60 protein-coding genes and 2 tRNA genes (2 of these 62 only partly in view) are annotated in these 57,327 nt (G+C 36.1%); 29 read left to right on the top strand and 33 right to left on the bottom strand.

Going from position 1 to position 57,327, the window contains the following annotated elements:
* The 5 genes from PF028_RS01200 to groES form a co-directional block, all read right to left on the bottom strand.
* Positions 1-1,112: the 5' portion of a replicative DNA helicase gene (locus tag PF028_RS01200; RefSeq protein WP_443101190.1), read on the bottom strand. The gene continues 289 nt to the left of window position 1, outside the view; only the first 1,112 of its 1,401 coding nucleotides appear in the window; the start codon lies at positions 1,110-1,112; the stop codon falls past the left edge of the window.
* A 16-nt stretch (positions 1,113-1,128) separates the two neighbouring features.
* Positions 1,129-2,187 carry a flavodoxin-dependent (E)-4-hydroxy-3-methylbut-2-enyl-diphosphate synthase gene (gene ispG, locus PF028_RS01195; RefSeq protein WP_270860845.1) on the bottom strand — a complete coding sequence of 353 codons (1,059 nt, stop codon included), beginning with the start codon at positions 2,185-2,187 and terminating at the stop codon, positions 1,129-1,131.
* A gap of 104 nt (positions 2,188-2,291) precedes the next feature.
* Positions 2,292-2,597, bottom strand: a complete 306-nt coding sequence (locus PF028_RS01190) for a DUF4298 domain-containing protein (RefSeq protein WP_270860844.1) — start codon at positions 2,595-2,597, stop codon at positions 2,292-2,294.
* Positions 2,598-3,130: 533 nt separating this feature from the next.
* A complete protein-coding gene (gene groL, locus PF028_RS01185) occupies positions 3,131-4,768 on the bottom strand; it encodes a chaperonin GroEL (RefSeq protein ID WP_270860843.1) in 1,638 nt (545 codons plus the stop codon).
* Positions 4,769-4,781: 13 nt separating this feature from the next.
* Positions 4,782-5,045, bottom strand: coding sequence for a co-chaperone GroES (groES, locus tag PF028_RS01180; protein WP_270860842.1), 264 nt, complete (start codon positions 5,043-5,045; stop codon positions 4,782-4,784).
* A gap of 221 nt (positions 5,046-5,266) precedes the next feature.
* On the opposite strand from groES, the gene PF028_RS01175 reads away from it, so the two are divergent.
* Complete coding sequence (locus PF028_RS01175) at positions 5,267-7,558, top strand: hypothetical protein (protein WP_270860841.1); 2,292 nt, start codon at positions 5,267-5,269, stop codon at positions 7,556-7,558.
* 56 nt (positions 7,559-7,614) lie between these two features.
* Here the strand turns inward: PF028_RS01175 and PF028_RS01170 are convergent, their stop codons facing one another.
* Both PF028_RS01170 and PF028_RS01165 read right to left on the bottom strand, forming a co-directional pair.
* Positions 7,615-8,364, bottom strand: coding sequence for a hypothetical protein (locus tag PF028_RS01170; RefSeq protein WP_270860840.1), 750 nt, complete (start codon positions 8,362-8,364; stop codon positions 7,615-7,617).
* Between the two features lie 40 nt (positions 8,365-8,404).
* Positions 8,405-8,752, bottom strand: coding sequence for a peptidoglycan-binding domain-containing protein (locus tag PF028_RS01165; RefSeq protein WP_270860839.1), 348 nt, complete (start codon positions 8,750-8,752; stop codon positions 8,405-8,407).
* 295 nt (positions 8,753-9,047) lie between these two features.
* Here PF028_RS01165 and PF028_RS01160 point away from each other — a divergent pair, with 295 nt between their 5' ends.
* Positions 9,048-9,230 carry a YgaP-like transmembrane domain gene (locus tag PF028_RS01160; protein WP_270860838.1) on the top strand — a complete coding sequence of 61 codons (183 nt, stop codon included), beginning with the start codon at positions 9,048-9,050 and terminating at the stop codon, positions 9,228-9,230.
* A 177-nt stretch (positions 9,231-9,407) separates the two neighbouring features.
* Here the strand turns inward: PF028_RS01160 and PF028_RS01155 are convergent, their stop codons facing one another.
* Complete coding sequence (locus PF028_RS01155) at positions 9,408-11,489, bottom strand: RNA degradosome polyphosphate kinase (RefSeq protein ID WP_270860837.1); 2,082 nt, start codon at positions 11,487-11,489, stop codon at positions 9,408-9,410.
* 75 nt (positions 11,490-11,564) lie between these two features.
* Here PF028_RS01155 and PF028_RS01150 point away from each other — a divergent pair, with 75 nt between their 5' ends.
* Positions 11,565-12,887 carry a ComEC/Rec2 family competence protein gene (locus tag PF028_RS01150; protein ID WP_270860836.1) on the top strand — a complete coding sequence of 441 codons (1,323 nt, stop codon included), beginning with the start codon at positions 11,565-11,567 and terminating at the stop codon, positions 12,885-12,887.
* On the opposite strand, the gene PF028_RS01145 is transcribed toward PF028_RS01150, so the two are convergent.
* A complete protein-coding gene (locus tag PF028_RS01145) occupies positions 12,840-13,673 on the bottom strand; it encodes a YihY/virulence factor BrkB family protein (protein ID WP_270860835.1) in 834 nt (277 codons plus the stop codon). The genes PF028_RS01150 and PF028_RS01145 overlap by 48 nt on opposite strands.
* Positions 13,674-13,982: 309 nt before the next feature.
* Here PF028_RS01145 and PF028_RS01140 point away from each other — a divergent pair, with 309 nt between their 5' ends.
* Positions 13,983-14,567, top strand: a complete 585-nt coding sequence (locus PF028_RS01140) for a hypothetical protein (protein ID WP_270860834.1) — start codon at positions 13,983-13,985, stop codon at positions 14,565-14,567.
* Positions 14,568-14,913: 346 nt separating this feature from the next.
* Here the strand turns inward: PF028_RS01140 and PF028_RS01135 are convergent, their stop codons facing one another.
* Entirely contained in the window at positions 14,914-16,293 is a 1,380-nt protein-coding gene (locus PF028_RS01135) for an FAD-linked oxidase C-terminal domain-containing protein (RefSeq protein ID WP_270860832.1), read from the bottom strand.
* The gene (locus PF028_RS01130; RefSeq protein WP_270860831.1) at positions 16,283-17,014 is read right to left on the bottom strand and encodes a plasminogen-binding N-terminal domain-containing protein; all 732 of its coding nucleotides are present in this window, start codon (positions 17,012-17,014) and stop codon (positions 16,283-16,285) included. Before PF028_RS01130 ends, PF028_RS01135 begins: the two co-directional genes overlap by 11 nt.
* 135 nt (positions 17,015-17,149) lie before the next feature.
* On the opposite strand from PF028_RS01130, the gene PF028_RS01125 reads away from it, so the two are divergent.
* From PF028_RS01125 to PF028_RS01115, 3 genes are read left to right on the top strand one after another with little or no spacing between them, the layout of a single operon-like run.
* A complete protein-coding gene (locus PF028_RS01125) occupies positions 17,150-18,319 on the top strand; it encodes a peptidoglycan DD-metalloendopeptidase family protein (RefSeq protein WP_270860830.1) in 1,170 nt (389 codons plus the stop codon).
* A gap of 10 nt (positions 18,320-18,329) precedes the next feature.
* Positions 18,330-19,694, top strand: coding sequence for a magnesium transporter (mgtE, locus tag PF028_RS01120; protein ID WP_270860829.1), 1,365 nt, complete (start codon positions 18,330-18,332; stop codon positions 19,692-19,694).
* Entirely contained in the window at positions 19,679-20,263 is a 585-nt protein-coding gene (locus PF028_RS01115) for an NUDIX domain-containing protein (RefSeq protein WP_270860828.1), read from the top strand. Before mgtE ends, PF028_RS01115 begins: the two co-directional genes overlap by 16 nt.
* Positions 20,264-20,268: 5 nt before the next feature.
* On the opposite strand, the gene PF028_RS01110 is transcribed toward PF028_RS01115, so the two are convergent.
* From PF028_RS01110 to folD, 9 genes are read right to left on the bottom strand one after another with little or no spacing between them, the layout of a single operon-like run.
* On the bottom strand, positions 20,269-20,904 hold the full coding sequence (locus PF028_RS01110) for a Crp/Fnr family transcriptional regulator (RefSeq protein WP_270860827.1): 636 nt from the start codon (positions 20,902-20,904) through the stop codon (positions 20,269-20,271).
* Between the two features lie 51 nt (positions 20,905-20,955).
* Complete coding sequence (ychF, locus tag PF028_RS01105) at positions 20,956-22,059, bottom strand: redox-regulated ATPase YchF (RefSeq protein ID WP_270860826.1); 1,104 nt, start codon at positions 22,057-22,059, stop codon at positions 20,956-20,958.
* A complete protein-coding gene (locus PF028_RS01100; protein WP_270860825.1) occupies positions 22,059-23,510 on the bottom strand; it encodes a leucyl aminopeptidase in 1,452 nt (483 codons plus the stop codon). Before PF028_RS01100 ends, ychF begins: the two co-directional genes overlap by 1 nt.
* Positions 23,488-24,102, bottom strand: coding sequence for a DedA family protein (locus tag PF028_RS01095; protein ID WP_270860824.1), 615 nt, complete (start codon positions 24,100-24,102; stop codon positions 23,488-23,490). The genes PF028_RS01100 and PF028_RS01095 overlap by 23 nt, the downstream gene beginning before the upstream one ends.
* On the bottom strand, positions 24,103-24,651 hold the full coding sequence (locus PF028_RS01090) for an adenine phosphoribosyltransferase (protein ID WP_270860823.1): 549 nt from the start codon (positions 24,649-24,651) through the stop codon (positions 24,103-24,105).
* Complete coding sequence (locus PF028_RS01085; protein ID WP_270860822.1) at positions 24,648-24,917, bottom strand: hypothetical protein; 270 nt, start codon at positions 24,915-24,917, stop codon at positions 24,648-24,650. Before PF028_RS01085 ends, PF028_RS01090 begins: the two co-directional genes overlap by 4 nt.
* Complete coding sequence (rpiB, locus tag PF028_RS01080; RefSeq protein ID WP_270860821.1) at positions 24,911-25,360, bottom strand: ribose 5-phosphate isomerase B; 450 nt, start codon at positions 25,358-25,360, stop codon at positions 24,911-24,913. Before rpiB ends, PF028_RS01085 begins: the two co-directional genes overlap by 7 nt.
* Before the next feature lie 10 nt (positions 25,361-25,370).
* Positions 25,371-26,216 carry a signal peptidase I gene (gene lepB, locus PF028_RS01075; RefSeq protein WP_270860820.1) on the bottom strand — a complete coding sequence of 282 codons (846 nt, stop codon included), beginning with the start codon at positions 26,214-26,216 and terminating at the stop codon, positions 25,371-25,373.
* 12 nt (positions 26,217-26,228) lie between these two features.
* Positions 26,229-27,083 carry a bifunctional methylenetetrahydrofolate dehydrogenase/methenyltetrahydrofolate cyclohydrolase FolD gene (folD, locus tag PF028_RS01070; protein ID WP_270860819.1) on the bottom strand — a complete coding sequence of 285 codons (855 nt, stop codon included), beginning with the start codon at positions 27,081-27,083 and terminating at the stop codon, positions 26,229-26,231.
* Positions 27,084-27,249: 166 nt separating this feature from the next.
* Here folD and PF028_RS01065 point away from each other — a divergent pair, with 166 nt between their 5' ends.
* The 5 genes from PF028_RS01065 to PF028_RS01045 all read left to right on the top strand — a co-directional run bounded on the left by PF028_RS01065 (position 27,250) and on the right by PF028_RS01045 (position 31,010).
* Complete coding sequence (locus PF028_RS01065) at positions 27,250-27,609, top strand: c-type cytochrome (protein ID WP_270860818.1); 360 nt, start codon at positions 27,250-27,252, stop codon at positions 27,607-27,609.
* Entirely contained in the window at positions 27,606-28,877 is a 1,272-nt protein-coding gene (gene hemL / locus PF028_RS01060) for a glutamate-1-semialdehyde 2,1-aminomutase (protein WP_270860817.1), read from the top strand. The genes PF028_RS01065 and hemL overlap by 4 nt, the downstream gene beginning before the upstream one ends.
* Positions 28,878-29,076: 199 nt before the next feature.
* Complete coding sequence (locus tag PF028_RS01055) at positions 29,077-29,415, top strand: AtpZ/AtpI family protein (RefSeq protein ID WP_270860816.1); 339 nt, start codon at positions 29,077-29,079, stop codon at positions 29,413-29,415.
* Positions 29,415-29,819 carry a hypothetical protein gene (locus PF028_RS01050; protein ID WP_270860815.1) on the top strand — a complete coding sequence of 135 codons (405 nt, stop codon included), beginning with the start codon at positions 29,415-29,417 and terminating at the stop codon, positions 29,817-29,819. The genes PF028_RS01055 and PF028_RS01050 overlap by 1 nt, the downstream gene beginning before the upstream one ends.
* Positions 29,820-29,864: 45 nt before the next feature.
* Positions 29,865-31,010: an MFS transporter gene (locus PF028_RS01045; RefSeq protein ID WP_270860814.1), complete on the top strand. Its 1,146-nt coding sequence runs from the start codon at positions 29,865-29,867 to the stop codon at positions 31,008-31,010.
* Between the two features lie 19 nt (positions 31,011-31,029).
* Here PF028_RS01045 and PF028_RS01040 read toward each other — a convergent pair whose 3' ends face one another.
* Positions 31,030-32,223, bottom strand: a complete 1,194-nt coding sequence (locus PF028_RS01040; protein WP_333720456.1) for an MFS transporter — start codon at positions 32,221-32,223, stop codon at positions 31,030-31,032.
* Between the two features lie 122 nt (positions 32,224-32,345).
* Here PF028_RS01040 and PF028_RS01035 point away from each other — a divergent pair, with 122 nt between their 5' ends.
* From PF028_RS01035 to recG, 5 genes are read left to right on the top strand one after another with little or no spacing between them, the layout of a single operon-like run.
* Positions 32,346-33,260, top strand: a complete 915-nt coding sequence (locus PF028_RS01035; RefSeq protein WP_270860812.1) for an SPFH domain-containing protein — start codon at positions 32,346-32,348, stop codon at positions 33,258-33,260.
* Complete coding sequence (locus PF028_RS01030) at positions 33,257-33,712, top strand: NfeD family protein (protein WP_270860811.1); 456 nt, start codon at positions 33,257-33,259, stop codon at positions 33,710-33,712. Before PF028_RS01035 ends, PF028_RS01030 begins: the two co-directional genes overlap by 4 nt.
* On the top strand, positions 33,705-34,754 hold the full coding sequence (locus PF028_RS01025) for a dehypoxanthine futalosine cyclase (RefSeq protein ID WP_270860810.1): 1,050 nt from the start codon (positions 33,705-33,707) through the stop codon (positions 34,752-34,754). Before PF028_RS01030 ends, PF028_RS01025 begins: the two co-directional genes overlap by 8 nt.
* Positions 34,755-34,764: 10 nt before the next feature.
* Positions 34,765-35,982, top strand: coding sequence for a M16 family metallopeptidase (locus tag PF028_RS01020; protein ID WP_270860809.1), 1,218 nt, complete (start codon positions 34,765-34,767; stop codon positions 35,980-35,982).
* Between the two features lie 6 nt (positions 35,983-35,988).
* The gene (gene recG / locus PF028_RS01015) at positions 35,989-37,806 is read left to right on the top strand and encodes an ATP-dependent DNA helicase RecG (protein ID WP_270860951.1); all 1,818 of its coding nucleotides are present in this window, start codon (positions 35,989-35,991) and stop codon (positions 37,804-37,806) included.
* A 142-nt stretch (positions 37,807-37,948) separates the two neighbouring features.
* Here the strand turns inward: recG and PF028_RS01010 are convergent, their stop codons facing one another.
* Both PF028_RS01010 and ybeY read right to left on the bottom strand, forming a co-directional pair.
* Positions 37,949-38,392 carry a hypothetical protein gene (locus tag PF028_RS01010; RefSeq protein ID WP_270860808.1) on the bottom strand — a complete coding sequence of 148 codons (444 nt, stop codon included), beginning with the start codon at positions 38,390-38,392 and terminating at the stop codon, positions 37,949-37,951.
* A 10-nt stretch (positions 38,393-38,402) separates the two neighbouring features.
* Positions 38,403-38,819, bottom strand: coding sequence for an rRNA maturation RNase YbeY (ybeY, locus tag PF028_RS01005; protein WP_270860950.1), 417 nt, complete (start codon positions 38,817-38,819; stop codon positions 38,403-38,405).
* A gap of 56 nt (positions 38,820-38,875) precedes the next feature.
* On the opposite strand from ybeY, the gene queC reads away from it, so the two are divergent.
* Positions 38,876-39,541: a 7-cyano-7-deazaguanine synthase QueC gene (gene queC / locus PF028_RS01000; protein ID WP_270860807.1), complete on the top strand. Its 666-nt coding sequence runs from the start codon at positions 38,876-38,878 to the stop codon at positions 39,539-39,541.
* Here the strand turns inward: queC and PF028_RS00995 are convergent.
* Genes PF028_RS00995 through mscL form a run of 6 tightly spaced genes read right to left on the bottom strand, consistent with a single transcriptional unit; the run spans position 39,538 to position 44,888 of the window.
* The gene (locus tag PF028_RS00995; RefSeq protein WP_270860806.1) at positions 39,538-41,400 is read right to left on the bottom strand and encodes a primosomal protein N'; all 1,863 of its coding nucleotides are present in this window, start codon (positions 41,398-41,400) and stop codon (positions 39,538-39,540) included. The two genes, queC and PF028_RS00995, sit on opposite strands and share 4 nt — an antisense overlap.
* Before the next feature lie 3 nt (positions 41,401-41,403).
* Positions 41,404-41,850 (bottom strand): type II secretion system protein, encoded by a 447-nt coding sequence (locus PF028_RS00990; RefSeq protein WP_270860805.1) that lies wholly within the window; start codon positions 41,848-41,850, stop codon positions 41,404-41,406.
* A gap of 57 nt (positions 41,851-41,907) precedes the next feature.
* The gene (locus PF028_RS00985) at positions 41,908-42,714 is read right to left on the bottom strand and encodes a phosphatidylserine decarboxylase (RefSeq protein ID WP_270860804.1); all 807 of its coding nucleotides are present in this window, start codon (positions 42,712-42,714) and stop codon (positions 41,908-41,910) included.
* Position 42,715: 1 nt separating this feature from the next.
* Complete coding sequence (locus tag PF028_RS00980; protein ID WP_270860803.1) at positions 42,716-43,840, bottom strand: metallophosphoesterase; 1,125 nt, start codon at positions 43,838-43,840, stop codon at positions 42,716-42,718.
* Complete coding sequence (locus tag PF028_RS00975) at positions 43,837-44,493, bottom strand: Crp/Fnr family transcriptional regulator (RefSeq protein WP_270860802.1); 657 nt, start codon at positions 44,491-44,493, stop codon at positions 43,837-43,839. Before PF028_RS00975 ends, PF028_RS00980 begins: the two co-directional genes overlap by 4 nt.
* Entirely contained in the window at positions 44,490-44,888 is a 399-nt protein-coding gene (gene mscL / locus PF028_RS00970; RefSeq protein ID WP_270860801.1) for a large-conductance mechanosensitive channel protein MscL, read from the bottom strand. Before mscL ends, PF028_RS00975 begins: the two co-directional genes overlap by 4 nt.
* A gap of 120 nt (positions 44,889-45,008) precedes the next feature.
* On the opposite strand from mscL, the gene gltX reads away from it, so the two are divergent.
* Genes gltX through PF028_RS00955 form a run of 3 tightly spaced genes read left to right on the top strand, consistent with a single transcriptional unit; the run spans position 45,009 to position 48,194 of the window.
* Complete coding sequence (gltX, locus tag PF028_RS00965) at positions 45,009-46,310, top strand: glutamate--tRNA ligase (RefSeq protein ID WP_270860800.1); 1,302 nt, start codon at positions 45,009-45,011, stop codon at positions 46,308-46,310.
* Positions 46,307-46,576, top strand: a complete 270-nt coding sequence (locus PF028_RS00960; RefSeq protein WP_270860799.1) for a YggT family protein — start codon at positions 46,307-46,309, stop codon at positions 46,574-46,576. The genes gltX and PF028_RS00960 overlap by 4 nt, the downstream gene beginning before the upstream one ends.
* Positions 46,560-48,194, top strand: a complete 1,635-nt coding sequence (locus PF028_RS00955; RefSeq protein ID WP_270860798.1) for a lytic transglycosylase domain-containing protein — start codon at positions 46,560-46,562, stop codon at positions 48,192-48,194. The genes PF028_RS00960 and PF028_RS00955 overlap by 17 nt, the downstream gene beginning before the upstream one ends.
* An 81-nt stretch (positions 48,195-48,275) precedes the next feature.
* Here PF028_RS00955 and PF028_RS00950 read toward each other — a convergent pair whose 3' ends face one another.
* Positions 48,276-48,773, bottom strand: a complete 498-nt coding sequence (locus PF028_RS00950; RefSeq protein ID WP_270860797.1) for a hypothetical protein — start codon at positions 48,771-48,773, stop codon at positions 48,276-48,278.
* A gap of 188 nt (positions 48,774-48,961) precedes the next feature.
* On the opposite strand from PF028_RS00950, the gene mobB reads away from it, so the two are divergent.
* Genes mobB through PF028_RS00925 form a run of 5 tightly spaced genes read left to right on the top strand, consistent with a single transcriptional unit; the run spans position 48,962 to position 53,441 of the window.
* On the top strand, positions 48,962-49,450 hold the full coding sequence (gene mobB, locus PF028_RS00945; RefSeq protein WP_270860796.1) for a molybdopterin-guanine dinucleotide biosynthesis protein B: 489 nt from the start codon (positions 48,962-48,964) through the stop codon (positions 49,448-49,450).
* Between the two features lie 11 nt (positions 49,451-49,461).
* A complete protein-coding gene (locus tag PF028_RS00940) occupies positions 49,462-50,304 on the top strand; it encodes a class 1 fructose-bisphosphatase (protein ID WP_270860795.1) in 843 nt (280 codons plus the stop codon).
* 2 nt (positions 50,305-50,306) lie between these two features.
* On the top strand, positions 50,307-50,498 hold the full coding sequence (locus tag PF028_RS00935; RefSeq protein WP_270860794.1) for a hypothetical protein: 192 nt from the start codon (positions 50,307-50,309) through the stop codon (positions 50,496-50,498).
* 9 nt (positions 50,499-50,507) lie between these two features.
* The gene (gene metG / locus PF028_RS00930; RefSeq protein ID WP_270860793.1) at positions 50,508-52,439 is read left to right on the top strand and encodes a methionine--tRNA ligase; all 1,932 of its coding nucleotides are present in this window, start codon (positions 50,508-50,510) and stop codon (positions 52,437-52,439) included.
* Positions 52,440-52,454: 15 nt separating this feature from the next.
* The gene (locus PF028_RS00925) at positions 52,455-53,441 is read left to right on the top strand and encodes a hypothetical protein (protein WP_270860792.1); all 987 of its coding nucleotides are present in this window, start codon (positions 52,455-52,457) and stop codon (positions 53,439-53,441) included.
* On the opposite strand, the gene PF028_RS00920 is transcribed toward PF028_RS00925, so the two are convergent.
* From PF028_RS00920 to PF028_RS00910, 3 genes are all read right to left on the bottom strand, one after another.
* A complete protein-coding gene (locus PF028_RS00920; protein WP_270860791.1) occupies positions 53,423-53,638 on the bottom strand; it encodes a hypothetical protein in 216 nt (71 codons plus the stop codon). The two genes, PF028_RS00925 and PF028_RS00920, sit on opposite strands and share 19 nt — an antisense overlap.
* Positions 53,639-53,709: 71 nt before the next feature.
* A tRNA-Glu gene (locus PF028_RS00915) sits at positions 53,710-53,784 on the bottom strand.
* A gap of 13 nt (positions 53,785-53,797) precedes the next feature.
* Positions 53,798-53,873 (bottom strand) — tRNA-Lys (locus tag PF028_RS00910).
* A gap of 251 nt (positions 53,874-54,124) precedes the next feature.
* Between PF028_RS00910 and PF028_RS00905 the strand changes: the two genes are divergently transcribed.
* From PF028_RS00905 to PF028_RS00895, 3 genes are all read left to right on the top strand, one after another.
* Positions 54,125-55,243 (top strand): acyl-CoA dehydrogenase family protein, encoded by a 1,119-nt coding sequence (locus PF028_RS00905; protein WP_270860790.1) that lies wholly within the window; start codon positions 54,125-54,127, stop codon positions 55,241-55,243.
* Positions 55,244-55,404: 161 nt separating this feature from the next.
* Complete coding sequence (locus PF028_RS00900) at positions 55,405-56,211, top strand: phosphate/phosphite/phosphonate ABC transporter substrate-binding protein (RefSeq protein ID WP_270860789.1); 807 nt, start codon at positions 55,405-55,407, stop codon at positions 56,209-56,211.
* 1 nt (position 56,212) lies between these two features.
* Positions 56,213-57,327, top strand: partial view of a cobalamin-independent methionine synthase II family protein gene (locus PF028_RS00895; RefSeq protein ID WP_270860788.1) — the 5' portion only. Its footprint extends 58 nt past the window's final position; the window shows 1,115 of its 1,173 coding nt (coding positions 1-1,115); it begins with the start codon at positions 56,213-56,215; its stop codon lies beyond the right edge, outside the window.

Below are 57,327 nucleotides of genomic sequence, written 5' to 3'. Positions count from 1 at the left end.
GCCCCGCTTTCGCGTAAATCGCTTAGCATTGGGCGTTTATTTGCCCTACTTTCTAGCCCACGATTTAACTGCGACAACGCAACGATTGGCATATTTAGCTCACGCGCTAAAAGTTTCAAGCCACGCGAAATTTCAGCGATTTGCAAATGCCTTTCGTTATATGTGCTAGAACTCGTCATAAGCCCGATATAATCGATCACACAAAGGCTAATATTAGCGTTTGCGGCTTTTAGTTTGCGAAGCTGGGTGCGAATTTGGTGGATATTTACATAACCGCTATCATAGACAAAAAGCTGTTTGTCAAGCATATCGTTAAGAGCGTCGTTAAAACGGCTAAATTCGTCATCTTCCATTTTGCCCGTCATTATATTTGAAAGTGGAATTGAAGTTTTTGCACTCATTATACGCATCATCAGCTGAGCTGCCGACATTTCGAGCGAGAAAAATGCTACGCCTTTATTTAATGCCAAAGTTTTCATAATGACATTTAACGCAAACGCCGTCTTTCCCATACCGGGACGAGCCGCTATGATGATGAGTTCGCCGTCTTTAAAGCCTTTTGTGTATTCGTTTAGATAGCGAAAGCCCGTGTCAAGCCCGATTAAATCTTGATCGGCAAGTTCTTTTTGTTTTTTGATTTCATTTGCGACTTCTGTTAAAATTTGCGGCATTTCTTTTATGGCTGAGCTATGCTCGTCATCGACAAGTGCGTAAATTTCGGCACTTATGTCATCGACCATATCTTTGCTAGGTTTTGGCTCATTTACTTCGTTTGGAATTTTGTGAGCGATTTTCACAAGTGAGCGTTTGATAGATTTTTCTTTCAGCTCTTTTGCGTATTTTTTGACATCGATTAACGAGCTAGTTGCCAAAATCTCGGTAAATACGCTCTCGTCGTATCTATCCCCTAAGCGTTTTTTCGCAAATGCAGGATCTATCGGCTCGTCGTTATTAACGCAATCAATAATTGCAGAAAAAATGTCGCTATGCCCTTTAAAATAAAAATCTTGCGAATTTATAATATCCAAAATCTCGCTAAATCCGTCATCGTTGTAAAAAATCGAGCTTAAAATCGACCTTTCAAGGTCAATATCATATAAATTTGATGAAATTTCAACATTTATTTTATCATTTTTCATAGTTTTTCACCTCATCTTCTACTTCTTGCAAAAATCTCTCTACGAGTTCGCTCTCTTTTAGCTTTGCCACTATTTCGCCACGCCTAATCACTAGCCCGTTTCCCTTGCCAAAGGCGATAGCGACATCTGCACCTTTGGCTTCGCCAAGCGCATTTACCACGCAGCCCATGACTGAGATGTTTAAAGGTGCTTTTATGTGCTTTGTGCGCTCTTCTACGATTTTAATCGCACGGACTAAATCGCTTTGCAAACGCCCACAAGTAGGACATGAGATGATATTTATGCCGCTTTTTTGCACTCCGGCATCTTGGAGTATCGCTTTGGCGACTTTGATTTCTTCTTCGAGTTCGCCGGTTATGCTTACTCTCATCGTATCGCCGATACCTTCTAATAAAAGCGTTCCGAGCGCGATTGCGCTTTTTATCGTCGCGTGGAAGGTCGTCCCAGCTTCGGTAACGCCTAAGTGAAACGGATACTCGCAAAGCGGACGAAGTGTGCGGTAGGCTTCTACGGTGCGGGGCACATCGGAGCTTTTTAGCGAAATCGCAATGTCGGTAAAATCAAAATCTTCGAGCAATTTAAAATTATAAAGCGCACTTTGGATCATGCCTTGCGGGGTTCTGCCAAATTTGGCTTCAAACTGCTCTTCGAGTGAGCCCGAATTTACCCCTATGCGAATCGGCAAATTTCGCTCTTTACACGCTTTTACCACTTCTTTTATGCGCTCACTTCCGCCGATATTGCCCGGATTTATGCGAATCGCATCGACGAATTCGGCGACTTCAAGCGCTAAGCGATAGTTAAAATGAATATCCGCAACTATCGGCAAGGGCGAGTTTTTCTTTATCTCTGCCAAAGCTTTTGCGTCGTCATGATCTAGCACAGCACATCGCACCAAATCAGCCCCCGCAAAATAAAGGCGATTTATTTGCGCAAGAGTGCCATTTATATCTTTTGTCTTTGAAAATGTCATCGACTGCACCGAAATCGGCGCGTCCCCGCCGATAGCAAGGGAGCCCACTTTTATCTGTTTTGTCTTGTATCTCATCACTAAATTTACCTTAAAAATTTTAAAAAATTTGCATTTTTGGATTTTACCAAAATGCGGTTTAAATTTTGATTTTTTGCACTAATCTACTTTAAATTTAAAATTTACTTTTCTTTTAAAATTTTATTTGCGATTTTTTGCATTTGTTTTGCAAGATATTTGTTTTCGCAAAAGGCGTTATAAATGCCGTCTTCACTGAGTGCGCCACTATTTATAGACTTTGGAATTTTGCTTTTTTCGTCAGCTTCGTAGTCCTTTCGCCATACGCCGTCAAAATAGTATTTGCTAAGTTTTTTCATCATTTTTTGCGAATTTTTAAAATTTTCTAGTGCGATTTCAAATTCTTTTTGTGCATTTTCTACTTCTTTTAAAAACTCGCTCATTTTTTCTATTCGCTCGATTTGGTTCATTTTTTCTGCCTTTTTTGCCTAAATTTGGTGCAAATTTTAGTTTAAAATTTATAAATTTGCAAATTTCAAAAATCAAAAAAAACAATAACCGAATTGTATAAATTTTTGCAAAAAACCAAATTCTAAATTGAATTATTGGCGATTGCTTCAAATTTGCTACGCAAATTCTCGCAATGACAATGGAAACGAATTTACCCAATTTGTCATTGCGAGATTTTCGTAAGAAAATCGAAGCAATCGCCAATGATTAAATTTCCTGTTTTTTTTGCAAATTTAAAAAAATATTTGATTTTAAATTCTATAAATTTGCAAATTTACATTTTTATTATTTTATCACTGGCGATTGCCACGAATTTTTGCTAACGCAAAAATTCTCGCAATGACAATGGAAAGATTTTAAATTTGTGATTTTGAAGTATTTTGAGTAAATTTCGAGAGTTGTGAAGTAAAAGCGAACGAAGATAGAACAGAAAAGTTCATCGAGAGAGCTTTTACGAACTCTCTCGAAATTTGCCAAAAGACGAAATAAAAAACTACATCATTCCGCCCATGCCGCCCATTCCGCCCATATCCGGCATCGCTGGCATTGCAGGTTTGTCTTCTTTTATTTCGCTAACGGTTGCTTCTGTCGTTAGTAGCAGACTTGCTACGCTTACGGCGTTTTGAAGTGCGATTCTTTCGACTTTTACAGGGTCGATGATACCTGCTTTAAACATATCGACATATTCGCCGTTTGCTGCGTTAAAGCCAAATTTCTTGTCTTTGTTTTCGGCTACGCCGTTTGCGACTACACCTGCGTCAAATCCTGCATTTTCTGCGATTTGGCGAAGTGGCGCAAAAAGCGCTCTTTTTACTATATCGGCACCGATTTTTTCATCACCTTTTAGATCTAGTTTTACGCTTAGACTTGCTTTTATTAGTGCAGCTCCGCCACCTATGACGATACCTTCATCAACGGCAGCTTTTGTCGCATTTAGCGCATCATCAACGCGATCTTTTTTCTCTTTCATCTCTGTTTCGGTTGCTGCGCCTACTTTTATGACAGCAACGCCGCCGCTTAGCTTAGCTAATCTTTCTTGCAATTTTTCTTTATCATAATCGCTTGTAGTCTCGGCGATTTGAGCTTTTATTTGCGAAATTCTAGCATTTATCGCTTTTTTCTCGCCTGCGCCATTTACGATTGTTGTGTTATCTTTGTCGATGACAATGCGTTCAGCTTTACCAAGATCGGCTAAACTAGCACTTTCTAGCGTTCTGCCTAGCTCTTCACTGATAACCGCTCCGCCTGTTAGTATCGCAATATCTTCAAGCATTGCTTTTCTTCTATCACCAAAGCCCGGAGCTTTTACAGCTGAAATGTTTAACACGCCACGAAGCTTATTTACAACAAGAGTTGCCAAAGCTTCGCCCTCGATGTCTTCTGCGATGATTAAAAGCGGTTTGCCTGTTTTTTGAACTTGCTCTAAAACAGGAAGCAAATCTTTTAAATTTGTGATTTTTTTATCAAATAGTAAAACAAGAGCTGAATTTAACTCAACTATCATTTTATCAGGGTTTGTGATGAAATACGGGCTTAGGTAACCGCGGTCAAACTGCATACCTTCGACGACATTTAGCTCATCGTTGATTGATTTTGCTTCTTCTACTGTGATAACGCCGTCTTTGCCGACTTTTTCCATAGCTTCTGAAATAAGATCGCCTACTGCACTATCGTTATTTGCTGAAATTGTCGCAACTTGTGCTATTTCAGTTTTTCCACTTACTTTTTTAGAAGCTTTTTTTAGCTCTTCGATAACAGCAGCAGCGAATTTATCCATACCGCGTTTTACTTCGATAGGATTTGCCCCTGCTGTTACATTTCGTAAGCCTTCTTTGAAAATAGCGTGAGCTAAAACGGTCGCAGTCGTTGTGCCATCACCTGCTTCGTCGTTTGTTTTGCTTGCAACTTCTCTAACCAAACTTGCACCCATATTTTCGATAGTATCTTTAAGCTCGATCTCTTTTGCCACGCTTACGCCGTCTTTTGTGATAGCAGGTGCGCCAAAACTTTTTTGGATAAGCACATTTCTGCCTCTTGGTCCCATTGTAACTTTTACTGCATCATTTAGTTTTTTAACGCCATTATAAAGCTTGTTTCTAGCGTCATCTGAAAAATTTATCTCTTTTGCCATTTTCTTTCCTTTACTATTTTATTATGCCTAAAACATCTTCGAAATTTAAGATAAGATATTTCTTATCATCTAGCGTGATCTCGCTACCTGCGTATTTTGCAAATGCTACCACATCGCCTTTTTTTACGCCGTCGCACTCCGTGCCTACTTCTACGATTTTACCTGTTGATGGTTTTTCTTTTGAAGCGTTATCAGGTATGATAATGCCAGAAGCCGTTGTTTTAACCTCTTCTTCGCGTGAAACTAATACGCGTTTTCCAAGCGGTTGAAATTTCATTTTTTTTCCTTTTATTAAGAATTTTTGTTTTTGATTTTTTAGCACTCTTTTAAATTGAGTGACGAAATTATATGTAAATTTTGCTTTTTTGTCAATACCTAATCAAAAATTTATCATAAAATTTTAGTCCTATCGGCTCAACTTTGTAAATTTTTAAATTTACTATTTCTTACATATAAAAGAGTATAATTATACGATAAAAATGTTTAAAAGGATTTATAATGAAAATTTTAGGTGCGATTTTAGGGATAATTTTGATACTTTTAGTCGGTGCTTACACTATTGCTTTTACGGATTTTGGAAATTCTATCACAAAACCTTATGTCGAAAAAATCTTAAAAGAAAAAACAGGATATGATATAAAGCTTAGAGAATTTGATTTAAATATCGATGATTTCGACATTACGGCTGAGTTAAATAGCGAAATCGCAGCAAGAGCAAAGGGAAAATATTTTTTGTTTGATAAAAGCTTTGATTTTGATTATGCCCTAGAAGTTGCAAATTTAAAGAGTTTTGGCGTAGAACTAAATGAAAAGATGAATTTAAACGGAAAAGCAGTCGGAAATATCGATAAATTCGCCGTAAATGGTAGCGGAAAAGCATTTGACAGCGACATTAAATTTTTAGCAAATTTGCTCGAAATGAAGCCGACTGATTTGCAAATCGATGCTAAAAATTTAAGCGTTGAAAAGATTTTGGCAGTGGCAAAACAGCCGATTTACGCCAAAGGAAATTTGGACATCATCTCAGACATAAAATCGCAAAATAACGAGCCAAGCGGAACGGCAAACATAAAAAGTGCAAATTTAGTGCTAAATGAAAAGGGTTTTGCCGATATGAATTTAAGCATACCTGCAAACACGAAAGTTGCGTTAAATTCAGACATACGCGTCGCAAATTGGATAGCTAACGCCAAAAGCGTGATAAATTCAAACTTAGCAAATTTAAGTGCAAACGAAAGCATTTATGACATAAAAAATAACACGCTTAAAACCGATTTTGCCCTTAAAATCGATGATTTAGCAAAAATCGCAAAGATTATAAACTATGAAACTAGCGGAAATTTGATCGCAAACGGAAATTTGCAAACTGATATGAAAAAATTCGAGCTTACAAATACTGCCATAAAAGCCTTTAATGGCGGACTTTTGGGCGATTTTAATGGAATTTATGAAGTTGCTTCAAAAGACGGAAAAATAAACGGCGACATAAATATCGCTGATTTTTCAAAGCTAAAAAATCTTACAAAGCAGGATTTAAAAGGCTCAGCCAAAGGCAAACTTGATGCTGTGCTAAAAAAAGGCGAGTTAGAAAATTTAAATTTAAACCTTGATGCTTTGGGTGGAAATCTCGTCGCAAAGGGAAATTTAGGAAATTTAAATATCAACGCAAAAAGCCTAAATTTAGCAGTTATCACTTCGTTTTTGGGGCTTGAAGCTATGGCAAACGGAAATTTAAACGCTACTGCAAAACTTGATTTGCGAAAAGATATAAACGGAAATGCTGAATTTAGCGTAGTTAGCGGCACGGCGTATAAAAAATTCCTTGATAAAACCACAGGCAAGACTTTTCCAAGCGATGTCAAATTCTCGCTAAACGGCAAAACAAATATCAAAAATTCTGTTGCAAATTTTAACTCCATTATAAACACAGATTTGGCAAATATGGAGAAATTCGACGGCTCGTATAACATAAAAAATGGTGCGTTAAACGCAAATTATATCCTAAATGCTCCAAGCCTAGCAAAACTTAAATTTATCGTTGAACGCGATTTAAAGGGCGGTTTTAAAGGCAACGGCGAAATCAAAAAATCTGGCAAAAATTTCAGTGCAACGCTAAATTCGCAAATCGCCAAAGGCACACTAAATGGCTCGATCGTAAATGACGATGCGACATTTAAACTCAGCAAATTTGATATAAAAAGCTTGACAGATTTCCTAAATTTGGGCTATTTCTACGATGGCGTTGGGGACGCAAATTTAGTTTATAACACAAAAAGCAAAAAAGGCAAATTTGACGCTTTGATAAATCAAGGCAGACTAGCTAAAAAAGGGCTTGTAAATACCGTTAGCTCGGTGCTTGGTAGGGATTTAGCAAGTGAAGTTTATAACAACGCCACTTTAAATGGAAATATCGTTAAAGATTTGGTTGATTTTAAGGCTAACATGCAGGCTCAAAAAAGCAAACTTATCATCGAAAAAGGAACGCTAAATTTGGCTAGTAAAGCCATAAATATACCGATTTCGGCAAATATCGAAAAGACGGATTTAAGTGTGCAAATCACCGGCACAACCGAAAATCCTAAATATGCCGTTGATTCAGCGTATCTAAAACAAAAAATCGGCAAAGAAATCGGACGGGGCTTGGATAGACTTTTAGGCGGTAAAAAAGATAGCTCAGGTGGTGCGACCACTGACGGCACTACTGACGGCGGCGCAAACAACGCCAAAGATAAAAGCTCAAAAGAAAAGGCAAAAGACGCCGTTAGGGATATTTTAAAAGGGTTATTTTAGATTTTGATTTGTAATTTCGGCAAATTTAACACCAAAATTTGCCGAAATTAAATTATTTAACTTTGAATTTGCTTATTTTCTTCTTTTTTTGGCAAAAATCCTTCATTTTCTAACGCACTAAAAATTTCGTTTTCATACTTTTTATACTCTGCATTACGGTATTCTACCCAGTTATTTAGTTTGGTTATATCTGATAATTTTCTTTTATACTGATAATTAGCATCCTTAATCGCGTTATAGGCCCTACGACCAAGAAGAAAATAAGAAGGAACCCAAAAAATAATACCAAAAGCAATAAGGCCAGATAATACTTCTTCTGCTTTTACACCTTCTTCTTTTTCACCCATTATTAATATTAATGCTAATCCAGATATAAATAATATAAATACAAATATACACAACATACCAATATCCGCTATCATTCTTGGTTTTTGTGGCAAATTTCTTTTATTCAAATAACCACCAGGAAACCAACTTGGTTCTGAATATTTTTTTGTAGCATTTAAAATACAATAAGCTAGATAATAAGCTCCGTCCCTAGAATAACTCTCAACCACGACAAAATCGCCATTTTTTAAGCTCATTGTATCGCTTATTAATTTAAACGAAGTATCGCCTATATCAAAAGTCCAAATGGTGGCATGTTTTGTTTTTGAACTAATCCTGCCGCCACTGGTATGAGTATAGGCGTCCATGGAGCTGGCTCCAACGCTTGTAGTCGTCGTGGTTCTTATAGGTTCAGCAGAAATGTTAAAATCAGTAACGACTTCTCTTTTTACATCTTCGATATATCCCCAAAAAAACATTTTATATCCTTTCTTACAAAAAATAAAATATCATACTATATTAATTCTTTTTGCCGTCTGCTTTATTTTTAACAGCAATATAAAGTGTGTTTAAATCCGCAGAATTTAGCCCAGTAAATTTCTTTGCAGCGCTGATTGTCTTTTTCCCAAAAACGCCATCGGCTTTGAGCTTATAGCCGTTTTTGATAAGAATTCGCTGGATTTGCATGGTTTTTTCTCTATTGCTTAGATTTATACTTTTGATAACCTTGTTATCTGTCGGTGTATTCGAGGATGTGTTATCGCCTGAAACAAGCCATATAAAACCAACTATGAGAAGTAATCCAAGAATGCCTCCACCACTGCTAACTTTTTCATACCGATTTCCCCACATGTCATAATAAGCCATATTGAACCTCTAATATCACATAAACGATTATTTGTAGGTTTGGATACCTACAAATAAACAATAGAATTAACGAAATTCTCGTCGACAAAAAAATAAAGTCTTATTATACCCCCCCCCTCCCCCCCCCAAGAATTTGCTTAAATTTGATAAAAAATTTGCAAATTTGAGTAAATTTGAGTAAAAATAAAACAAAATTTACTTCCCAAAAAACAAAACTTTTTTATTTGTAACCTTATCACAGATTAAAATCAGCAAATTTTGTATTATTTCAAAAAATTTAACAAAAGGATAAAAAATGAAAGCAAATTTAAGCAAGAAAAAACGCATTAGCAAAATCATTATCGGCATAGCCCTGATGATAGGACTATATTTTGTCAATCCTTGGCTAAGCCTAATCGGTTTAATTCCGATTTTAGTCGGTGTTACAGGCTTTTGCCCTGCGTGTTATTTTTTAAATCGATGTTCTTTAAATAGATAGCAAATTTGGCAAATTTGCTTATGCTTAGTAAGCCAAATTTGCTATATGAGAAACTCATTTTCTTTGTATTTGGGCGAATTTATAAATGCGGTCTTTAAATTCGCCCGAATTTCTTTTTCAAATAAAATCTGTCCAAATTTCATAAAAAACTCGGTGTCAAAACGACACCGAGAATTTTTAACTCTCTTTTAAAAGTTTTGTTGCCAAAACGCTAGAATCGTGTTTTCGGATATTTTTGTAAATTTCGTTGTAGTAGTTTTCAAAAACTTCGTGGCAATTTACCACGCTTTCATTTTCTTTTGGCTCTTTTTTAGTATATTCGCCATCGCTTCCAAGCTCGAAAGCAAGGACATTATCGCTTAATTGAAGTTTAATAATCTCTTTTAATTTATTTTGCAAATTTTCATTGTAAATCGGCGTCATCAGCTCCAAGCGGCGTTCTAAGTTTCGTGGCATCCAGTCCGCACTTGCGATATAAATTCCAGGGCTACTATGTTTAAAATAAAAAATTCGTGCGTGTTCTAGGTATTTTCCTACCACCGAAATCACTTTTATATTGTCGCTAACGCCTTTGATACCGGGACGCAAACAGCAAATTCCACGCACTATCAAATCAATCTTAACACCTGCTGCACTTGCCTTACAAAGGGCTTTTATCATATCGCTATCAACCAAAGCGTTCATTTTAGCGATAATTCTGCCTTCGCTTCCTTTACCTTCTTCGACTTTTATCATTTTCAAAAGTCGCTCTTTTATCTGCATTGGCGACATTGAGAGTTTATCGAGTTTGCGATTTTTATTATATCCTGAAAGTATATGGAAAAAATTCGTCGTATCTTTTGCGAAAATATCATTACTTGTAAAATAGCTAACATCTGTATAAATTTTTGCACTGCTTCCATTGTAATTTCCCGTAGCCAAATGTATATAAAATTTTAGCTTTCCGCCGTCTTTTTTGATGATTTGCGTAACTTTTGCATGAACTTTAAAGCCCGTAATACCGTAAATCACATGCGCTCCTGCGTTTTCTAACGCTTTTGCCCAGTGGAGATTGTTTTCTTCATCAAACCTAGCTTTTAACTCAACCATAACGGTTACTTGTTTGCCGTTACTAGCGGCTTCGATTAGGCTTTGCACTATCGGCGAATTTTTCTCCACGCGATACAGCGTCATACGAATAGAAATCACCTTTGGATCGCTAGAAGCTTCTTTTATGAGCTTTTGAACGGGATCAAAGCTCTCAAACGGGTGAAAAATCAGCACATCTTCTTTGTCAATGGTAGAAAAAACCGAAGTGTTTTCATCAAAGGGCGGAAGCGTTTTTTGCAGATATTGTGGGTGCGCTAGAAAGGAAAAATCCTTATTTCCTGCTATCTCCCAAAGCCCGTCAAGCGTAAGCGGAACGGAGTATTCATAGACATCTTTGTGAAAAATTTTTAAATGCGAATTTAAAAATTCCACTAGATCAGAGTCTGCATTTTTTTCTATTTGCAAACGCACAAAAGCACCTTTTCTGCGAAGTTTCAAGCCCTCTTCAAGAATCATCATAAAATCATCTGCTTCTTCTTCTTCTATCGTAATATCGGCATTTCGCGTAACCCTAAATGCAGCCGAACTTAAAAGTTTAAATCCCGGAAAAATCTCTTCTGCGTGGCGACGAACCAGGCTATCTATCGGCACATAAACGCTTTTATCGACCTGAACAAATCGTGGCAAAACACGCGAAATTCGCACCATACCAAAATGTATGCTTTCTGGGTTTTGTTTATCACAAAGTTTAACAGCTAGTGAAAAACTAAGGTTATTTAGGTGCGGGAAAGGGTGCGTCGAATCCACTGCAATCGGGATAATAATCGGCATAATCTGCTCAAAAAAGAATTTATCAGCAGAAGCTTTTAAATTTTTATCAAGCTCATCGTAATTTTTGATAAAAATGCCGTTTTTGGCAAGTTCAAGTTTAGTGAAAAAATAGTGATCTTCAAGCTCTTTTTGCTCTTTGTTTAAATACTCTCTAATCTCACGCAACTGCTCTAATGGCGTCATTTTATCGTCCCCACTTGTGATGACGCCGGCTGTGAAAAGCTGTTTAAGACCTGCAACCCTAATCATATAAAATTCATCTAAATTTGTGCTGTAAATAGCCAAAAATTTAAGCTTTTCGATTAACGGAATATCTTTGTTGCATTGCGCTAAAACACGCGAATTAAAACGCAACCACGAAAGCTCTCTATTTATAAAAATACTTTGTTTTTCAGCCATTTTTTATCCTTTTTATCAATTTTTAAATTCCATTATTATAGCTAAATGGCGATTAAAAGTTGCTATAATTTCACAATGAAAAAGCTTGAAATTTTTGAAAACAAACGGGAAATTTTGTTGTTTTTGCTTTTTGCGTTATCTGTTTTTATCTTAAATTTGGGCTTTTGTTATAAAGATTTTTATGAATTTAAATCTCAAAAATATAGATTTTATAATGCGCAAATTTTGCAAAATTATGAAAAAACAAATGCTAAGGGCAGAAGCTACCAAGTTTTGCGCCTTAAAACTAGCGAATTTGAGTTTTACACCACTACCAAAAAAGATTTTAAAACCAACGGCGCAAAGTATCTAAATATCGGCGTTATCACGCAAAATGTTAAATTTATCGATTTTGTAAAAAAACGATTTTATATGCCAAGTTTTAAACTAAAACCAAAATTTGAAAATTCGCCAAATTCGGAGCGAAATTCGGCAGAGACCATGCAAAATTCGTCAAATTTTAAAAACAAATTCGCAAATTTAAAACAAAATGCGATAAATTTTATAACCGCCCAACACCAAAATTCAAAAATGCAAGAGCTTTACTCGGCGTTATATTTCGCAACGCCCATTTCAAGGGAACTTCGCGTAAATGTTACAAACTGGGGAATCGCGCACATTATCGCCATTAGCGGATTTCATTTAGGCATTATTTTTGGAATTTGTTTTTTTATTTTTAAGCCCGTTTATAAATTCTTTCAAAAACGCTATTTTCCGTATCGAAGCGTGAATTTTGACATTAGCATTTTTGTTTTTATTTTGATGAGTTTTTATCTTTTGGTGCTTGATTTCACGCCAAGTTTCCTTAGAAGCCTTGCTATGGCGTTTGTGGGGTTTTTCCTTTTAATGCGAAATTTTAAAATCATAAATTTTGCAACACTTTTTATCACTATTGCCTTTTTGATTGCGCTATTTCCGCATTTAGCTTTTTCTATCGGATTTTATTTTTCGTGTATGGGAGTGCTTTTTATTTTCATTTATGTTAAGCATTTTAAGGATAAATTCGGACTTTTTGCTCACTTGATTTTTTTTAATCTTTTTGTTTGGCTTTGTATGAATGTGCCTGTTTATTATTTTTTCTCTACCCTTACCCCACTTCAAATTTCAGTCGTGCCTATAAGCTACACATTTATTATTTTTTATCCATTAAGCGTAGTTTTGCATATTTTTGGCGTGGGATATATTTTTGATGAATATCTGCTAAATTTTTTGGAATTTTCGCTTAGTATTTATAAAACGCAAATTCCGCTGTGGCTTTTTGTGATGGCAAATTTATCTGCAATCTTAGCGATAAAATTTAAAAATTTTGCCCTACTTTGTGCCTTGCTCGGCTTCTTGCCTATCTTTTTTATCGTTTAAAAACACACAAACTTTCACGCCGTATAAAAACAAAATCCAGCTAATGTAAATCCACAAAAGGAAAAACAAAAGCACAGAAAACGAGCCGTAAATGCTAAGATAAGTTTTGTTATAAAAAACATACTGCACGAAAAGAATTTTTAAAATCCACCAAAAAACGCTTGTGATAAACGACGCTATCATTATCGCTTTTGCCGATATTTCGCGGTTTATCGATACGGCGTAAGTTACCGCAAAAATCGCCCAAATGATAAGATACGGCAAAATCGCTAGTAAATTTATCCACCTTGTAAATTCGGTTTGATTTAACAAATTTTGCAAAACGCCACTTACATAAAACGACCCGCCAAGCCCGACGGGAGCTAGTGTCATAAGCGTCCAGTAAGTGCTAAGACTAGCAAAAAAGCTTCGTTTTTTCGCCCCTGAAATATTGCAAATAACCCCTTCAAATTCGCTAAAAAACATAACCGAAGTAAAAATCACCGCCGCGAAGCCCGTGATACCAAGCCCGACACTATTTGCCAAAAACTGCTCGATATACGATGAGAGCGTGTCTTGGTGCGTAGGAAGCAAATTTGCAAATATAAATGTTTTGATTTTTTCGTAATACGCCTTAAAACTTGGCATTTGCATAAAAATGCTTAAAGATACCATTAAAATCGGAAGTAGCGAAAGCATAGTGTGAAAACTAAGGCTAGAAGCATATCGCATGATATTTTTATCATAAACATTTGCGACTTTAAGGGCGCTTTTTAGCGAATTTAGCAGTTCTGTAATCTTTTTCATCATTTTCTCTTTTGTTTTTTGTAATTTTACTTAAAATTTGGGGAATTTGGCAAATTTTTTGCTTATCATTGCAAACGAGTGAAGCAAGAGTGGCAATCTAACAACGCCGATAGAGTTTTTAAAATTCAGCACCGTAAAGTAGGTATCCTTCTTAGCCAAATTTTTGCATTTATTAAATTTTCATTTTTAATATCTTAATTAACCATTGTGGTGGGCAAGGATGCCCACCCTACGATACCATTTAAGTATAAATCTAGTTAAATGTGATAGAATTTCAGAGTTAAAAATATGAAAGTTCAAAGGATAAAATTGAATTTACGAAGCAGTTGGCTAAATAGCTATATTTATTTGATTTTTTATTACCGAGTTTTTAAAAAGCCAAAATCTGTTTTTAGCTCCGTAATTTCGATAATGTCATTAGGTTTAATCGGTTGTTTTCTTTATATGATAGTATTAAATTATTTTGATAATTTATCTTACAATCCAAAAAGACTTGAAAATCTCGACACAAACGAAGGAATTTTACAATCAGCTTGGTATAAAGCAAAAGGCACTGGTGGGACTTTGCGATTAGATTTAAATGAAAAAAATCATAAATTTTATCAAATTCGCAAAAGTGAACGCGAAATTTACGCAAAACTTATTGGCGAGAAAGTTAAGATTTACAGCGAACCAGCTATTTTATTTTACCACGATGAAATATTACAGCTCGAAGATAAAAATGGAATAATTTACATAAAATACGATTATGAAAACAAACTTAAAGAACCAGAAAGACGAGAAAAAATGACAACTTTTTACTTAAAGGCAAGTTTGTTTTTTCTGGTTTTGATTTTCCTTTTAAATTTAAAAGGAAATACGCCAGAAAATTTTAAAAAGGAAATTAATGAATAAAAAATATATTTTAACTTGGATATTTGTAATTTTTTGTCTAATTATTAGCACCGTAGCACAGTAGGGTAGGTATCCTTGCCCACCAAATTTTATATTTTTATCAAATTTCATCATTGTTTCAAACCAGCACCGTAGGGTGGGCGTCCAGCCCACCGAAAAATTTAACGAACATTATGGTGGGCAAGGATACCCACCCTACGATATAAATTTAAATTTGAACTACAAATGCCGACGATTTTAAGCGTTTTGGAGCTTTTACGAGCTGAGCTAGACTGGTGTCTGCGAAGCGAAGTAAAAGCGAACAATCGCTTAAAAGCTAGGCTCATTTCAATCTACAAAACAAAACTTAAAGCCCCATTTTGTTTGGGTTTAATATGTTGTTCGGATCAAAAGCCTTTTTTATCGTTCTAAAAAGTTCCATTTCGGCATCGCTAAATGCTAAGCCCATATACGGGGCTTTTGAGATTCCTATGCCGTGTTCGCCCGAAAGCGTCCCGCCCAAATCAACAGCCGCTTTAAAAATCTCTTCAATAGCGCTGTATCCGCGTTTTACTTCATCTTCGTTATTTTTATCGACCATTACATTTGTATGGACATTTCCATCTCCTGTATGCCCGAAGCATGGCGTCGTAACGCCATATTTATCGGAAATTTGGCGAATTTGGTGCAAAAGTTCAGGAAGTTTTGAGCGTGGCACGGTTATATCTTCGTTTAGTTTTAACGAGCCATAGCAGGTAATCGACTGCGAACAATTTCGCCTTGCAAACCACAAATTTGCGCTCTCGGTTTCATTTTTTGCAGTGATAAATTCACTGGCTCCGTTTTCTTTAAAAACTCGCTCGATGACGCTTAGGTCCTGCTCGATTTGCTCTTGCAAATTTCCATCAACATCGGTAATCAAAATCGCCCCGGCATTTACAGGCAAACCTTTATTAAATTTTTGCTCGACTGCTTTTATGCTAAGATTATCCAAAAATTCCATCGCCACAGGGGTAACTCCTGCTGCCATAGTCTTATAAACGGCGTTCATAGCGGCTTCCACGCTAGGAAAAACGCCCATTGCGGTTTTTTTGAATTTTGGCTTTGAAAGAAGTTTTAGCGTGATTTCGGTTATAACGGCAAGTGAGCCTTCACTAGCGATTAAAATTCCTGCGACATTGTATCCTGCGACATCTTTTATGGTGCGTTTGCCAGCTCTAATAATATCGCCGTTTGGAAGCACGGCACGAAGCGCCATAACATAGTCTTTTGTAATGCCGTATTTTGCAGCTCTCATGCCGCCTGAATTTTCGGCGACATTTCCGCCAAGTGTGCTGTAATTTTCACTAGCAGGATCAGGCGGATAAAAAAGCCCTTTTTCCATAGCGGCTTTTTGCAAATCCATATTTATAACGCCCGGTTGCACGACTGCGACCATATTTTCCATGTCGATTTCTAAAATTTTATTCATGTGCTTTTCAAAAGCTAAAACCACACCGCCGTTATGCGCTAGACTACCGCCTGTAAAGCCACTTCCTGCCCCACGCGGTATAATAATGATTTTATTATCGTTGCAATATTTTAAAATTTTGCTAACATCATCTTCATTTCGCGGAAAAAGCACACCGTCTGGCTCGTAGCGTTTTCTAGTCGCATCATAGCAATACGCAAGTTTGTGCGCTTTGTCGAAATATGCGTTATCGCTACCTAGTAAATCTGTAAAAAAATTTATATGTTTAGTTTCCACTTTTTTGTCCTAAAAGGTATCTATAATGTCTGTCATAGTCGTTGATTTGTCCGTTTAAAACATCAAAAAACATAGTATCAATCTTACCTACGCGTGAGTAAAACGGAATTTGATAGTAGCTTACTTCGCCACTAGCAAAAGTTTTAAGTGGCTCGAAACTGCCACAATCAGCAAATAAACTCTCTTTATCTAATGCGATAAAAATAAGCCCTGCTGCGTTGTTTGAACACATTTTTCTAAAATCATCTCTGCTTGGATTTGGTTTGAAATTATAACTCAAATGCGCTCCTGCAAGATCAGGGTGAATAAAAGTGATATTTGGAAACGCCGCAACGATTTGCTCGTAAATTTCGGCATTTGGCACGACAAGCAAAGCTCTGTTATATAAAAAATTTAAAATCACGGTATCGCCTTGTGAAGGCAAAACTTTTGGCAAAGGAAGCGCTTTTTGTTCTAGCGAATCAAAAACTTCAAATCTAACTTTGGCTAAATTTCCCATTTTTTCGGCTACAACTGCCCTTGCGACGATCGAGCGATCGCCGTTTGCAAATTTATGCATTACCACGCCACTACTTCCGACTGCGATGTCTGAGCTATTCATTATGGTTGCGTAGCCATCTTCGACTTCTAAAAGCGGAGATTCGTAAGTCGGCATACTAAATTCCGCCGCATTTGCACTAATTCCAAATAAAAATAAAAAAGCTAAAATCAATCTTTTCAAAATTTGCTCCTAAAAATAAAAAATTTGCTAATTATACATAAAAATTGGTAAATTCTTGGTTTTTGCCAAATATAAGCGTTAATTTGCTACAATTTCGGCTTATGTAATAAATAAAAAAATAAAAAGCGATTTTCCATGAATAAATTTATATTGATTTTTTTTCTATTTTTTAATTTTGCTTTTGCGATAAATTCGGGCGTTGAGAAATTTAAGTGGCCAGAAGGCGTAAGTTTGCTTCAATTTATGGAAAAATATGAAATCCCGCTTTCTGTTTATTATGATTTAGATAAAGAAGCCCAAGAGCTAACCAGCGAGATAATCTCAGGTTCGATTTGTTATGTTTTGCGTGATGATTTAGGCAAAATTTCGCAACTTTTAATCCCCATTAGCGAAGAGTTGCAAATTCAAATTTACAAAGATAAATTCAATAAATTTAAACTTGATTTTACTCCGATAGTCTATACAAAACAGAGCAACTCGCTTGGAATTTCCATTGAAACTTCGCCGTATAATGATATAGTCAAAGCCACCGGAAATACTGCTTTGGCAAATGAATTTATGAGCGTTTTTAGGGGCGAAGTAGATTTTAAAAGACTTCAAAAGGGCGATAGGCTAGTGCTTTTATACGAACAAAAAACTAGACTTGGTCAGCCTTTTGGCTCTATTAAAATTCTAGCAGGTATGATAGAAGAAAACAAAAAAGGAAATTCTTTATATCTTTTTGAAGATAAATATTTTGATGAAAACGGCAAAAAAATGGAAAGTTTTTTGCTTATCACGCCTATTAATGGCGCAAGAATAGTATCTAAATTTACACCAAAACGCTTTCACCCTATTTTGAAGCGATATAGAGCGCATTTGGGCGTGGATTATGCTGCACCAAAAGGGACAAAAATTTACGCAGCAGGCAACGGCAAAGTTACATTTGTAGGTCGTAGAAGTGGCTATGGAAACACCGTTGAAATTTCGCACGGCGGAGGATATTCGACACTTTATGCACATTTAAACGGCTTTGCAAAAGGCATAAAAGTAGGCACAAATGTAAAACAAAAAGAGCTTATCGCTTATGTTGGAAACACAGGGCTTAGCACGGGACCACATTTGCATTTTGGGCTTTATAAAAATAAACAAGCAATCGATCCTTTAAAAGTAGTAAAAATCGAAAAAACAAATATAGTAAGCAAAGAAGAGCTTAAATTTAAGGCTCTTGTTAAAGATATGAACGCAAAAATGGATTTGGCAAAAGACGGAAATTTAAATCCTCAAAGATTTGAAAATTTTGAAAATTCGATGATTTTGAATTGAAGGTTAGATTATGGAAGCAAGAGAATTTGAAGAAGCACGAGAAGTCCTAGATTCGCATATTGAAGAGACAGCAGAAGAAGAGATAAGCTCAGCAGATCTTGCCGATCACCTAAAAACGCTTAAAAAACACGACGAAGAAAAATATGTCGAATACCTAGAAAAACTAGACCCGGAAGACCTTGCAAATGTCGCTCTTGAAATGCCAGATCACATGCTCGAAGATGTTATCGAAACTATTCCACATGAAAAAATCGTCGAAGCTATCGAAGAGCTAGAAAGCGATGATCAAGCCGAACTTTTCCAAAATATCGAAGAAATAGACGAAGAAAAAGCAAAGCAAATTTTTGAAAAACTTGACGAAGAAGATCAAAAAGATATTTTACAAATTTCAAATTATGAAGATGATGAAGCCGGTGCATATATGCAAACGGAGGTTTTTAGCGCTAAAACAAACGAAACGCTAAAACAAGCCGTAGATCGCCTACGAAATTTAAAAGAAAGCGGCGAAATAGAAAATGTTTTTCAACTTTTTGTTTTGGACGAAAGCGAACGCTTGATTTCAGCATTTTCGACTTCGGATTTGATTTTATATGATTTTAATTTAACTTTAAAAGAGATTATAGATAAATACGATGATGAATACAAACCACATTTTGCCACTGATACCGATAAAATCGATGATGTCGTAAGAGATTTTGAAGAATTTGATTTAAGCGTTATGCCTGTTGTCGATAGCAATGGCGTTTTAATAGGTCGCATCACAAGCGATGATATACACGATATTATCCAAGACAGGGCAACCGAGCAAATTTATCACTTAGCAGGTGTTAATGACGAAGCCGAAGAAGAAGATACGCTAGTAAAAGCAGGAAGCTCTCGTGCGGCGTGGCTTTTTGTGAATTTATGCACGGCTATTGTTAGCTCTGCTATTATCGGGCTTTTTGATAGCACTATCGAAACTATCGTAGCACTAGCTATTTTAATGCCGATTGTTGCTTCTATGGGCGGAAATACAGGCACACAAGCACTTACCGTTACCGTCAGGCGACTGGCTTTGGGCGAAATCGAATTTAAAGATAAGAAAAATGTTTTATTTAGAGAAGTTGCTATTGCTTTTACAAACGGTATGATTTTTGCTATTATTATGGGCTTTGTGGCGTATTTTTGGTTTGGCATAAAGCTTTTAGGCGTTGTTATTGCGATGTCAATGGTGATAAATTTTACTTTTGCTGGAATCTTTGGCACGGTTATACCGCTAACTTTGAAAAAATTTGGCATAGATCCTGCTGTGGGAAGCTCTGTTTTACTTACTACCGTTACCGATATAGTCGGATTTTTTAGCTTTTTAGGACTTGCAACATGGATACTTCTATAAAAAATTTAAAAATTTCAAATATGGAAAAATCAGATTTTGTAAAGCCTTTTCGTTTGCATTTTGAAATGGACGGCAAACCAAGAGTTTGGGATTGTGTTAAAGTCCATGATAGCGTATCAATTTTACTTTTTCATAAAGAAAAAAATGCTCTTTTGCTTGTTAAACAATTTCGTCCGCCTGTTTGGTATCATCAGCAACAAAGCGGGTTTGATTGGAACGAACAAGGCTTTACGCATGAGCTTTGTGCGGGAATTTTGGATAAAAATTTAAGCCCAAAACAAACTGCAATAGAAGAGATTTATGAAGAAACAGGTTATTTGGTTAAAGATTTGGAATTCATAACTAGTTTTTATAGCGCACTTGGTTTTGCGGCAAATAGACAATATCTTTTTTACGGCGAGATTACCGAAGATGATAAAAAGGGCTTAGGTGGCGGAATAGATGGCGAAAAAATCGAGCTTGTATATTTAGATGTCAAAAAGGCAAAGGAATTTATGTTTAATGAAGAGCTCATTAGAGCTCCCGGGTTAATGTTTGCCTTTTTGTGGTTTTTTGCAAATAAAATTTGATTTGTTTATAAAACGCTTATCACGCCGCGTTTGCGAGAGATAAGTTTATCATTTTCCATCTCTTTTAAAATTCTAGAAACAGCTTCTCTCGCGCTTCCTAAATGCGAAGCCAATTCTTCGTGCGTGATCTTCATACTTCCGTTTTGAGAATTCTTTTTTAAAAATGCCAAAATTCGCTCACTAAGTGGCGAAAAAAGTGCTTGTTCCATGACTTTTATAGACTGTGCAAATCGTTTTGCAACAAGCGTTAGTATATGATTTGTAAGACTTTGATATTTATCTTTCATTTTTATAAAAATTTCGGCAGGAATCAGTAAAACTTCGGCTTGTTCTTTAACTTGGATATTGATTTTTGTTTCAAAACTACCCATAAAACAAGAATCGCACAAAACACAACTTTCGCCTTTTTTTAGCATAAAAACGGTGATTTCTTTGAAATTTTCAGATGTTATAAAGGCGCGCAAAAGTCCGCTTTTGACGATAATAAAGCCCAAACACTCGTGATTAAAATATGTAAGTTTATCTTTGCCCAAAACTTTATCAATGCACTTTTCTTCAATCAATTTTTTATCTTCATCACTAAAATCAAATTTATCGATAAATTCTCTACGCAAAATTTCCAAGTCTTTGCTATTTAACATAAAAATCCTTTTCTAAATTTATAAAATTTAGAACAAATTTACACTATAAATTTAAACATTAAACCTAAAATGCATCACATCGCCGTCATTTACGACATAGTCTTTGCCTTCGAGTCGCATTTTGCCGTTTTCTTTGGCGCCATTTTCACCGCCGAATTTAACAAAATCATCATAAGCAATGACTTCTGCTCTAATAAACCCCCGTTCAAAATCGTTATGGATAACACTTGCCGCTTTTGGGGCTTTCCAACCTTTTGTAATCGTCCAAGCACGAACTTCCATGACACCGGCTGTAAAATAGCTTATCAAATTTAATTTCGCAAATGCCGTCCTTATGATATGATCAAGTCCGCTTTCTTCTACGCCCAAGCTTTGGAGTAATTCTTTTGCTTCATCATCATCTAGACCGATTAGCTCTTCTTCGATTTTTGCGTTTAGCTTGATGACTTCGTGGTTGCTTTTTTTAGCAAATTCTTTGACTTTTTTAACAAATTCATTATCATTTTCAAGCCCTGCTTCATCGACATTTGCGCCATAAATGACCTCTTTTGCCGAAAGTAATCTTAGCTCTTTGTTTAAATTTGTAAAAATTTCATTTTCAAATTCGCTAAAACTTGACGCAGAATTTCCGTCGTTTAAATGTTTTAAAAGCAAATTTGCCATATCCAAGCTTTCTTTTGCACCTTTTGCATTTGCCCTTGCTTCTTTATTTAGGCGTTCTATTTTGCGAGTTAGTTGTTCTATGTCGGCTAAAATAAGCTCAGTGTTGATAATCTCAATATCACGGATCGGATCAATTCCTCCTTCAACATGAGTGATATTTCCGTCTTCAAAACAACGAACGATATGTAAGATAATCTCGCATTCACGGATATTTGCTAGGAATTTATTTCCTAAACCTTCGCCTTTACTAGCTCCTTTTACAAGCCCTGCAATGTCGGTAAATTCGATAACCGAGTTTTGAATTCGATTGGGATTAACGATTTTTGCCAATTCATTTAAACGCTTATCAGGCACGGCAACTACGGCTTTATTTGGCTCAATCGTGCAAAAAGGATAGTTTTGCGCTTGTGCGTTTTGTGCTTTGGTTAGTGCGTTAAATGTCGTTGATTTGCCGACATTTGGAAGTCCTACTATGCCTACTGATAATCCCATTATTTTTCCTTTGAAATAGCGTCTAAATAGTATAAATTTGCTCTTACGGCTGCACCTGTGGCACCGATTTGATTATAGCCCCATGCTTTTTCTAAATACGCAGGTCCGGCAATATCAAGGTGAAGCCATTTGTCTTTGTATTCATCTTTTATAAATTTATCAAGGAAAAGCCCTGCCGTGGTCGTTCCGCCGTATCTGCTAGAAGCTGTATTTGAAACATCGGCGATATTTGATTTGATAAGCTCCCTTAGATAATCATTAAATTCTAAAATTCCAAAAAGCTCACCGCTTGGCTTTGTAAGGCGTTTGTATTCTAGTTTAAATTCTTCATTGTTTCCTAAAAGCCCGATTGTGTATTCGCCTAGACCCACTACACAAGCTCCTGTTAGAGTTGCCATATCGATTAAAATATCAGGCTTTAACTCTTGTGCCCAGTCCAAGCAATCAGCCAAAACTAGCCTACCTTCTGCGTCTGTATTTCGCACTTCGATAGTAACGCCGCTGCGAGAAATAAGCACATCATCAGGCTTGTATGAATTTCCGCCTATCATATTTTCGGTTGCACCGATGACGGCGTGAATTTCAAACGGCAAATTTAGCTCAGCAGCTCCTTTTATGATACCCATTGCAGCCATTGCGCCACTTTTATCGCATTTCATCGTAAGCATATAATCGCTTGGTTTAAGGCTTAGCCCTCCGCTATCGTAAGTCAAGCCCTTGCCGACAAAAACAACTCGTTTTTTGCAAATTTGGGGCTTATAAGTTAGATGAATTAAGCGTGGCGGGTGGATTGAAGAGCGATTTACAGCCAAAAATGCGTTCATATTTTGATCTTTTAAGAAATTTTCATCATAAATTTTTACACTTACGCTGTCATAATTTGCCGCCAAAATTTCGGCATCACTAGCCATTTTTACAGGCGTGTAAATTTCTGGGATTTCATTTACGCCGTCTTTGACGAAATTTGCAGCATTTGCCATAATCTCGCCTTTTTTAAGCCCGTTTTGCGCTTTATCGAGTTTAATTTCATGGTTATTATACTCTTGTGTTGAGATTAGAATTTCATTTAGGCTGTATTTTTTCTTTTCGCTTTTATATTTGTTAAATTCATAACTACCCAAAAACACGCCCTCAGCCATCGCCATAAAGCTTTTTGTAGTGCAACCGCAAAGATACGAAGCGATTTTAAAATTTGAAATTTTATAGCTTTTTAGCGTGTTATACGCAGTGGCGATTGCTGAGCGAATTCTATCGAATTCTAGCGATTTTACGCCTACATAAAGTCTTCTACTCTCACTTAAAAGCAAATTTGCGCTTCCGTCGTATCCGAAAAACTCAAATTTATCCTTGTCTTTGATAAATTCGTGATCTAAATTTTTATTTACAACCAAAATAACTTCAAAATCAGCCTTAATGTCATCGATTTTTTCATTGATTAGTTTGATTTGCATATCTATCCTTTCTTAAATTCATAAAGTAATTTTCCATTTTTTTAAATCCATAAAAAATCAAAAATAAAAATCCGCAAACAATCGGAATTGCGATATACCAATGCTCTTCTGCCCAGCTTATAAAACGCCAAATTTGCTTTCCAAAATACCACGCCAAAATCATCGTTATCGCCGCCCAGCACCAAGCGCTTATTAAATTTATAAAAGCAAATTTTTTCGCACTATATCTAGTTAAGCCGATACTCATAGGGATTATCACACGAAATCCATACATATAGCGTTGCAAAAATATTATAGGCCAACCAAGCCGTTTAAGTAGCAAATGCGCTATGGCGAATTTTCTGCGTTGTTTAGCTAATTTTTTACCTATATAACTACGATTATATCTGCCGATATAAAAATAAAATTGATCTCCGCAAAATGCTCCAAGTCCTGCAATAAAAATTCCAAGCGCTAAATTTATATGCCCTTCGTGCGCTAAAATTCCACCCAAAATAAGCGCAATTTCGCCTTCTAACAAACACCAAACAAACAGAATTCCATAAGCGTAATTTTTATACTCAAAAAGAAGTTCTTTTAAAAAATCTTCCATTTAGCCCTCTAACACGCTATAAACTTTTGTAATTTTGCTTAATTTTTCAGAACCGCCAAGAGCCGGTAAATCCATCACAAAACACGCTTGGGCGCATATCGCTCCTGCTCTTTGTATAAGCTCGGCTGCGGCAAATGCCGTGCCGCCGGTGGCTATTAAATCATCTACTAATAAAACTTTTGCGTCTTTTGTATCTCTAAATGCGTCGATATGAATTTCGATTTGATCAAAGCCGTATTCAAGCGAGTATTTTTGTGAAATCGTTGTATATGGAAGTTTTTTTGGTTTTCTTATAGGCACAAAGCCCAAATTTAGGCGAGTAGCAAGTGCTGCGCCAAATATAAAACCCCTACTTTCAATCCCTGCGATATAGTCAAACCCTGCGTCTTTATACTTTGCTTCCAAATGGGACATTAAAAATTCAAACGCCTTTTTGTCATTTAATAAAGTAGTAATATCGCGAAACAAAATCCCTGCTTTTGGGTAATCTTTAATCTCTCTAATAGTGCTTAAAAGATATTTTTTGTCATTTTCGTTTAGTTCTTTCATTTTTCCTCTTTTTCTTTTAGAATTTTGTTTTCAAATTTAACTTTTGTATTTTGCAATTTCAAATCCATATTTGCACTATCTGCCTTTTCAAGAGCTTCAATACTTGTTTGCAAATTTGATTTTAGCTTTACGATTATATTTTCAAGCTCGGTTATTTTTTGATTTTTCTTTGAAATCTCATCTAACATTTTGCTATTTTTTCTAAATGCCAAAATCAAAAGCAATAAACAAAACAAAGAAAATACCGCTAAAACCAAATTTAACATAGACAACTCCCAAGTTTATTAACTCGCCTTTCGTGTCTGCCACCTGCAAATTCGGTGCTAAAAAACGCTTTTATCATGTCTTCTATAACGCCAGCTCCAACAACCCTAGCCCCAAAAGCTAAGACATTTGCGTCGTTGTGTTCTCTACTCATCGTCGCTGTAAAGCGATCATGGCATAACGCACAACGAATTTGCGGATTTCGATTTGCCGCCATTGAAATTCCTAATCCCGTGCCGCAAATTAAAATCCCAAAATTTCCTTCATCTTTTGAAACTTCATCGCACAAAGCCTTTGCAAAATCAGGATAATCAACGCTTATTTCAGGCGAATTTGCACCCAAATCGATCGGCTCAAAGCCCAAATTTTCTAAAATTTTCTTACTAATTTCTTTTGCTTCAAAAGCAGCGTGATCTCCTGCTATAAAAATCTTTTTAATCTGCATAAAACTCCCCTTAATCTTGCTCATAAATCAAACTTTCATCGGTTTGAAGTGTATCGGCAAATCGCCCAATGCGTTCCCAGCGAATAATCTTATTTTTATCCCAGCTAAAATAGACAAACCAAGGCTTTCCGACGATTAATTTATAAGGCACACAACCCCAAAAACGGCTATCGGCTGAGTCGTTTCTGTTATCTCCTATCATAAAAAACTCATCTTGTGGAATTTTTATATAAAAAGCGTTAAATTCCAAATTTTTCATCTTAAAACTATCGCCAAATTCTTTCACAATAATCGGCTTCATAGCTAACGAGCCGTTAAGTAGCGACATTTCGACATTTGCTAACATTTTATTTCTGCTATTTGGATTATAATTTATCCCTTTAAATTTATAAGGCTCTTTTACAAATTTTTGCCCCATAAGCGTTACAATGTCGTTTTTATCGTAGTTTTTTTCGATAAATTCATCGCCTTCGTGCGGACGAAGATAAAAGTTATTCAGATCAAAAATCACCTCATCGCCGCCGACTGCAAAATTTCGCTTTACAAAGTGAATTTTTGGATTTTGTGGCTCACGAAATACCACTATATCGCCCCTTTTTGGGCGTTCGCCATCTATTAAATGCCCGTTACCCTTAAAATCAGGCAAAACTGCCTTTTCTATCCACGGGATATGTGGCGTAGGAATTCCGTAACTAAATTTTTTCACAAATAAAAAGTCCCCAGGCAAAAGCGAGTGCTTCATCGAACCGCTTGGAATCACAAAAGCCTGTGCCACAAAAAATATCACAAATAAAACGATTAAAACCGTTCCCGTCCAGCTACTTGCAAAATTATAAATTTTCTTTAAAACGCCCATAAATTCGCTTTCTTAACGATTTTTATTTAGGCGATTTTTTGCCGAAGTAATCGTATTTTCTAGTAGCATAGCGATTGTCATGGGTCCAACGCCACCTGGAACTGGCGTGATAAAAGAGCATTTTTCTTTAACGCTGTCAAAATCAGCGTCCCCGACAAGGCGTCCATCTTCTAAGCGATTTATCCCAACATCGATTAGCACGGCGCCGTTTTTTACCATATCGGCAGTTACAAAAAACGGCTTTCCGATAGCTGCAACCAAAATATCGGCATTAGCGCAAATTTCTTTTAAATTTGCAGTTTTGCTGTGCGTTATCGTAACGGTTGCGTTCGCATTTAATAATAAATTTGCCATAGGCTTACCGACGATATTACTTCGTCCGATGATGACGGCGTTTTTACCGCTTACTTCGATGCCGTATTCTTTTAGTAGTCGCATAATGCCAAGCGGAGTGCAAGGCACAAAGCTATCTAATCCGCTTACTAAGCGACCCACATTTACGGCATGAAAGCCATCGACATCTTTTTTTGGATCGATTTTTTCTAAAACTTTGTTTGTGTTTATATGTTTTGGCAAAGGAAGTTGCACCAAAATGCCATCTACTGCGTCATCTTCATTTAAATTCGCAATCAAATCCAAAAGCATTTCTTCGCTTGTGTCTTTATCAAGGCGGTGCATGATTGAATTTATTTCGCATGAGATGCATGCTTTTTCTTTACTTGCGACATAAGTTTGACTTGCTTTATCATCCCCGACTAAAATAACTGCTAAGCCTGGTTTAACGCCTTTTGAAGCTAAATTTAGTGCTTCAAGTCTAACTTCTTCTTTGACTTTTTTTGAGATTTCTTTTCCGTCGATTATCGTCATTTTTAACCTTTTTTAGAATTTACAAACTTAATATAATATCCAAAGTTATAATAAAACTAGTTGAATTTTTAAAATTAAATTCATAAAATTTAACAAATTTAGAGTTATTTACCTACTTTTAAACTCAAAAATTATAATATTTTAAAAAAATTTAAAAAGTGAATTTATGCGAATTTTGATATTTTTATCTATTTTTTTAAGTGCGATTTTTGGCGAAAATTTTATAACCGAAGCCGAATACGGCGAACTTTTATACAAAAATCCACGCGGTATCGGTTGTAATAAATGTCATGGAACAAAAGGCGAAGGAAGCTTGATAGCAAAATACGGCGAATTTAATAAAACTTCGGGCGAATACTATGACACCGAGCTTGTCGCACCGCCTATAAACAAGCTTTCTTTGCAAGAATTTGCAGACGGGGTAACAAATTCAAAAGGGGTAATGCCAAGCTATTTTTTAACCAAAGATGAGATTATAATTCTTTACAAATTTATAAAAGATCTAAATAAGGAGAAGAAAAAATGACAAACCACAAAGCTTTTACTCAGGCACAAAAATTTATTCCCGGTGGCGTTGATTCGCCAGTGAGAGCATTTGGAAATGTAGGAAGTGAGCCGTTTTTTGTAAAAAAAGCAAAAGGAAGCTATATTTATGACATCGAAGGCAAAAAATATTTAGATTTTGTGCAAAGTTGGGGACCGCTGATTTTTGGACATTGTGATAAAGATATTCAAAAAGCCGTTATCAAAACAGCTAAAAACGGGCTTAGCTTTGGTGCTTCAAGTCCGTTAGAAACCGAACTTGCAAAACTAGTTCTTGGGAAATTTGATTATTTGGATAAAATTCGCTTTGTTTCAAGCGGCACGGAAGCTACGATGAGCGCAATCCGCCTAGCTCGCGGATTTAGCAAAAAAGATAAAATTATTAAATTTGAAGGTTGCTACCACGGACACAGCGACTCGCTTTTAGTGAAAGCAGGAAGCGGTGCGACAACTTTTGGAAATGCTAGTAGCGCAGGAGTTCCAGCTGACATCGCTAAAAATACCTATTTGGCGATTTATAACGATATTGATAGCGTAAAGGCGATTGTCGAAAAAGAAGAAATCGGCACAATCATCATCGAGCCAATCGCCGGAAATATGGGCTTGGTTCCTGCAAAAGCTGAGTTTTTAAAGGAACTTCGCAAAATTTGCGACGAGAAAAAAATAGTTTTGATTTTCGATGAAGTTATGAGCGGATTTAGAGCTAGCGCGCTTGGAAGTTACGGAATTTACGGCATTAAGGCTGATTTGGTAACTTTTGGCAAGGTTATCGGTGGCGGAATGCCGGTGGCTGCTTTTGCTGGGCGTGAAGAAATAATGAATTTAATAAGTCCGCTTGGCGGAGTTTATCAAGCAGGAACGCTAAGCGGAAATCCTGTCGCTATGGCAGCAGGAATCGCTTCGGTAAGTAAAATTTTTGCTTCAAAAAATCTTTACAAAAAGTTAGAAAATTTAGCAAATTTATTTATGGACGGATTAAAAGAAATCGCTAACAACAAAGGAATTCCTTTGCAAACTTGCGTAAGAGGCTCTATGTTTGGATATTTTTTCACTGAAAATCCTGTGCTAAACTACGCAGACGCCCTAAAATCAGACACAAAAACATTTGCCAAATTTCACGGAGCGATGATAAAAGAAGGCGTTTTTCTAGCCCCAAGCCAGTTTGAAACAGGCTTTATTTGTGCTAGTATGAACGAAAAAGAGATCGAATTTGCTTTGAAAAAAGCAAAAAAAGCGTTTGACAAATTATAAAAATTTGCTTGAATTTGCAAATTTCGTTTAATTTTGAAAAATTTTTGACGAGTATTTTCGAGCTATTTTTTGAGTTGTGCAGCAAAAACGAGCAAGGCTAGACAAGTTAGTCTGCCGAAGCGAAGTTTTTGCAAACTCTCAAAAAAGAGCCGAAAAGACGAAGTCAAAAAAAAGTCAAAGTCAAAAAAGGGAAAAATTTATGAGAGTAACAAAAAACTTAAACAAAGTAGTTCGTGGCGCAAACGCACTAAGTGTCGGAATTTCCGTTGTTGTTGCAGTGCTAATAGGCGTATTTTTAGGGATTTATTTTAGAAATTTAACAGGCTCAAATATAGCTTTTGTGATTTGCGTTTTATTTGGAATCGCAGCGGCTATTTTAAACATTTACAAAGCCTACAAAGCTTTGAGTGTCGATATGAGCGAGCTTGAAAACGACCCAAGATACAAAAATTATAAAACTCAAAACGCCGAATTTGACGATGATGAATGGGGCGAAAATTCGCAAAACGGCGAAAAGTCGCAAAATTCGGAAAAATAATGATAAAAAAAGTTTTAAAAATTTATCTTATTTTGGATTTGTTGCTTGTTTTAATTACGCCGTTTTTGGGATTAAAATGGCTTTTAAATTCGCAAATCGCCTTTGTTTGTGCTTTGCTTATCATTTTTGCCGCACACAAAAGCTATAAAAAACGGATAAATTTAGAGCTTTTAAGCGGAAAATACGACAATCTAGGCGAATTTGACGATGATGAAGAAAAGAAAAAAACTAGATTTTCTTTTACATTTTTTGCACCTTTAAAAATGCTAAGTTACGCATTTATGGCACTTTGCATTTATATTCTTGCTAAATTTAATCTTTTTTGGATTGTAGGTTTTTTAGCAGGAACCAGCATAATTCCGATTGGAACGCTCATCTTTTTATTAAAAAGCAAAGAAATTTAAACCCAAATTTATGCTAAAATTCGCCAAAATTTACAAAGGAAATTATTGCAAAGTAGCAAAAGAGCGATAAAAATTTTAACTCCGCTATTTTTGAGTGCTGAGCTAATGTTTATCGGAGAAGCCATAGTTTTAGCTTCTGTCGGAATTATTTTAAAAGCTTCAAATATCGGCGAATTCACTATCGGTTTGGTTTCATCTTTTTATTTTTTAGGTGCTATTTTTTGCACTTTTTTTATAAGCAATATCATTTCTAAAATCGGACACGCTCGTGCTTATACACTATTTTCTGCGATTTTTGCTATAAGTGCGCTACTTCATGCCTTAAATCAAAATCTTATTTACTGGGCATTTTTGCGTTTTATGCTTGGATTATCGTATTATAGTTTGGTTATTATTATTGAAATTTGGATAAATTCAAAGATTTCAAATCAAATTCGCTCTCGTGTTTTGGCTTGTTACGAGGTAGTTTTTTATTCAGCCTTTGCGATTGGAACGCTTATTTTAGGTCTAAATTTAAGCCCTACGGCAATTTTCATTTTTAGCGGAATTTTTATAATTTTAGGACTTATTCCGCTAAATATTTTTAAAAATAAACAACCGCCACTCCCACAAACTAAAAAAATAAAAATTCCAAATATTTTTAAAATCGCTCCGCTTGCCTTAGCGACGAGTTTAAGCGGTGGAATTTTGATCAACGGATTTTTAAGCATGGCAAGTGTTTTTATTTTGTCTTTGGGTTTTGGCGTTAAAGAAGTTTCTCTTTTTATCGCACTTGCGACCATCGGCGGTCTTGTTTCACACATATTTTTTGGATTTTTTAGTGATAAATTTGGCAGAAAATTTGCTATTATGGGCGTTTGCGTTTTAGGAATTTTAACTTCAATCTTATCTTTATTTTTTAGCCAAAATTTAAGCGTTATGTGGGTTTTAGCGTTCTTTTTAGGTGGCGGGATTTTCCCGCTTTATTCCCTAGCTCTTGCAAGAGCAAACGATGTCATCAAAGATAAAAAACTAATCGCAGATGCTTCGGCTGCACTAATGCTTGGGTATTCGACCGCTTCATTTATATCACCTGTGATTTTAGGAAGTGCAATGCAAATTTTTGGCGCAAAAGGATTTAATATAATTTATATTATCACCCTTAGCGCACTTTTTATATTTGCAACCTTCCAAAAAAATATAAAAAACTAAAAAATTTATCAAATCCGATCTAGTTTTGCAAATATTTATCATAAACAAATTTATAGTAAAATCCTGCCACTAAAAAGCAACCAGCCATAATCATCGTTATCGCAGATAAACTAACTCCAAATTCAAATAAAAATCCGATTGCCGCCGAAGTTACGGCTGAGACGATAAAAAATAGCATATCATTATACGCTATTACGCGTCCCAAAAATTCGTCATCACAGTGGTGTTGCAAACGAGTAAAGGTATAAGACCAAAGTGCCGTTATGCAAAAACCGGCTGCCGCAATACCGATAAATGAGATATAAAAATTAAACTGAAACACTCCCCACAAGGCGATTCCCACAAACTGCCCGATAAAAAGCCAAAAAAGAATTTTATCGTTTAGGTATTTTGACAACACAACCTGCCCGACCATAGAAAACGCTGCCCTTGCCATATTTATAAAGCCGATTATGAGAGCAGCACTCATAATGCCTTTGTATTTATAATCTGCCAAAAGCGCAACCAAAGCATCATAGCTAGTAACTCCCACAAACGCATGAAGCACCATAAAATGCACCACCACAGGATTTTTACGCAGATAGATTAGCCCTTCTTTTAGCATTTGAACCGCTTTTGCCGTGCTTTTTGGCAAGATATGTTTTAAATTTAAATTTAATAAAATAAAAAATGACACAAAATAAAGCACAAAGTCAAAAATAAACGCCATTTTCACGCCAAAATAGTGTATAAAAATCCCCGCTATACCCATACCGATAGTATATGAAACCGACCAAAGCATACCAAACATCTCATTTGCGAGTTTGAGATTTTTTTTGGTTAAAATTTTTGGAAGCATACTCATCGCTGCTTGAAAATAGAGCGTCCCCGCACCAGAGCGTAAAAAAATCATCAAAAATAAAAGCCAAAGCAAATCAAGGCTATCAATGAAAATCAAAGGCAAAACGCTGATAGTTTCGATTAAAAACATACTTACCATTAGGGGTTTTGGACGAAATTTATCGACAATTATGCCATTAATCGGAGCTAAAAAAATATTTGGCACAAAAGCTAACGCAGCACACGCCGTAATCGCCCAAACAGGCGCACCAAGCTCAATCAAAAGCGTAAAAATGCCCGTATGCGAAAACCAAACGCCAAAGCTACAAATAAAACTAACAATGGTAAAAAGTCTGAAATTTCGGCTATAACGCAAAAGCGCAATGTATTTAATCATCAAATTCCTTTTAAATTCAAGCAATTTTAGCCAAATTTGGCTTAATTTTTTTGATAAAATTTTGCAATAAGCATTTAAATGGTATAATCTCCAAATTTAAATTCACTAGGAGAAAAATTATGGAAGGATTTGCAGTATTTGTCGTTTTAATCGTCTTTTTGGTTGTAGCTATTTTAAAGCTAGGTATCAAAATCGTCTCACAATCTGAAATTATGATTATAGAGCGGCTCGGTCGCTTTCACAAGGTTTTAGACGGCGGATTTCATGTCATAGTGCCGTTTTTTGATAGCGTAAGGGCAAGAATGAGCGTTAGAGAGCAGCTCGTCGATATTTCTAAACAACAAGTCATCACAAAAGATAATGTCAATATCGCAGTCGATGGAATCGTATTTCTAAAAGTAATCGACGGAAAAATGGCACTTTATAATGTCGAAGATTACCGCAAAGCCATTTCAAATTTGGCTATGACTACACTAAGGTCGGCAATCGGCGAAATGAGCCTAGATCAAACACTTTCAAGCAGGGATCAACTCAACTCAAAACTCCAAATCGCTCTTGGCGACGCAGCCGATAACTGGGGCGTAAAGATAATGAGAGTGGAGATTTCAGAAATCTCCGTGCCAAAAGGTATCGAAGATGCGATGAATTTGCAAATGAAAGCAGAACGCGAAAAACGCGCAATCGAGCTTAAAGCAGAAGCCGAAAAAGCAGCCCTTATCCGCAACGCAGAAGCCCTAAAACAAGAAAAAGTCCTTGAAGCAGAAGCGATTGAACGCATGGCAGATGCGAAAAAATACGAGCAAATCGCCCTAGCAGAAGGTCAAAAAGAAGCTATGAATAATATCAATATGGCTATGGCAAATTCAAAATTTGCAGCCGAATACCTGCTAACACAAGGTCGCATTGAAGCCTTTAACGAACTAGCCAAAAACGGCTCAAAAGATAAAATTTTAGTGCCTTACGAAACTAGCGAACTTATCGGCTCGCTAAGCGTTATTAAAGAATTTTTAAGTAGCAAAAAAGAGACAAAATGAGTGCGTGGATTTTTATAGCTTTGGGCATTATTTTTATCATCGCAGAAGTTCTATTTATGGACTTTACGCTTATATTTTTTGGGATTGGATTTTTAAGCGTTGGAATTTTAAGCTTTTTTGTTGATTTTTCGTGGCAAATTCAGCTCTTACTTGCTGCTGTGCTTTCGATAGTGCTTTTAGTAATGCTAAAAAAACGCATAAAAGCAGCATTTTTCAAATCAAAAGAAAAACTAGAAGACAATTTTTTAGATGAAAGTGGCGTTGGCGAGATCAAAAACGGCATGGTTTATTATAAAAGCACATTTTGGAAAAGCGATGAAATAGCAAATTTAGCTGACGGCGAAAAAGTGCGAGTAAAGGGCGTAAAAAACGGACAAATCGTGCTTGAATTTGACGGCTCGAATACCAACGGCTCGGTCGCTGACACCCAAAACAAGGGCGAAAATGAGTAGATTAAGCAAGGAAGAAGCTCTAAATTTAATCAAAAATGCCCCTTTGCACGAGCTTGGGGCTATGGCGTATGAAAAAAAATTAGCTCTTCACCCAGAAAAAATCACGACTTTTGTCGTCGATCGCAACATTAACTACACAAATATTTGCTTTGTGGATTGCAAATTTTGCGCGTTTTGTCGCAAAATAGGTGCAAAAGATGCCTATATTTTAAGCTTTGATGAGATCGATGAAAAAATCGATGAACTAATCGCAATCGGCGGGACACAAATCCTTTTCCAAGGCGGCGTTCATCCGAAACTAAAAATTGATTGGTATGAAAATTTAGTCGCTCACATAGCCCAAAAATACCCGCAAATCACGATTCATGGCTTTTCTGCAATCGAGATTGATTATATCGCTAAGATTTCAAATTTAACGCACAAAGAAGTTTTATCTAGGCTTGAAAGCAAGGGGCTTTACTCAATTCCCGGAGCCGGAGCTGAGATTTTAAGCGATAGAGTTAGGGACATAATCTCGCCCAAAAAAATCGGAGCAGACAGTTGGCTAGGCGTGCATAAAGCCGCCCACGAAATAGGCATGAAAACCACAGCCACGATGATGTTTGGCACGGTCGAAACAGATGAAGAAATCATCGAACACTGGGAAAAACTGCGAAATTTGCAAGATGAAACAGGCGGATTTAGAGCTTTTATCTCGTGGAGTTTTCAATCAGCAAACACAAAACTAATCGCCGAGCACCCAGAAATCAAAAAAACAAGCTCAAATCGCTATTTAAGGCTTTTAGCTGTGGCAAGGCTGTTTTTGGATAATTTCAAAAATATCCAAAGCTCGTGGGTTACGCAAGGAAGTTATATCGGGCAACTCGCACTTAAATTTGGCGCAAATGATTTGGGTTCGACCATGATGGAAGAAAATGTCGTAAAAGCCGCCGGTGCGAGTTTTCGCATGAGCCAAAACGAAATGATAAGCTTAATCAAAGACATCGGCGAAATCCCAGCCAAACGCAACACAAACTATGATATTTTAGAAATTTACAAATAACGGAAAAACTATGGAAAAATACGAAATTTCGGTAAAAAACACAAAAATCGATGTGCTTTATGAATTTGACAAATCGCTTCCTGTGGTGCAATTTAAGCTGATTTTTAAAAATGTCGGCTCACTTGGCGAAAAAATCGAAGGTCTAGGCAAACTAACTTCAAATTTGCTAAAAGAAGGGACAAAAACGCTCGGCGGTAGCGAATTTGCAAGACTTCTTGATATAAAAGCAAGTTCGATTTTTTCTTACTGCGAAAACGATAAATTTGTCATAAATTTAAGCTCATTAAAAGAGCATTTTAAATTTAGCCTTGAAATGCTTACTAAATTGCTACAAGAGCCGAATTTAACGCAATCCGTGCTAGAAAAAATCAAAACCGAAATGCTCGGTGAAATCGCAATGCTAAAAACCGAATTTGACTACATAGCAAATATAAATTTGCAAAAAATGCTATTTAAAGGCACTTTGCTGGGTAATGACTCAAACGGAAATGAAGAAAGTATCGCTAAAATCACGCTTGATGATGTAAGAGATTTTTTAGGAAATTTATGTTTAGAAAATTTAGCCGTTGTTTTGTGTGGAGATAGCGAATTTAGCGAAGATGATATAAAAAAAGTTTTGCAAATTTTGCCAAATTCAAAAAAACATAAACTACCGTTTTACGAAGCAAACGACGAGTGCGAAAGTAAAGAAATTTACGAAGATAGCGAACAAGCCTATATTTACTTTGGTTCGCCTTTTTATGTGGATAAAAATGAAGAATTTATCGCTAAAACGGCACTTTTCGTGCTAGGAAGTAGCGGTTTTGGAAGTAGGCTTTTAGAAGAAATTCGCGTAAAGCGAGGTTTGGCATACTCAGCCTATGCAAGAGCCGATTTTAGCCTATTTGCTAGAAAATTTTCAGGTTATTTGCAAACCAAAAATGAAAGCAAAAACGAAGCAATCGCCGTTGTGCGTGATGAAATCGCTAAATTTGTCAAATTTGGCGTAAATTCTGACGAGCTAGAACAAGCCAAAAAATTCCTTTTAGGAAGTGCAGTTTTGCAAAAAGAAACTATGTTTAAAAGGGTTGGTATTTTAGTCGATGAGTATTTAAGGGGCTATGAATTTGGCGAATTTGAGCGGAATTTAGAGCGTATAAAAGCCCTAAATTTAGATGATTTGAATAAATTTATAAAATCTCACGATGAAATTTGCAAACTTAGTTTTTGCGTGGTTTGCAAAAAATAAGGAAAAATCGTGTTTGAGAGCAAAGACAGAGCTGAACTTGCCAAATGCGGGATTGTCTCGCTTTTAGATCTTGCTTTGCTCGTGCCAAAAAGTTTTGATGATTTAAGCATAAAAGATGAGCCTAGCGTTGGCGAAAATGTCGTAGAAATCGAGTGCAGATTTCATCACCGAAAAGGCTCGATTTTGTTTATTACTGCTTTTTGCCACACTTGGGAATGCGATGTCAAAATTGTCATCTTTAACGCCAAAGCGTGGCATTTTGGGGCGTTTAAAAGTGGCAAAAAAATGTTTATTCACGGCAAAAGTTCATACGCTTTTGGGCTTTGGCAATTTTCAAATCCAAAAATCATCACCAAAACAGGCGGTATCACGCCACACTACAAAAGCCTTTTAAAAGACGGCGTAGTGCAAAATTTCATAGAAAAATATGTGAGCTTTAACGCACTTTTGCAAAGCGGACTAAATGAAAACGAAGCGAATTTTTTAATGCAAATTCACGAAAATTCGGCAAAAAGTGTTGAAATCATTAGAAATTTGGAGCAAAATGAAGCAAATTTGCAAATTCTAAAATTCATTGAAATTTACAATTATATTGAAAAACTTTCTCATAAAAAACTAAATTTCAAAGCTAGGAAATTCCCTGTCGGCGACATTTCGCAGTGGCTAAATGCCCTGCCCTTTACGCCCACAAACGACCAACTAAATGCGATAAATGATATTCGCTCGGATTTAGAAGGCGAATTTGCCGCTAGACGCGTGATTATGGGCGATGTCGGAAGCGGAAAAACGCTTGTCATTTTAGCAGCAGCTTTGATGAATTATCCGCAAATTAGCTATCTTATGGCGCCAACGACCATTTTGTGCGAACAAATTTACGCAGAAGCCATTAGACTTCTGCCAAAAGGGATGCGAGTTTTGCTTGTCAAAAGTGGCGATAAAAAGATAAATTTTGATGAATACGACTTTGTCATCGGCACTCACGCGCTTTTGTTTCAAGACTTAAAGCCCTCAAATCTCATCATGGTCGATGAACAACACAGGTTTGGCTCAAACCAAAGAGAAAAAATCAACCGCTTGACGAGTGATGGCGAATTTAAGGCGCATTTCTTGCAGTTTTCAGCCACGCCGATACCACGAACGCTTAGTATGATCCAATCCGAACTTGTCAAATTTAGTTTTTTAAAACAAATGCCGTTTAAGAAAGAAATTCACACGCAAATCCTGCAAAATTCGGGCTTTGCTGACTTTATGTCGCATTTAAAAAACGAAATTTCAAAAGGAAATCAAGCTATCATCGTTTATCCGCTTGTTGAAGAAAGCGAAAAGCTCGTCTATCAAAGCCTTGAAGAAGCCGAGCCGTTTTGGAAAGAGCGATTTAAGCGAGTTTTTGTAACGCACGGCAAAGACAAGGAAAAAGAAGAAGTTTTAAGGCAATTTCGCGATAACGGAGAGCTTTTGCTGACTACAACCGTCGTGGAAGTAGGAATTTCGCTTCCTAGACTTTCGACGATTTTAATCGTAGGGGCTGAGCGTTTGGGTTTGGCTAGTCTTCATCAGTTGCGTGGAAGAGTCGGGCGAAACGGCGGGACGGGCTTTTGCTATCTTTATACGAAGCTAAAAAATCCGCCCGAAAGGCTTTTTAAATTTGCTGGGACACTTGATGGATTTAAAGTCGCTGAAATCGATCTCAAAAACCGCCAAGGCGGGGATTTGCTAGAAGGCAGTATTCAGCATGGGGCGAGTTTTGTGTGGTATGATTATGAAGAAAATTTAACCGAGCTCGCAAAAGAGAGAGTTGTAAAATTTAAATTGAACCCAGCCTAGCTTTTCCGTGATACTTCGTTTTTGCTTCGTTCGTTAGGCATACTAGCCTTAACTCACTTGCAAAAACTCGTAAGCACGAAAAATCGTCGGCATATGCATATCAAATTCAAGTTGAAAGTGCCTAGTTTGGCTTATTTAAAAATTAAAAATCTTTAAATCTACGAAATTTTCTTTTAATCACAATTTCTGTGATGTTTTGATCTGATAATTTTTTATATTCATCGAAATTTATCATTTTTATTTTTCCATTTTCTTTTAAGAAAAAATTCCAACATCCATTTGGTTTTTCTTTTGTAGAAAATATACATGAAATATCTTTTAAAAGCCCACCCGTGCCGTCATTTGTTCCGATAAATAAAATTTGTTCGCTACTAGAAAAATTTTCTGAAATTTCTTCTAAATTTAATTTTTTAGAAAATTCATAATCGTCTTCTAAAAAATATGCAACTCTATCGCCTTTCGATAATTCAGCATGCACAAGAAGCCTATCCAAGCCAGTTGTAAGGCGAATATCAAATCCTATAAAAAAAATGAAAACTAAGAAAATTGCCAAAAATATGTTTAAAATTTTTCTTTTTCTACTCAAAATTTATCCTTTATTCTAGCGTTCGCACGATTAGACTTTTTGGCAAATTAAATTTAGTAATTATTTCGCACTCTTTTTCACGCATTTGCCCGTTATCGATTTCGTGGTCAAAGCCCAAAATATGCAAAAGTCCGTGCGTAAATAAAAGCGCGATTTCATCGTCATTTGAGTGTGAAAATTCTAACGATTTTTGCTCTACCAGATCCAAATTTATCACAACAGAGCCTATAAGCTTAATGTTGCCGCCAAACGGCACATTTTCAAGCGGAAAACTAAGCACATCGGTAGTTTTGTCAATGCCACGCTCGTTTTTGTTGATTTCTCTCATCTCTTCACTTCGCACAAATACAAGCTCGACGGCGTCATCGCTAAGCTCAGCCAAAATTTCGCCTAAAATAGCAGGATATTTTTCATCACAAAGTATCAAATTTAAGCCCTTTATATCAAATTTTTCGTATAATTCTACCAAAAAAAGGATTAAATTTGAAAAAAGCTTTATGTATCATCAGTGGCGGTATGGATAGCGCCACAAGTGCCTATATAGCGAAATCGCAAGGGTATGAAATTTACGCACTGCATTTTGATTACAATCAACGAACTATGAAAAAAGAAAGCCAGTGTTTTGAGCAAATTTGTGATGATTTGGGCGTAAAAAAGCGCAAAATTTTAGATGTTTCGTTTATAGCCGGTATCGGTGGAAACGCCCTGACCGATACGAATTTGCAAATTTGCAAAAGTGGTTTGGGAAAAGAAATTCCAAACACCTATGTTCCATTTCGCAACGGAATTTTTTTAAGCATTGCGACTGCGCTAGCCGAAGTTTGGGGCTGTGAAGCCATATTTATCGGCGTGGTCGAAGAAGATAGCAGCGGCTACCCTGACTGCTCGGAAAATTTTATAACTAGTATGCAAAAAGCCTTAAATTTAGGCACTAAAAGTGATTTTAGCGTGGAAATCAAAACTCCGCTCGTGCATTTAAGCAAAATGCAAATCGTGCAAAAAGCCACCCAAATGGGCGTGAAACTTGAACACACTTGGAGTTGTTACGAAAATGAAGACAAGGCTTGTGGGCGTTGCGACAGCTGTCGTTTAAGGCTTCGTGGCTTTGAAATGGCTGGATTAAAAGATAAAATTCCTTATCAAATTTAACTAAAATTTATAGGATCCATATCGATTTCTAAATTTGGCAAATCTCGCACCAAATTTGCTGCATTTATGAGTGCTTTTGGCGAATTTGAACGAAGCAAAATTTCATAACGATATTTTGAAGCGATATATTCGATTCCTGCTTTGCCATGCCCGATAATTTCGACATTTGGTGCAGTTTTTAAAATTTGCACGGCTTTCTCTGTTGTATCTTTTGCCGTGCCGTCATTTTTATGCGAAATCAAAATTCGCAAAAGTCTAGCAAACGGCGGATATAACGGCTCTCGCATAGTGCTTTCATCGCTTAAAAACTCATCATAATTTTCTATATAATCTTTAAAAAATTCGCAATGCTGTGTTTGCAAAACCACTCTGCCGACCCCTGCACGACCGGCGCGACCGCTAACTTGCATGACAAGGGCGAGAGTTTTCTCTCTTGCTCTAAAATCTGCATAGCTTAACTGCTCGTCAATCCCCATAATAACGGCTAAATCGACATTGTGATAATCATGCCCCTTGCTAAGCATTTGAGTGCCAACTAGTATGTCGATTTTAGCGTCATTGAAATCTTTAAGCAAATTTTCTAACTTTTTTTGCGTCGTGATTTCATCGCGATCAAATTTAGCTATTTTTGCGTTTGGAAATTTATTTTCAAGCTGTTTTACGATTTCACTAGTGCCGATTTTACGAGCTTCCATAAGGTTTCCGCCACATTTAGCACAAGGAATTTTATAAAAATTACTAAATCCACAATAATGGCATTTTAGCGAATTTGATTTTTCGTGATAGCTCATCGCAACAGCGCAAAATGGGCATTTTTGAATCGTTTTGCAATTTTGACAAATTATATATTTGTAATTTGCCCTTGTTGGCAAAAACACGATAGCTTGGTGGTTTGCATTTAGGCTTTTTGAAATTTGCGAAAGTATCGTATCAGAAAGCGAAGTTTCGCAAATATCATAGATAAATTTTTTCTCGCTTTGAAAAAATGTCCCTTTTAAGCGAAAATTTGGCTGTTTGGCATAAGTTGTTAAGCTTGGCGTCGCGCTTCCTAAAACCACCTTTATGTCTAGTTTTTTGCCGATAAAAATGGCTAAATCTCTTGCGTTATAACGGGGTTTTTGAGCTGATTTATAGCTATCATCGTGTTCTTCATCGACGACGATTAAGCCTAAATTTGTAAAAGGTAAAAATAACGCCGAACGCGCCCCTGCGACGAGTTTAATTTCACCTTTGGTAAATTTTTCTAAAATTTCACTCTTTTTTTTTGGAGCGATTTTTGAGTGCCAAAGCGCGATATTTTCGCCAAAATAACTTTTTAAGCGTTTTTCCATTTGCGGTGTTAGGGCGATTTCGGGCATTAAAAAAAGAGATTGTTTGCCAACTTCCAGCGTTTTTGCGATTAAATTTATATAAATTTCGCTTTTTCCGCTTCCTGTGTCGCCAAAAATAAGCGAAGTTTCGTTATTGCTAGCGAATTCGTAAGCTTTTTGTTGTTTGTCGGTTAAATTTGGCAAATTTTCAAATTTGCAAATTTGCAAATTTTGCTCTATTTTTTCGCACGGCGTAAAAATATCAAAAACCATGCCGATTTCGCAAACATAATAATATGCGATAAATTCGGCTAAATTCGCCTGATACGGCGTAAAATATAAATTTGTGATTTCAATTATTTCTTTGATTTCAAATTTTTTACCATTTTCAAAAGTCGGCTCATCACAAATGCCTAAAACAACGGCATTTTTAACGCTTTGTTTTCCAAGCGGAATTTTAACAATGCTAAAATCTGGAATTTTTTTTTGGCTAAAATATAAAAGCGGTCTTAGGTTGCTTCCTAAAACCGCTGTTTTGTAGTATGGCATAAATTATTCGGCTAATTGTCTACAAACTGCATCACTATGATCACAATCAAATGAGCCAGCAGGATGTCTTCCATCAGCGCTTGCCACTCTGTAATAAGTAAAAGTTGTGCATTTACTTGCGACACAAGCTTTATATTTCAAATTATCATCTCCGTCGATTTGCCAACCATTTCTATCGTTTCCTGCATATAGCGGTTGCTGTAAAATATTACCAAACATAGCAACAGTATTGTTTATATCAGGCCAAACCGTATTACCTCGCATTAAATTTTCAGATCTTCTTAGTGAAAGACCACTTCTTATAGCAGCGACATCACCTCTCATTTTAGCGATAGTCGCATCGTCCCTAGTAGCTGCTAACTTAGGCACTGCAATACCTGCTAAAATACCCAAAACAACGATAACGAACACAAGTTCAATCATCGTAAAAGCTGAACTAAACTTTTTCATACTAAATCCTTTGATTTAAAGTCTATCTATTTTACTAAAAAAGTTATAAAATTAATATTAATTTAATTTAAGTTTTGCTATGGTTTGCGAAAATTTTACATTTTCGTTGCTTTGTAGTTTAAACTCTAAAAATTCACTCTCACTAACCACCACAACCGTCGAACCAAGCTCGAAATTTCCGAGCCTTTCGCCTTTTTTAATCTGCAAATTTTCATATTTATAAAGCGTTTTTTGTAAATTTTTGGCATTTGTCTGAATTTTTTCATCAAATTCAAACTTCATTTTCCCGACATTTAAAGCCCCCACAAAAACAAGCCACAGCTTCCCGCCGTTTGGCATCTTACAACGCAAAATCACTCGCTCATTTAACGCATAAAGATTTGGAATTTTTATAAGATATTTTTTTGCCACACTATAAAGTTTGGCTGGTATATAAAGTGCTTCTTCGATAAAAATATCGCACGGAGCGTGATAGTGGTGGTAGTCTTTTGGGCTAAGATAGATATTTGCGTAAGCCAAATTTGCATTTTTTTCGCTTTCTTTTAAACTCTCGTCCAAAAGTTCGCCCAAATCATAAAAATGCCCCTTAACGCAAATCGCCTTTAAATCGCTACTTACGCCGTTTTCAAAAATCACGCCGTCGCTTGGGCTGATAAAACTCTCAGCCGAAGTATCAAATTTTCTCTCTTTTAAAAGCCTTCTTGTAAAAAGTGCATTAAGGCTTTTAAATTCGCTAATATCGGCAAATTCGCTCATATCAATATTAAAATGCGAAACATATTTTTTATTTATGAAAATTTGCAAAAATTTTGGAAATTCAAAATTTGCAATTACGCCAAAAATCCGTGATATAAATTTATCCATTTTAAGCCTTTCTTAATTTTAAAAGTGCGATTTCATTTGGAGCTAAAAATCTCATCGGAGGCCCCCAAAAACCCGCACCGCTACTAACATAAATTTGCTTAACGCCGTCGTTATAAAGTCCGTGCAGATATTTTTGATCTATCATCACTAAAAGCGAAAACGGGAAAATTTGCCCTGCGTGAGTATGCCCGCAAACGCACAAATCAACTTCATCTTTTACATTTTCGTTAATAAATTTTGGCTGATGAGCTAATAAAATCTTTGGTTTTTGCGGATTTGCGCCGATTAGTGCTTTTTTTAAATTCGGTGCTAAAAAGTTGAATTTTTCGCCACTTCTATCATGCACTCCGATTAAATTTATGCCCCCAAGCTCTATGCTTTCATTTTGCAAAACTCTCACGCCGTTATTTTGCAAAAGTTTTATCAAATTTTCTGCACCGCGGTAATACTCGTGATTTCCCGTTACGAAAAAAATCGGCTTTGAAATCTGCTTTAAGGGTTCTAGCATATCGCCGATTTCTTCGGCTTTTATATCAAACATATCGCCCACGATGGCTACGGCATCATGCGAGACAGAGTTTATTTGATCTACAATGACTTGCAAAAAATCTCGCTTTAAAAATTCGCCCAAATGTATGTCGCTAACCACTGCCAAATTTAACTCACCTTGCAAATTTTTGATTTTAACTTCCACTTCGTTTATTTTTGGAATTCTAAAAGCGTTAAAAAAGCCCTTAAAAAGGTAAGTAAAGGCGATTATCACAAATGAAATGTCAAGGGCGATTTTTAAAAATTTTCTTCTATTTTCGTTAAATTTGGTCGTTTTTAGTGTGATTTCAAAAATATCATAAATCATACAAACCAAAAACACGCCAAAGCTAGTAGCCATAGCATAAACGCAAATTTTATAAAAAAATTCGCTTGGCAACATCGCTCTGGTGCCGATAGAGATGAAATAAATCATCTCTAAAATCCAAAATGCTAGGCAAAAAATCGCCGTAAAAAATTTGATTTTTTTACCAAATTTATATGAGCTAAAACGCGCCGTTATCGAGCGAAAAACATAATAATTCAAAAACCAAAACAGCGTAGTTGCGATAATAGGAAACAAATATAAAACTTTCATAAGCGCAAGTCTAGCATAAAACGGCTAAATTCACACTTTTGTTTCATCAAATTTGACAACTTTGCCATTATCATCAAAAACCAAAAATCCGCTTTTTTGAATTTGTTTATCATGCGAGATAGCGTTTCGGGCGCTAAATTTAAAAGATTTGCGATTTGTGATTGTTTTGAATTTTTAAATAATTCAAAATTTTCCATAATAAAATTCACAACTCTTTCGTCTGCATTTAACACGATTTGGCGTTCGATTAGTTGATCTAGTGTCCTAATTTTGGCTGTTAGTGATTGTATTAATCCAAAACAGATACTTGCTTCGCTCATAAATTCAGATCTAAATTTTGCATAATCTATCTTTAAAACTTCGCCCTCACTCATAAAAGAACAGGTCGCAGGATAGGGAATTTCATTGAAATTTGTAAGTTCTGCGACAAATGAAATCGCTTTTGTCGTATGAAGCAAAATTTCTCTGTTTTTCGATGAAGTTTTATAAATTTTAACCATACCTTGCGTTAAAATCAACAAATGTTCGCTTTTTTCGCCTTCAAAAAAGAGAAAATCGTCTTTTTTATAACTTTTAAAAAACGAAATCTCTTCAAGGCGTTTAAGCTTTTCGTCGCTTAAATTTTCAAAAAATGGAATTTCTTTTAAATTCATTTTTTAAGACTATCCCTGATTTCTCTAAGTAGCAAAATATCTTCGCTAGGTTCAGCAGGAGCTTCAGGCTCGGCAGGTTTTTCTCTTTTTAGTTTATTTATAGCTTTAATCACCACAAAAATACAAAATGTGATAATGGTAAAATCGATGATATTTTGTATAAATGCACCATAATTTATGCTTACGGCAGGTGTTTCGCCGACTGCTTCTTTTAAAATCACTTTTAAATCGCTAAAATTTACGCCGCCTGTGATGACGCCGACAACCGGCATAATCACATCGCCCACAAGCGAAGTTACGATTTTTCCAAACGCTCCACCGATGACGACACCCACTGCCATATCTATGACATTTCCCTTAACAGCAAATTCTTTAAATTCGCTAATAAAACCCATAAATTTACTCCTAAATAAATTTTTGCGATATTAGCACTTTTAAACTTTGTTTTTGCTTTTTCTTAGAATTTTTAAAGTATAATCAGCCTTTAAAATTTAAATTTATTTAGGAATTTTACAATGTATCGTTTTGCACCAAGCCCCACAGGCGACATGCACATAGGAAACCTGCGCGCGGCAATCATAAATTTCGTCCTTTCGCTCCAAGATAAAAGCGGATTTATCTTGCGTATCGAAGATACCGACAATGAACGAAATATAGACGGAAAAGATAAAGAAATTTTAGAAATTTTAAGCAAATTTGGAATTTCGTGGCAAACGCTGTATTATCAAAGTAAAAATTTGAAATTTCACAGAGAATTTGCGGCAAAACTTTTAGCTGAAAAAAAGGCGTTTTGCTGTTTTTGCACGGAAGATGAACTTGAAATTAAAAAAGAAAAAGCTAAAAATGAAAATAGAGCATATCGCTACGACGGAACCTGCGAAAAAATGAGCGATTTGGAAGTTTTAGAGTGCGATAAACCTTTTGTAATCCGCCTTAAAAAACCTGAGAATACTATGAAATTTACAGATTTAATCAAAGGTGAAGTTAGCTTTGAGCCTGAAAATATCGATAGTTTTGTCATAATGAGAGCCGATAAAACGCCTACTTATAACTTTGCTTGTGCGATCGATGATATGTGCGAGGGCGTAAGTTGCGTGGTGCGTGGAGAGGATCATGTCTCAAACACGCCAAAACAAAATTTAATCAGGCAGTATCTGGGATATGATAAAGAGATAAAATATGCGCATTTGCCGATTATTTTAAATGAAAACGGCAAAAAAATGAGCAAAAGGGAAAATAGCTCATCGGTTAAATGGCTTTTAGAGAGTGGCTATTTACCGGAAGCCATTGCAAACTATCTGCTTACTTTGGGAAATAAAACGCCGTGCGAAATTTTTACTTTAAGCCAAGCCGCAGAGTGGTTTGACATAAAAAATATCTCAAAAAGCCCTGCTAAATTTGACATTGACAAACTATCTTTTATAAATAGAGAACATATCAAACTTGCCACGCCGTCTCGTTTGGCTGAGTTTTTTGGGTTGAGCGATAAATTTGCAAATTTGATTAAATTTTACACACAAGAAAGTAGCTTGGTGCCTGAAATCAAGGCAAAGGTCGAAAAAATTTACTCTAAAAAAGAAATTGGGAGCGAATTTAGCGAAAATGCTGAAATTTTACGCCAAAAAATCGCAGAATTCGAGCAAATTCCTACTGAATTTAGCGAATTTAAAGCAAATTTAATGGAAAAAAGCGGTTTAAAAGGCAAAAACTTTTTTATGCCGTTAAGATTGCTTTTAACTGGCGAAGCCCATGGACCAGAGCTTAGCGAACTTTGGGGCTATATAAAAGATGATATAAAGGAAATTGTTGCGTTATGAGTATAATTTTATTTTTATTGCATTTGGCTATTAGAATCGCTGTTTTGGTGATTTTCATCGCTTGTATTATCAGCTTTTTGCCGATAAATCCATACAACAAATTCGTGCGATTTTTTCGCAATTTAACCGAACCACTTTTTAACTCTGTGCGAAAAATCATACCGACAAATGTCGGAATGTTCGACTTTGCGCCACTTATAATACTTTTTATTTTAATGTTGCTTGATAATTTGATTTTAAGGTTAATGTATGCGAATAGTTTTTAAATTTGCCATTATTTTGTTGCTTCCGTGTGCCGTTTTTGCCGAAATTTTAAGCTACGAAGAGCTAAAAGACAAACCGAAATCTTTGGCGAAAGATTATTACATTTATCGTTTAATCGATGAGACAAAATACGATAAAAAACAAATAAGAGCCCTAAAACAAAGCGGAATTTATCGCAACAAAGGCAAATTAAAAAAAGAGCTTGATAAAATTTTTCCGCCAGTTAAACCAAAAGATAAATGCGCAGGAGTTGGCACAAAAAATATTTTAGATGCAAATTTAACCTGCATAAAAGCAAGGCTTTATCCAAGTTTTATCGCGAAACTGCCAAATGAAACGAAGTTAAAACTAGCTTCAGATTTAGCACAAAACCACCCAAATTTGGCAAATAGATTAATAGGATTTAGCAAAGAAAATCCTTTGGCATATTTTGAAAGCTTGGGCGATGCTGCAAATTTCATCTCATATTATAACTATGCTTCGCCAAAAAGTATCGAACTAAGCGGCGAAAATGAAGAATTTTATACAAATTTAGCCGCGAATTCTGATTTTTATGCGATACTGCACGATTGCGTGATAAATAAAAAACACACAAATTTACGCCATTTTATATTGCAAGCAAACCCTGCTCTAAGCGATCATAAAAACGCATTTTTGCTCGGCGTAAATGCACTGACTTTTGGCGAAGAGCAAAAAGCAGTAGAATTTTTCAAAACTGCCACAAAGGTAGAAAAATCGGTTCATAACGCTGATAATGCCAAATTTTGGATTTATCTGCTAACAAAAGATGAAAATATCTTAAACGAACTTGCTAATAGCAGCGTTTATAGCATTTATTCGCTTTATGCAAAAGAACTTACGGGAAATAAAAGCATAAGTGTCATTATCCCTGAGCCCACAGCCGACGCGCCAAAAAACTACGATATAAGCGATCCTTTTAACTGGGTTCGCACCAAAGCAAAAGCCGATAAAATGAGCAAAGCCGAACTTATCGAATTTGCTAAATTTTTCGATACCAAAGCCACAATCGGCGAGTATAGCTACATTATGAATAAAGCCACAGGCTACAAAGATAACTTTTATGCTATGCCGTTTATGGAATTTATAGGCGATGGCGATAACCACCGAAAGGCTCTGCTTTTAGCCATCGGGCGACAAGAAAGTAGATTTATCCCAGGTTCGGTTTCGACTTCGTATGCACTTGGAATGATGCAGTTTATGCCGTTTGTCGCAAACGATTTAGGCAAAAAACAGTTAAAAATGACGGATTTTGACCAAGATGATATGTTTAAACCCCAAATCGCCTATAAATTTGCAAATTTGCATATCGATTATCTTGAAAAAAGCCTAATTAGCCCTGTTTTTATCGCATACGCGTATAACGGCGGTTTGGGCTTTACAAAGCGAATGCTTCAAAGGGGAGATTTGTTTAATAAAGGCAAATACGAGCCGTTTTTGTCAATGGAGCTTGTAACATTTGCCGAAAGCAGAGATTATGGCAAAAAAGTTTTGGCAAACTATATAATTTATCGTCAAATTTTAGAGCCGAGTGCGAAAATTTCAGTCAAAGAAGAGCTTGAAAAACTTTTAAAACCAAGTTTGAGTGATAAAATTCGCTAAATTTTTGTCTGTTTTTGGTGGGCAAGGATGCCCATCCTACAATACTTGCAACAAAAAAAGCTAGGCTAAATTAATTTATAATCAATCATCAAGCTTTATTTTCGGATTCCAATACATCGATTTTGAAACTTTTCGAAAGCTAAATTTAGCCTCTAATCCGTTAGTTGTGCGATACGAGATGGTCAAATAATCCGCCCCGCTTTTTGGTGCTGTGATTTTATAGGTGCGAGACCAAGGGATATTAAAAGCGACTTTTTGCATAAGCGGGTCATCTTTGCTAAGCTCGGTTATAACGATATTTTCGCTACTTCCGTTAATTTTAAGACTAGATTTATCAAATTCTATCTCTTTTGGATAGGCACTAAGCAAAAAAAACTCATCTTCGTTTTCATTGCGAATTTCGGGCATTACTGGGTTTAAATATGTCGCAATCGCCAAATATCTATCATTTTCTTTAACCGACTCAAACTTTTGCGTATAAGCCATAAATTCATTTTTTATCGGCTCGTGAATTTGCTCTTTTTTCGAGCAAGAAAACAAAAAAAACGCACCAAAACATACCAAAATAATTTTTTTCATAAAAACTAACCTTATAAATTTAAGCTAAACTCGGTAATTCTAGCGAATTTTTACTTTTTTAAGAATAAATCGAAAAATCAATGCGGTGATTTTTAAATTCGCTCATCAAATTTTAAAAAACTCAAAATTTTAAAAGGCTAAATTTGGTATAATCCTTAGATTTTAATGCAAAGAATTTAAGGAATTTTATGAAACGAGTTGCTATTGCGTTTAGCGGTCCGTCAAATAACGGCAAAACTACGCTTATTTGTAAGGTTGCGAAAAAATTTATTGATGACGGATTAAAGGTTGTGATTGTAAAACATGATCCAAAAGACAAGGCTAAATTTGACACCGAAGGCAAAGATAGCTTCAAATTTAGCGCTCTTGGAGCCGATGTCGTCGTGGCAAGTCCCACAAGAACGACATTTTTTTCGCAAAATAAAATGCAAATCGAGCAAATCATCAAAATGGTTGATGAGTTTGATATTTTGATTGTCGAAGGGCTAAAAACACTTCCGCTTCCGCGAATTAGCCTATTTTTGGATAAAATCGATGAAAGCTATCTGCCGTTTTCAAATGCGATTGCTTCAAATTTAGGCGATGAAAAAATGTCTAAATTTAATCTTCCGTTTTTTGATATTAACGACACAAACGGCGTTTGCGAGTGGATTTTGCAAAATGCAAAAAAAGTTTAAAAGGATAAAACATGCAAGAAATTTTTAAAACAATAGAAAATATCGCCAAGAAAATCAGCAACGAGCTTAAATTTGCCGAATTTGGCTACACGCAAAATCAAAACTCAACAGGCGACACACAGCTTAAATTCGATGTTTTAAGCGATAAAATCATAGAAGATGAATTTAAAAATTCGAACCTTGTTAAAGCTTTGGTGAGCGAAGAAAAAGATGAAATGCTAACAATCAACGAAAAAGGCGAATTTATCGTAGCTTACGATCCGCTTGACGGGTCAAGCCTTTTTGATGTGAATTTTGCTATCGGCTCAATTTTTGGAATTTACAAAAATGAAATTTCTAGCAAAAATTTAGTCGCTGCTGCTTACACACTTTATGGACCACGCCTTGAAATGGTAGTTTGCGAAAGCTCACCTAAACTTTATCGCTTAAATCCGCAAGGTGAATTTGTTTTTATAAATGAATTAAAATTGAAAGAAAAAGGCAAACTAAACGCAACGGGAGCCACGCAAAAAGGTTGGAGCGAAAAACACAAAAAGCTTGTAAATTCGCTTTTTGACGAGGGTTATCGTCTTAGGTATAGCGGCGCTATGGTTAGCGACCTGCACCAAATTCTCATCAAAGGCGGCGGACTTTTTAGCTACCCGGCGACAACTGACGCACCAAACGGAAAGCTTCGCGTTACATTTGAAGTTTTGCCTTTTGCATTTATTTACGAAAAAGCAGGTGGCGCCACAACTAACGGCACTTCAAATTCGCTTTTTGAGATAAAAATCGAAAAAATTCATCAAACCAGCCCATGCTTTTTTGGCTCAAAATATGAAATAGCCAAACTTCACGAAATTTACGGAAAATAAAAATGGAAGAAAAAGATTCTTACGAGATAGAATTTGATAAAAAAACCCAAATTTTGCTTGATTGCCAACAAAATTTGGGCATTGATAGTTGCTTTAAATGCGAGAAAATTTTAGATTGCCAAATTCGCGATGATTATGTCAAGGCGACCTTTGAAAATATGTCAAAAGGTCAAAGCGGCGGATTTGATTTTTAAGGAAAGATTATGGAAAAAAGATTTGTTACAACACCGATTTATTATGTCAATGATGTCCCGCACATAGGACATGCTTATACTACGATTATTTGCGATTGTATGGCGAGATTTTATCGTTTGCAAGGGCATGAAACATTTTTTTTAACAGGCACGGACGAACACGGACAAAAAATCGAAGAAGCCGCTAAAATGCGAGATAAAACGCCACAAGCTTACGCCGATGAAATCAGTGCAAAATTCAGAAATCTTTGGGACGAATTTGAAATAAGTTACGATAAATTTATTCGCACAACAGATGATTATCACAAAAAAACAGTTCAAAATGCTTTTGAGATAATGCACAAAAACGGCGATATTTACAAAGGCGAGTATGAAGGCTTTTACTGCGTTAGCTGTGAGAGTTTTTTCCCAGAAACGCAGTTAATCGACGGCGAATACTGCCCTGATTGTGGTAAAAAAACGCGAATTGTCAAAGAAGAAAGCTATTTTTTCAAACTCTCAAAATATGAAGACAAACTGCTAAAATGGTATGAAAACAGCGAAAAATGCGTTCTTCCTAACGGCAAAAAAAATGAAGTTATTAGCTTTGTCAAAAACGGCTTAAAAGATCTCTCCATTACCCGCACGAGTTTTGACTGGGGGATTAAGCTTCCAAATTCGCTAAATGAACCAAAACATGTAATGTATGTTTGGCTTGATGCCCTGCTTAACTATGTCTCAGCCCTTGGTTACACCATAAACGGCGAAAAAATGGACTTTTGGGGCAACACGCTTCATGTTGTCGGCAAGGACATTTTGCGATTTCATGCTGTGTATTGGCCTGCGTTTTTGATGAGTTTGGATCTGCCACTTCCAAAACACATAGCAGCACACGGCTGGTGGACAAGAGACGGCAAAAAAATGAGTAAAAGCTTAGGCAATGTAGTAAATCCAAAAGAAGTGGCTGACGCTTACGGATTGGAGCAGTTTCGATACTTTTTGCTACGCGAAGTGCCGTTTGGGCAAGATGGCGATTTCTCGCAAAAAGCGATAATCTCTCGCATAAATTCAGAACTCGCAAATGATTTGGGAAATTTGCTAAATCGCATTATCGGCATGAGTAGCAAATACTCAAATTTTGTGATAAATTCAAAAGATACTGCAAAATTCTTTACAGATGAGTTAAATGAAACGAAAATTTACTTGCAAAATGCCATAAATTCGCTTGAAGAAGTTGCAACAAATCGCTATTTAGAAGAGCTTTTTAGAGCTCTTACTTTGGCAAATACAGCCATCGCAAAATACGAACCATGGAATTTGATGAAAAACGGCAACGAAGAAAAAGCAAACGCTCTTGTTGCGCTTGTGGCAAATATTTTAGCCAAAGTTGCTATTTTGCTAAGTCCTGCAATGCCAAAAACTGCCGTTAAAATCGGCGAAGCACTAGGTTTTGAGATAAATTCGCAAAACTATGAAAGACTTATTTTAAAAGATGAAATTTTTGATTTTAAAGCTAGTGCCGTTGCACCGCTTTTTGCAAAAGTTGAAACCGAACTTATGGCTAAGCCAAATTATGAAACCGCAAATTCGCAAAATACGGCAAATTTGGCAAATAAACCTGAAACAAAATGCGAAAATTCGCAAATTTCAATCGATGATTTTAAAAAATGTGTTATCAAAGTCGGCACGATTTTAGAGTGCGATAGCGTCGATGGTAGCGAAAAACTTTTGAAATTTAAAATAGATCTTGGCGAAGAAAATCCACGCCAAATAATGAGCGGAATCGCCAAATACTACAATCCAAAAGATTTAATCGGCAAACAAGTTTGCGTTTTGGCAAATTTAAAACCACGAAAAGTTTTTGGAAATATGAGCGAAGGTATGATTTTAAGCGCGGAAGATGGCGCACTGACGCTTCTTGGCACTCACGGCGTGGTTAAAAACGGCGCAGTTGTAGGGTAAATTTAGGGGCAAATTTTGATAAACATTATAAATCTTGCAAGGCTAAGCGGGGGCGAACTTATAAACGAACCAAGCGTTAGCGTTGTGGAAGGTTTTGCCTACAAAAGCGAAGGCGTAAAGTCAAAATTTGCCTTTATCGACATTAACGGCGATGAGAGCGAAATTCAAAAAGCAATCGAGCTTGGAGCGTATGCGATTATTTTTAGTGGCGATTGCGAGATAAAAAATAGCGAAATCGCACTTATAAGGGTTGCGAATTTAAACCAAGCACTAACTCGTTTGATAGTCTTTTTTGCAAATTCAAAAAACCACAAATTTGTGCGAACAAATTTAATACAAAATGAAATTTTAAAACGATTTGTTTTGCCAAAAAGTGTTTTGTTTGCGCCACAAAATCTGCATGAATTTTTACTCATTTTAACCGGTAGCGAAGATGAAAAAATATTTTTTTGCAAAGACGGCGAGATTTTGGAAAAATTTGGTTCAAAACTTTTGAAAATAACGCCAAATTCGGATTACGAAATGCTTTTTTTAGGCTCAATTTTCTTTTCAAATTTCATTTTTGATGAAGTTTATTATCAAAATTTACCGCTTCCTAGAATTTTCATCGATGAATTTTGCGGAATTGTAGAGTTTTTAAAAGAACAAAATATAAATTATAAAATCGGCGATTTACGAAATTTAGAGCATTTTGAGCCTGTTTTTGTGGATAGATTTTTTAGAATTTGCAAATTTGGCGAGAGCTATCGCGCTTTTATCTGCGAAAGCGATGAGACGCTTTTTGTAAAAGCAGCAAGGTTTCTTACAAAAGAATTTAGCCAAAATATCGTTATTTCGCTTCCGTGGAGCAAAGAGATAAAAGGCATAGACGCTGATTTTCGCTACAATCGCCTTGAAAATTTAAAAAATATAAAAGATTTTCACTATGCTTTGGTAAATTGTGATAAAAACTCGCTTTTAGAGATGTTAAATTCGCACAAAATTCAAAATTCACTATTTTGAAATTGTATTTGCGCGCTTATAGAAATTTTCTTTTGTGTAAAATATTTATTCCAATCAAATAATAAAAAGATTACAATCCCCATTTTATCGTTATTACAAGTCGATAAATGCAAGGATAAATTTGTCAAATCGCTTTTAGTGCTTCGGATAAGCTTGTCAAGATTTTCAAATCTTATAGAAAAATCAAAAGCACTCATTATTCAAGTCCTTACACAAAATAAGACAAAGGAAAATAAATCTCCCAACAAATTTAAACATAAAAAAGCTTTGGTGACCCTTACGAGAATCGAACTCGTGTTGCCGGCGTGAGAGGCCGGCGTCCTAACCGCTAGACGAAAGGGCCACAAAACATTAAATGGTGTCCCGTGCGGGGTTCGAACCTGCGGCCGCCTGATTAAGAGTCAGATGCTCTACCAGCTGAGCTAACGAGACACGAACTAGTATTTTATAACTAAAAAAATAAAAAGTCTATAAAATTTGTGATTTTCAAATGAATTTACAAAATTTAATCAGTAAAATGCCTTTTCTTTCGTCTCATTTTCTTTCGTTTTTTTGAAAATTTAAAACTTAAAATAATATTAATTTAAAAATATATTATTTTTTTTAATGGTATTAAAATGGGAATTTTAGTAGTATTAAGGATTTTAGACGCAAGGTTTGCGTAGAACAAAAAAAGGACTTGAATGTCAGAAATCTACAAAAAGGCAAGAGAATTTGCCAAAAAACACATTGATCCGTTCGTAGTTGCAAATGACGAAAATAAGGCATTTGCGGTTGAAACCTTTAAAGAAATAGCAAATGAAGGATATTTTTCGTTAGTTATCCCAAAAGAGTATGGCGGGGCTGGACTTGGCATAGAAGAACACGCTGAAATTTGTATGGCGTTTGCCGAAAGTTCGGCTAGTGTCGGGCTTTGTTATATGATGAGCAATGTTGCGTTATTTTGCTTAAACAAATATGGTAGCGACGAGCTTAAAAAAGAGGTTTTCAAATCTATCGTAGAAGAGAAAAAATTCGCCGCCCTTGCATATAGCGAGCTTGGAAGTGGAACACACTTTTATATGCCTGATACGACAGCTAGTTTTGAAGCCGATACTACCACGCTAAATGGCTTAAAAAGCATGGTTACAAGTGGCGGATACGCAAGTTTTTATCTTGTTTTAGCCCGCGGCAAAGACGGCATCGATAACTGGTGCATTCCGCTTGGAACGCAAGGCTTGGAGTTTTTAAGCAACAGCTGGAACGGGCTTGGCATGAGAGCAAATGTATCTTGCCAGATGAAAATGGACAATCTAAAACTAAATAATAAATTTCGCATAGGTAGTCCAGATACTGGTATGGAGCAGGTTTTTAACGGCATTGCACCACTTTTTGTATGTGGTTTGGCAGCCGTTTATAGCGGTGTTTGTAAGGCGATTTTAAATGAAGCTATTTCGCATTCTACAACGCGAAAATATGGCGATGATAAACCACTTTGTGCGATTGAAACAGTCCAAATTCACCTAGCAAAAATTTATGCTAAAACAAATGCAGCAGTTCTTGGCACAAAAGAAGCTGCAAAAGCCATCGCAAATGGCGAAGAAGAAGCGTTTGCTAAGCTTCTAAGTGCAAGAATTTTTGCAAGTGAAAGTGCGATAGAACTAGCAAATATCGGTATGCGAATTGGCGGCGGAAAGGCGTATAATAAATTTGGAAATATGGAGCGATATTTGCGTGATAGCCTAGCAAGTCAGATTATGGCGCCAAGCGTCGATGTGCTTACTATATGGCTAGGAAAAGCAATCACAGGTCAAGAGATATAGTAAATTTAGAAATAAACCAGCCTAATCTTGGGGCGATATATCACAAAACTCGCTCACGCAGACATACCAGTCTAGCGTTTCACTCGTTTTGCTCATAAACGCCCCAATCTGTCGGCATTTGCAATGCAAATTTGCAAATTTAAATTTAATAAGGAAAATTTATGCAAACAATAAAACTAGGAGCCGTCATCTACGCACCACAAGTTACTGTTATTTGGGGCATTATCGCTGATTTTTTCAAAGAAAACGGACTAAATTTAGAGCCTGTTTTCTTTAAAGATTATAAAATGCAAGTCGATGCACTTTTAAAAGGCGAAATCGACATTGCGTGGAATTCGCCATTAGCCTACTTAGACGCATTTTTGCGAAGCAAAGGAAGCGTTTTAAACTCAGCCATGAGAGATACCGATAACGATAGAAAATCTTATCTAGTAACGACAAAAGAGATTGCAAATTTAAGCGATTTAAAGGGCAAAAAAATCGGCTTTGGAGCTTATGATTCGCCACAAGCAAGGCTAATTCCGATAAATCACTTGCATTTAAACGGACTTGAATTTGGTAGTGATTATGAAGAAGTTCGATTTGACATCGGCGTGGGACTACATGGCGATCATGTCGGTGGCGAGCTAGACGCCTTTAAAGCGCTCGAAAAAGGCGAAGTATCGGCTTCATGGATGCTTGATATGAACTATGAGCGTTGGGCAAGTGATGGCACTTTGGATAAAGATAAATTTGTCATTTTAGATGAAACGGCACTATTTGACCACTGCATTTTCAACGCTAGAAGCGATTTTGATAAAAATTTGCTAAATGAATTTGAAAAAGTGCTATTTTTAATGGATTATAACAATCCAAAACACAAAGAGATGATGGATTTAGAAGGTCTTAAAAAGTGGGTCAGTGGTCGCACAAAAGGCTTTGTTCAAATCACTCAGGCAAATGAGTATCTAAGCTTTTTTGGATATTAAAATGAAAGCTTTTTCAACTTCGCTAATGGGGTCAATGCCACGCTCACAAGAGCTTTTACTTGCACGAAAAAAGCAAATTTTGGGTAAAATTTCAAAAAGCGAAGTTGATAATATTTTGCAAAAAGAGACTGAAAAAGTCGTTCGTTTGCAAGAAAAATTTGACATTGATTTTATCACAAGCGGTGAGCTTAATAGGGATAATTACCTTTCATTTGTAAGCGAAAAAATAGCTGGTGCAAAGCTAATGAGTATGAGCGAAATGCTTGATTTTATGCCACAAAAACAGCGTTTTGAAGATATGCTTGAAATTTTAGATGTCCCTGCTCTTGCCATTAAAAACGCCGTTTGTGTCGGCAAAGTAAAACGAAAAAACCCGCTTGTGCTGGGTGAAATGAAGCTAGTTAAAAAATTTACAAATCGCCCTTTAAAGGCCACTTTGCCGGGCATTTATCTGCTAACTCGCTCGATGTGGCTTGGCGAACTTTCATCGCATTTTTATGACGATAAAGAAAGCCTAAGCGTAGATGTTTTGGAAATTTTAAAAGCCGAAATCGATGATTTGGCTGAATTTGGTGTTGATTTGGTGCAGTTTGACGAGCCTGTGCTAACCGAAATTCTCTTTTCAAAAGAGCAGACAAGATCGTTTATGTGTGCTGCACTTAGCGAGAAAAAAAACTATGAAGAAGAGCTAGAATTTGCTTCAAATTTGATAGAAAACTTAATAAAATATGCAAAAAGCAAAAATATCAAAACAGCTTTGCATGTTTGTAGGGGAAATTGGAGTAAGGATGAAAGTATTTTACTAAAAGGCTCTTATGACGGGCTTTTAAAGCTTTTTGAAAAATCAGGCTGTGAAATTTTTATGCTTGAATTTGCAACACCAAGAGCCGGGGAAATCCAAACGCTTTTTAAAAATGAATTTATGCGAAATCACGCTACTATCGGACTTGGCGTGATAAATCCTAGAAATGATAAAATCGAAAGCGTAGATGAAATCGTGCAAAGGGCAGAAAATTTGCTTAAATTTATCCCTAAAAATCGCATTTTGCTAAATCCTGATTGTGGTTTTGCCACTTTTGCAAATAGAACGCTAAATTCTTACGATATAATCAAAGC

This window comes from Campylobacter sp. CN_NE2 (assembly GCF_027797465.1).
Taxonomy (GTDB): domain Bacteria; phylum Campylobacterota; class Campylobacteria; order Campylobacterales; family Campylobacteraceae; genus Campylobacter_B.
The sequence above is the reverse complement of the archived record's forward strand: the minus strand, read 5'-3'. Positions and strand labels throughout refer to the sequence as shown.

Bases quoted from the DNA above. Each gene is read 5' to 3' on its own strand.
- ispG (WP_270860845.1), bottom strand. From the start codon at position 2,187: ATGAGATACAAGACAAAACAGATAAAAGTGGGCTCCCTTGCTATCGGC.
- PF028_RS01190 (WP_270860844.1), bottom strand. From the start codon at position 2,597: ATGAACCAAATCGAGCGAATAGAAAAAATGAGCGAGTTTTTAAAAGAA.
- groL (WP_270860843.1), bottom strand. From the start codon at position 4,768: ATGGCAAAAGAGATAAATTTTTCAGATGACGCTAGAAACAAGCTTTAT.
- groES (WP_270860842.1), bottom strand. From the start codon at position 5,045: ATGAAATTTCAACCGCTTGGAAAACGCGTATTAGTTTCACGCGAAGAA.
- PF028_RS01175 (WP_270860841.1), top strand. From the start codon at position 5,267: ATGAAAATTTTAGGTGCGATTTTAGGGATAATTTTGATACTTTTAGTC.
- PF028_RS01170 (WP_270860840.1), bottom strand. From the start codon at position 8,364: ATGTTTTTTTGGGGATATATCGAAGATGTAAAAAGAGAAGTCGTTACT.
- PF028_RS01165 (WP_270860839.1), bottom strand. From the start codon at position 8,752: ATGGCTTATTATGACATGTGGGGAAATCGGTATGAAAAAGTTAGCAGT.
- PF028_RS01160 (WP_270860838.1), top strand. From the start codon at position 9,048: ATGAAAGCAAATTTAAGCAAGAAAAAACGCATTAGCAAAATCATTATC.
- PF028_RS01155 (WP_270860837.1), bottom strand. From the start codon at position 11,489: ATGGCTGAAAAACAAAGTATTTTTATAAATAGAGAGCTTTCGTGGTTG.
- PF028_RS01150 (WP_270860836.1), top strand. From the start codon at position 11,565: ATGAAAAAGCTTGAAATTTTTGAAAACAAACGGGAAATTTTGTTGTTT.
- PF028_RS01145 (WP_270860835.1), bottom strand. From the start codon at position 13,673: ATGAAAAAGATTACAGAACTGCTAAATTCGCTAAAAAGCGCCCTTAAA.
- PF028_RS01125 (WP_270860830.1), top strand. From the start codon at position 17,150: ATGAATAAATTTATATTGATTTTTTTTCTATTTTTTAATTTTGCTTTT.
- mgtE (WP_270860829.1), top strand. From the start codon at position 18,330: ATGGAAGCAAGAGAATTTGAAGAAGCACGAGAAGTCCTAGATTCGCAT.
- PF028_RS01115 (WP_270860828.1), top strand. From the start codon at position 19,679: ATGGATACTTCTATAAAAAATTTAAAAATTTCAAATATGGAAAAATCA.
- PF028_RS01110 (WP_270860827.1), bottom strand. From the start codon at position 20,904: ATGTTAAATAGCAAAGACTTGGAAATTTTGCGTAGAGAATTTATCGAT.
- ychF (WP_270860826.1), bottom strand. From the start codon at position 22,059: ATGGGATTATCAGTAGGCATAGTAGGACTTCCAAATGTCGGCAAATCA.
- PF028_RS01100 (WP_270860825.1), bottom strand. From the start codon at position 23,510: ATGCAAATCAAACTAATCAATGAAAAAATCGATGACATTAAGGCTGAT.
- PF028_RS01095 (WP_270860824.1), bottom strand. From the start codon at position 24,102: ATGGAAGATTTTTTAAAAGAACTTCTTTTTGAGTATAAAAATTACGCT.
- PF028_RS01090 (WP_270860823.1), bottom strand. From the start codon at position 24,651: ATGAAAGAACTAAACGAAAATGACAAAAAATATCTTTTAAGCACTATT.
- PF028_RS01085 (WP_270860822.1), bottom strand. From the start codon at position 24,917: ATGTTAAATTTGGTTTTAGCGGTATTTTCTTTGTTTTGTTTATTGCTT.
- rpiB (WP_270860821.1), bottom strand. From the start codon at position 25,360: ATGCAGATTAAAAAGATTTTTATAGCAGGAGATCACGCTGCTTTTGAA.
- lepB (WP_270860820.1), bottom strand. From the start codon at position 26,216: ATGGGCGTTTTAAAGAAAATTTATAATTTTGCAAGTAGCTGGACGGGA.
- folD (WP_270860819.1), bottom strand. From the start codon at position 27,083: ATGACGATAATCGACGGAAAAGAAATCTCAAAAAAAGTCAAAGAAGAA.
- PF028_RS01065 (WP_270860818.1), top strand. From the start codon at position 27,250: ATGCGAATTTTGATATTTTTATCTATTTTTTTAAGTGCGATTTTTGGC.
- hemL (WP_270860817.1), top strand. From the start codon at position 27,606: ATGACAAACCACAAAGCTTTTACTCAGGCACAAAAATTTATTCCCGGT.
- PF028_RS01055 (WP_270860816.1), top strand. From the start codon at position 29,077: ATGAGAGTAACAAAAAACTTAAACAAAGTAGTTCGTGGCGCAAACGCA.
- PF028_RS01050 (WP_270860815.1), top strand. From the start codon at position 29,415: ATGATAAAAAAAGTTTTAAAAATTTATCTTATTTTGGATTTGTTGCTT.
- PF028_RS01035 (WP_270860812.1), top strand. From the start codon at position 32,346: ATGGAAGGATTTGCAGTATTTGTCGTTTTAATCGTCTTTTTGGTTGTA.
- PF028_RS01030 (WP_270860811.1), top strand. From the start codon at position 33,257: ATGAGTGCGTGGATTTTTATAGCTTTGGGCATTATTTTTATCATCGCA.
- PF028_RS01025 (WP_270860810.1), top strand. From the start codon at position 33,705: ATGAGTAGATTAAGCAAGGAAGAAGCTCTAAATTTAATCAAAAATGCC.
- PF028_RS01020 (WP_270860809.1), top strand. From the start codon at position 34,765: ATGGAAAAATACGAAATTTCGGTAAAAAACACAAAAATCGATGTGCTT.
- PF028_RS00995 (WP_270860806.1), bottom strand. From the start codon at position 41,400: ATGCCATACTACAAAACAGCGGTTTTAGGAAGCAACCTAAGACCGCTT.
- PF028_RS00990 (WP_270860805.1), bottom strand. From the start codon at position 41,850: ATGAAAAAGTTTAGTTCAGCTTTTACGATGATTGAACTTGTGTTCGTT.
- PF028_RS00985 (WP_270860804.1), bottom strand. From the start codon at position 42,714: ATGGATAAATTTATATCACGGATTTTTGGCGTAATTGCAAATTTTGAA.
- PF028_RS00980 (WP_270860803.1), bottom strand. From the start codon at position 43,840: ATGAAAGTTTTATATTTGTTTCCTATTATCGCAACTACGCTGTTTTGG.
- PF028_RS00975 (WP_270860802.1), bottom strand. From the start codon at position 44,493: ATGAATTTAAAAGAAATTCCATTTTTTGAAAATTTAAGCGACGAAAAG.
- mscL (WP_270860801.1), bottom strand. From the start codon at position 44,888: ATGGGTTTTATTAGCGAATTTAAAGAATTTGCTGTTAAGGGAAATGTC.
- gltX (WP_270860800.1), top strand. From the start codon at position 45,009: ATGTATCGTTTTGCACCAAGCCCCACAGGCGACATGCACATAGGAAAC.
- PF028_RS00960 (WP_270860799.1), top strand. From the start codon at position 46,307: ATGAGTATAATTTTATTTTTATTGCATTTGGCTATTAGAATCGCTGTT.
- PF028_RS00955 (WP_270860798.1), top strand. From the start codon at position 46,560: ATGCGAATAGTTTTTAAATTTGCCATTATTTTGTTGCTTCCGTGTGCC.
- PF028_RS00950 (WP_270860797.1), bottom strand. From the start codon at position 48,773: ATGAAAAAAATTATTTTGGTATGTTTTGGTGCGTTTTTTTTGTTTTCT.
- mobB (WP_270860796.1), top strand. From the start codon at position 48,962: ATGAAACGAGTTGCTATTGCGTTTAGCGGTCCGTCAAATAACGGCAAA.
- PF028_RS00940 (WP_270860795.1), top strand. From the start codon at position 49,462: ATGCAAGAAATTTTTAAAACAATAGAAAATATCGCCAAGAAAATCAGC.
- PF028_RS00935 (WP_270860794.1), top strand. From the start codon at position 50,307: ATGGAAGAAAAAGATTCTTACGAGATAGAATTTGATAAAAAAACCCAA.
- metG (WP_270860793.1), top strand. From the start codon at position 50,508: ATGGAAAAAAGATTTGTTACAACACCGATTTATTATGTCAATGATGTC.
- PF028_RS00920 (WP_270860791.1), bottom strand. From the start codon at position 53,638: ATGAGTGCTTTTGATTTTTCTATAAGATTTGAAAATCTTGACAAGCTT.
- PF028_RS00905 (WP_270860790.1), top strand. From the start codon at position 54,125: ATGTCAGAAATCTACAAAAAGGCAAGAGAATTTGCCAAAAAACACATT.
- PF028_RS00900 (WP_270860789.1), top strand. From the start codon at position 55,405: ATGCAAACAATAAAACTAGGAGCCGTCATCTACGCACCACAAGTTACT.